This window comes from Flavobacterium collinsii (assembly GCF_902804485.1).
Lineage (GTDB): Bacteria > Bacteroidota > Bacteroidia > Flavobacteriales > Flavobacteriaceae > Flavobacterium > Flavobacterium collinsii.
The window spans coordinates 115,343-173,013 of record NZ_CADCST010000098.1 but is presented as its reverse complement, the minus strand read 5'-3'; the positions used below and the strand labels follow the sequence as shown (position 1 = coordinate 173,013).

General features: G+C 35.3%; 51 protein-coding genes (2 of these 51 running past the window's edge). 21 read left to right on the top strand and 30 right to left on the bottom strand.

All coding sequences use genetic code 11. From position 1 onward, the window contains the following. Nucleotides 1-178, top strand: partial view of a TonB-dependent receptor gene (locus tag FLA105534_RS15665; RefSeq protein WP_173967055.1) — the final stretch only. Its footprint begins 1,955 nt before the window's first position; the window shows 178 of its 2,133 coding nt (coding positions 1,956-2,133); its start codon lies beyond the left edge, outside the window; the stop codon is at nucleotides 176-178. A 360-nt stretch (nucleotides 179-538) separates the two neighbouring features. On the opposite strand, the gene FLA105534_RS15660 is transcribed toward FLA105534_RS15665, so the two are convergent. Both FLA105534_RS15660 and gltB read right to left on the bottom strand, forming a co-directional pair. After that, on the bottom strand, nucleotides 539-1,993 hold the full coding sequence (locus FLA105534_RS15660; protein WP_173967054.1) for a glutamate synthase subunit beta: 1,455 nt from the start codon (nucleotides 1,991-1,993) through the stop codon (nucleotides 539-541). A gap of 97 nt (nucleotides 1,994-2,090) precedes the next feature. Continuing rightward, nucleotides 2,091-6,605 (bottom strand): glutamate synthase large subunit, encoded by a 4,515-nt coding sequence (gene gltB, locus FLA105534_RS15655; protein ID WP_173967053.1) that lies wholly within the window; start codon nucleotides 6,603-6,605, stop codon nucleotides 2,091-2,093. A 415-nt stretch (nucleotides 6,606-7,020) separates the two neighbouring features. On the opposite strand from gltB, the gene sucC reads away from it, so the two are divergent. Further along, nucleotides 7,021-8,214, top strand: coding sequence for an ADP-forming succinate--CoA ligase subunit beta (sucC, locus tag FLA105534_RS15650; protein WP_173967052.1), 1,194 nt, complete (start codon nucleotides 7,021-7,023; stop codon nucleotides 8,212-8,214). Between the two features lie 519 nt (nucleotides 8,215-8,733). Here sucC and FLA105534_RS15645 read toward each other — a convergent pair. Continuing rightward, a complete protein-coding gene (locus tag FLA105534_RS15645) occupies nucleotides 8,734-9,537 on the bottom strand; it encodes a DUF5694 domain-containing protein (protein ID WP_173967051.1) in 804 nt (267 codons plus the stop codon). 221 nt (nucleotides 9,538-9,758) lie between these two features. On the opposite strand from FLA105534_RS15645, the gene FLA105534_RS15640 reads away from it, so the two are divergent. Together FLA105534_RS15640 and FLA105534_RS15635 are read left to right on the top strand one after the other, a co-directional pair. Beyond that, entirely contained in the window at nucleotides 9,759-10,799 is a 1,041-nt protein-coding gene (locus FLA105534_RS15640; protein WP_173967050.1) for a sensor histidine kinase, read from the top strand. A 1-nt stretch (nucleotide 10,800) separates the two neighbouring features. After that, nucleotides 10,801-11,508 carry a LytR/AlgR family response regulator transcription factor gene (locus tag FLA105534_RS15635; protein WP_173967049.1) on the top strand — a complete coding sequence of 236 codons (708 nt, stop codon included), beginning with the start codon at nucleotides 10,801-10,803 and terminating at the stop codon, nucleotides 11,506-11,508. A gap of 253 nt (nucleotides 11,509-11,761) precedes the next feature. Here FLA105534_RS15635 and FLA105534_RS15630 read toward each other — a convergent pair whose 3' ends face one another. Beyond that, nucleotides 11,762-12,223 (bottom strand): DUF1456 family protein, encoded by a 462-nt coding sequence (locus tag FLA105534_RS15630; RefSeq protein ID WP_173967048.1) that lies wholly within the window; start codon nucleotides 12,221-12,223, stop codon nucleotides 11,762-11,764. Nucleotides 12,224-12,531: 308 nt separating this feature from the next. On the opposite strand from FLA105534_RS15630, the gene FLA105534_RS15625 reads away from it, so the two are divergent. Together FLA105534_RS15625 and FLA105534_RS15620 are read left to right on the top strand one after the other, a co-directional pair. Continuing rightward, the gene (locus FLA105534_RS15625; RefSeq protein WP_173967047.1) at nucleotides 12,532-15,663 is read left to right on the top strand and encodes a SusC/RagA family TonB-linked outer membrane protein; all 3,132 of its coding nucleotides are present in this window, start codon (nucleotides 12,532-12,534) and stop codon (nucleotides 15,661-15,663) included. A 10-nt stretch (nucleotides 15,664-15,673) separates the two neighbouring features. Continuing rightward, nucleotides 15,674-17,206, top strand: a complete 1,533-nt coding sequence (locus tag FLA105534_RS15620; protein ID WP_173967046.1) for a SusD/RagB family nutrient-binding outer membrane lipoprotein — start codon at nucleotides 15,674-15,676, stop codon at nucleotides 17,204-17,206. Nucleotides 17,207-17,429: 223 nt separating this feature from the next. Here FLA105534_RS15620 and FLA105534_RS15615 read toward each other — a convergent pair whose 3' ends face one another. The 3 genes from FLA105534_RS15615 to FLA105534_RS15605 are packed head-to-tail and all read right to left on the bottom strand — an operon-like array spanning nucleotide 17,430 to nucleotide 20,303. Next, on the bottom strand, nucleotides 17,430-18,467 hold the full coding sequence (locus FLA105534_RS15615; RefSeq protein WP_173967045.1) for an aminotransferase class I/II-fold pyridoxal phosphate-dependent enzyme: 1,038 nt from the start codon (nucleotides 18,465-18,467) through the stop codon (nucleotides 17,430-17,432). Nucleotides 18,468-18,472: 5 nt separating this feature from the next. Then, complete coding sequence (locus FLA105534_RS15610; RefSeq protein ID WP_173967044.1) at nucleotides 18,473-19,483, bottom strand: dipeptide epimerase; 1,011 nt, start codon at nucleotides 19,481-19,483, stop codon at nucleotides 18,473-18,475. Nucleotides 19,484-19,499: 16 nt separating this feature from the next. Next, nucleotides 19,500-20,303: an alpha/beta hydrolase gene (locus FLA105534_RS15605; protein ID WP_173967043.1), complete on the bottom strand. Its 804-nt coding sequence runs from the start codon at nucleotides 20,301-20,303 to the stop codon at nucleotides 19,500-19,502. 56 nt (nucleotides 20,304-20,359) lie between these two features. Between FLA105534_RS15605 and FLA105534_RS15600 the strand changes: the two genes are divergently transcribed. Beyond that, the gene (locus tag FLA105534_RS15600; protein WP_173967042.1) at nucleotides 20,360-20,761 is read left to right on the top strand and encodes an excinuclease ABC subunit B; all 402 of its coding nucleotides are present in this window, start codon (nucleotides 20,360-20,362) and stop codon (nucleotides 20,759-20,761) included. A gap of 56 nt (nucleotides 20,762-20,817) precedes the next feature. Here the strand turns inward: FLA105534_RS15600 and FLA105534_RS15595 are convergent, their stop codons facing one another. From FLA105534_RS15595 to rplS, 11 genes are all read right to left on the bottom strand, one after another. Further along, a complete protein-coding gene (locus tag FLA105534_RS15595; RefSeq protein WP_173967041.1) occupies nucleotides 20,818-22,047 on the bottom strand; it encodes a hypothetical protein in 1,230 nt (409 codons plus the stop codon). 122 nt (nucleotides 22,048-22,169) lie between these two features. Then, entirely contained in the window at nucleotides 22,170-24,161 is a 1,992-nt protein-coding gene (uvrB, locus tag FLA105534_RS15590; RefSeq protein WP_173967040.1) for an excinuclease ABC subunit UvrB, read from the bottom strand. A 126-nt stretch (nucleotides 24,162-24,287) separates the two neighbouring features. Next, complete coding sequence (locus FLA105534_RS15585; RefSeq protein ID WP_173967039.1) at nucleotides 24,288-25,226, bottom strand: alpha/beta fold hydrolase; 939 nt, start codon at nucleotides 25,224-25,226, stop codon at nucleotides 24,288-24,290. Nucleotides 25,227-25,315: 89 nt separating this feature from the next. Beyond that, complete coding sequence (gene rlmF / locus FLA105534_RS15580; protein ID WP_173967038.1) at nucleotides 25,316-26,275, bottom strand: 23S rRNA (adenine(1618)-N(6))-methyltransferase RlmF; 960 nt, start codon at nucleotides 26,273-26,275, stop codon at nucleotides 25,316-25,318. 57 nt (nucleotides 26,276-26,332) lie between these two features. After that, nucleotides 26,333-26,995 (bottom strand): thiamine diphosphokinase, encoded by a 663-nt coding sequence (locus tag FLA105534_RS15575; protein ID WP_173967037.1) that lies wholly within the window; start codon nucleotides 26,993-26,995, stop codon nucleotides 26,333-26,335. Nucleotides 26,996-27,221: 226 nt separating this feature from the next. Continuing rightward, nucleotides 27,222-27,665, bottom strand: coding sequence for a DUF1572 family protein (locus tag FLA105534_RS15570; protein ID WP_173967036.1), 444 nt, complete (start codon nucleotides 27,663-27,665; stop codon nucleotides 27,222-27,224). A gap of 4 nt (nucleotides 27,666-27,669) precedes the next feature. Next, on the bottom strand, nucleotides 27,670-28,152 hold the full coding sequence (locus tag FLA105534_RS15565) for a GyrI-like domain-containing protein (protein WP_173967035.1): 483 nt from the start codon (nucleotides 28,150-28,152) through the stop codon (nucleotides 27,670-27,672). 10 nt (nucleotides 28,153-28,162) lie between these two features. After that, the gene (locus FLA105534_RS15560; RefSeq protein ID WP_173967034.1) at nucleotides 28,163-28,984 is read right to left on the bottom strand and encodes a DUF4249 domain-containing protein; all 822 of its coding nucleotides are present in this window, start codon (nucleotides 28,982-28,984) and stop codon (nucleotides 28,163-28,165) included. Between the two features lie 36 nt (nucleotides 28,985-29,020). Further along, nucleotides 29,021-31,402, bottom strand: coding sequence for a TonB-dependent receptor (locus FLA105534_RS15555; protein WP_173967033.1), 2,382 nt, complete (start codon nucleotides 31,400-31,402; stop codon nucleotides 29,021-29,023). A 193-nt stretch (nucleotides 31,403-31,595) separates the two neighbouring features. Beyond that, nucleotides 31,596-33,818: an NADP-dependent isocitrate dehydrogenase gene (locus FLA105534_RS15550; RefSeq protein ID WP_173967032.1), complete on the bottom strand. Its 2,223-nt coding sequence runs from the start codon at nucleotides 33,816-33,818 to the stop codon at nucleotides 31,596-31,598. 729 nt (nucleotides 33,819-34,547) lie between these two features. Continuing rightward, complete coding sequence (rplS, locus tag FLA105534_RS15545) at nucleotides 34,548-34,898, bottom strand: 50S ribosomal protein L19 (RefSeq protein ID WP_017495434.1); 351 nt, start codon at nucleotides 34,896-34,898, stop codon at nucleotides 34,548-34,550. A 285-nt stretch (nucleotides 34,899-35,183) separates the two neighbouring features. On the opposite strand from rplS, the gene FLA105534_RS15540 reads away from it, so the two are divergent. Both FLA105534_RS15540 and FLA105534_RS15535 read left to right on the top strand, forming a co-directional pair. After that, nucleotides 35,184-35,723 (top strand): SMI1/KNR4 family protein, encoded by a 540-nt coding sequence (locus tag FLA105534_RS15540; protein WP_173967031.1) that lies wholly within the window; start codon nucleotides 35,184-35,186, stop codon nucleotides 35,721-35,723. A gap of 50 nt (nucleotides 35,724-35,773) precedes the next feature. Beyond that, nucleotides 35,774-36,511 carry a hypothetical protein gene (locus FLA105534_RS15535; protein WP_173967030.1) on the top strand — a complete coding sequence of 246 codons (738 nt, stop codon included), beginning with the start codon at nucleotides 35,774-35,776 and terminating at the stop codon, nucleotides 36,509-36,511. Between the two features lie 98 nt (nucleotides 36,512-36,609). On the opposite strand, the gene FLA105534_RS15530 is transcribed toward FLA105534_RS15535, so the two are convergent. From FLA105534_RS15530 to trmD, 3 genes are all read right to left on the bottom strand, one after another. Then, nucleotides 36,610-37,740: an agmatine deiminase family protein gene (locus FLA105534_RS15530; RefSeq protein ID WP_173967029.1), complete on the bottom strand. Its 1,131-nt coding sequence runs from the start codon at nucleotides 37,738-37,740 to the stop codon at nucleotides 36,610-36,612. Between the two features lie 113 nt (nucleotides 37,741-37,853). Beyond that, entirely contained in the window at nucleotides 37,854-38,678 is an 825-nt protein-coding gene (locus tag FLA105534_RS15525; RefSeq protein WP_173967028.1) for an AraC family transcriptional regulator, read from the bottom strand. A gap of 102 nt (nucleotides 38,679-38,780) precedes the next feature. Next, a complete protein-coding gene (trmD, locus tag FLA105534_RS15520) occupies nucleotides 38,781-39,461 on the bottom strand; it encodes a tRNA (guanosine(37)-N1)-methyltransferase TrmD (protein WP_173967027.1) in 681 nt (226 codons plus the stop codon). A gap of 281 nt (nucleotides 39,462-39,742) precedes the next feature. On the opposite strand from trmD, the gene FLA105534_RS15515 reads away from it, so the two are divergent. The 7 genes from FLA105534_RS15515 to FLA105534_RS15485 all read left to right on the top strand — a co-directional run bounded on the left by FLA105534_RS15515 (nucleotide 39,743) and on the right by FLA105534_RS15485 (nucleotide 44,793). Beyond that, the gene (locus FLA105534_RS15515) at nucleotides 39,743-40,072 is read left to right on the top strand and encodes a hypothetical protein (protein WP_173967026.1); all 330 of its coding nucleotides are present in this window, start codon (nucleotides 39,743-39,745) and stop codon (nucleotides 40,070-40,072) included. Nucleotides 40,073-40,187: 115 nt separating this feature from the next. Then, complete coding sequence (locus FLA105534_RS15510; protein ID WP_173967025.1) at nucleotides 40,188-40,643, top strand: nuclear transport factor 2 family protein; 456 nt, start codon at nucleotides 40,188-40,190, stop codon at nucleotides 40,641-40,643. 544 nt (nucleotides 40,644-41,187) lie between these two features. Next, nucleotides 41,188-41,649, top strand: coding sequence for an IS200/IS605 family transposase (gene tnpA / locus FLA105534_RS15505; RefSeq protein WP_173967024.1), 462 nt, complete (start codon nucleotides 41,188-41,190; stop codon nucleotides 41,647-41,649). A gap of 116 nt (nucleotides 41,650-41,765) precedes the next feature. Next, complete coding sequence (locus FLA105534_RS15500; protein ID WP_173967023.1) at nucleotides 41,766-42,116, top strand: cupin domain-containing protein; 351 nt, start codon at nucleotides 41,766-41,768, stop codon at nucleotides 42,114-42,116. 142 nt (nucleotides 42,117-42,258) lie between these two features. After that, a complete protein-coding gene (locus FLA105534_RS15495) occupies nucleotides 42,259-43,404 on the top strand; it encodes an MFS transporter (RefSeq protein ID WP_246253255.1) in 1,146 nt (381 codons plus the stop codon). 52 nt (nucleotides 43,405-43,456) lie between these two features. Then, nucleotides 43,457-44,389, top strand: coding sequence for a peptidylprolyl isomerase (locus tag FLA105534_RS15490; RefSeq protein WP_173967021.1), 933 nt, complete (start codon nucleotides 43,457-43,459; stop codon nucleotides 44,387-44,389). A gap of 92 nt (nucleotides 44,390-44,481) precedes the next feature. Continuing rightward, nucleotides 44,482-44,793 carry a c-type cytochrome gene (locus FLA105534_RS15485; RefSeq protein ID WP_173967020.1) on the top strand — a complete coding sequence of 104 codons (312 nt, stop codon included), beginning with the start codon at nucleotides 44,482-44,484 and terminating at the stop codon, nucleotides 44,791-44,793. A gap of 110 nt (nucleotides 44,794-44,903) precedes the next feature. Here FLA105534_RS15485 and FLA105534_RS15480 read toward each other — a convergent pair whose 3' ends face one another. From FLA105534_RS15480 to FLA105534_RS15470, 3 genes are all read right to left on the bottom strand, one after another. Next, entirely contained in the window at nucleotides 44,904-45,299 is a 396-nt protein-coding gene (locus FLA105534_RS15480; RefSeq protein WP_173967019.1) for a GreA/GreB family elongation factor, read from the bottom strand. Nucleotides 45,300-45,627: 328 nt separating this feature from the next. Beyond that, complete coding sequence (locus FLA105534_RS15475) at nucleotides 45,628-46,191, bottom strand: thioredoxin family protein (protein ID WP_173967018.1); 564 nt, start codon at nucleotides 46,189-46,191, stop codon at nucleotides 45,628-45,630. Between the two features lie 163 nt (nucleotides 46,192-46,354). Continuing rightward, a complete protein-coding gene (locus tag FLA105534_RS15470; protein ID WP_173967017.1) occupies nucleotides 46,355-47,248 on the bottom strand; it encodes an alpha/beta fold hydrolase in 894 nt (297 codons plus the stop codon). Nucleotides 47,249-47,382: 134 nt separating this feature from the next. On the opposite strand from FLA105534_RS15470, the gene FLA105534_RS15465 reads away from it, so the two are divergent. After that, a complete protein-coding gene (locus FLA105534_RS15465; RefSeq protein ID WP_173967016.1) occupies nucleotides 47,383-47,718 on the top strand; it encodes a tRNA-binding protein in 336 nt (111 codons plus the stop codon). A gap of 82 nt (nucleotides 47,719-47,800) precedes the next feature. Here FLA105534_RS15465 and FLA105534_RS15460 read toward each other — a convergent pair whose 3' ends face one another. The 3 genes from FLA105534_RS15460 to FLA105534_RS15450 all read right to left on the bottom strand — a co-directional run bounded on the left by FLA105534_RS15460 (nucleotide 47,801) and on the right by FLA105534_RS15450 (nucleotide 50,707). Continuing rightward, nucleotides 47,801-48,346 (bottom strand): RBBP9/YdeN family alpha/beta hydrolase, encoded by a 546-nt coding sequence (locus FLA105534_RS15460; RefSeq protein WP_173967015.1) that lies wholly within the window; start codon nucleotides 48,344-48,346, stop codon nucleotides 47,801-47,803. A gap of 145 nt (nucleotides 48,347-48,491) precedes the next feature. Further along, nucleotides 48,492-48,860 carry a PUR family DNA/RNA-binding protein gene (locus FLA105534_RS15455; RefSeq protein ID WP_017495419.1) on the bottom strand — a complete coding sequence of 123 codons (369 nt, stop codon included), beginning with the start codon at nucleotides 48,858-48,860 and terminating at the stop codon, nucleotides 48,492-48,494. 68 nt (nucleotides 48,861-48,928) lie between these two features. After that, entirely contained in the window at nucleotides 48,929-50,707 is a 1,779-nt protein-coding gene (locus tag FLA105534_RS15450) for an ABC transporter ATP-binding protein (RefSeq protein WP_173967014.1), read from the bottom strand. A 204-nt stretch (nucleotides 50,708-50,911) separates the two neighbouring features. Here FLA105534_RS15450 and FLA105534_RS15445 point away from each other — a divergent pair, with 204 nt between their 5' ends. The 3 genes from FLA105534_RS15445 (at nucleotide 50,912) to yajC (ending at nucleotide 53,561) form a co-directional block, all read left to right on the top strand. Beyond that, entirely contained in the window at nucleotides 50,912-52,018 is a 1,107-nt protein-coding gene (locus tag FLA105534_RS15445) for a Glu/Leu/Phe/Val family dehydrogenase (protein WP_281922148.1), read from the top strand. Nucleotides 52,019-52,262: 244 nt separating this feature from the next. Then, complete coding sequence (nusB, locus tag FLA105534_RS15440; RefSeq protein WP_173967013.1) at nucleotides 52,263-53,174, top strand: transcription antitermination factor NusB; 912 nt, start codon at nucleotides 52,263-52,265, stop codon at nucleotides 53,172-53,174. Nucleotides 53,175-53,288: 114 nt separating this feature from the next. After that, nucleotides 53,289-53,561, top strand: a complete 273-nt coding sequence (yajC, locus tag FLA105534_RS15435) for a preprotein translocase subunit YajC (RefSeq protein WP_173967012.1) — start codon at nucleotides 53,289-53,291, stop codon at nucleotides 53,559-53,561. 330 nt (nucleotides 53,562-53,891) lie between these two features. On the opposite strand, the gene FLA105534_RS15430 is transcribed toward yajC, so the two are convergent. The 3 genes from FLA105534_RS15430 to FLA105534_RS15420 all read right to left on the bottom strand — a co-directional run bounded on the left by FLA105534_RS15430 (nucleotide 53,892) and on the right by FLA105534_RS15420 (nucleotide 57,118). Next, nucleotides 53,892-54,470 (bottom strand): YdeI/OmpD-associated family protein, encoded by a 579-nt coding sequence (locus FLA105534_RS15430; RefSeq protein ID WP_173967011.1) that lies wholly within the window; start codon nucleotides 54,468-54,470, stop codon nucleotides 53,892-53,894. A 13-nt stretch (nucleotides 54,471-54,483) separates the two neighbouring features. After that, the gene (gene pepT, locus FLA105534_RS15425) at nucleotides 54,484-55,761 is read right to left on the bottom strand and encodes a peptidase T (protein WP_173967010.1); all 1,278 of its coding nucleotides are present in this window, start codon (nucleotides 55,759-55,761) and stop codon (nucleotides 54,484-54,486) included. Nucleotides 55,762-55,984: 223 nt separating this feature from the next. Beyond that, nucleotides 55,985-57,118, bottom strand: a complete 1,134-nt coding sequence (locus FLA105534_RS15420) for a formylglycine-generating enzyme family protein (protein ID WP_246253254.1) — start codon at nucleotides 57,116-57,118, stop codon at nucleotides 55,985-55,987. 252 nt (nucleotides 57,119-57,370) lie between these two features. On the opposite strand from FLA105534_RS15420, the gene FLA105534_RS15415 reads away from it, so the two are divergent. Further along, nucleotides 57,371-57,671, top strand: partial view of a quinone-dependent dihydroorotate dehydrogenase gene (locus tag FLA105534_RS15415; RefSeq protein WP_173967009.1) — the 5' end (the start) only. The gene runs 734 nt beyond the window's last position; only the first 301 of its 1,035 coding nucleotides appear in the window; its start codon is at nucleotides 57,371-57,373; the stop codon falls past the right edge of the window.

The window sequence follows — 57,671 nt, the reverse complement described above, 5'->3', positions numbered from 1 at the left end:
CGTTTTTAACTTGAGCAGTTCTTATCTTATCAATAAATCGTTTCGATTAGGATTAGGAGTTGAGAATTTGTTTAATAAAGATTATTCTCCAAATATTGCATGGTGGCAGGCCAGAGATAAAGATTTTGTAAGTGCTCCGGGAAGACGCACCACTTTACAGCTTCAGTATAATTTTTAAATTTAGAAGAATCCTTCTAAATTGAAGTATAATTCCATAATTTCAGAACAAAGGGGCTATCCGAAAAGTATGAACTTCCTCTTATTATGTTATTGGTTTAAATCTCTACTTTAGTTCGACGCGGATAAAACATATTTTTTTCCTCATTTAAAAGTTTTTTTAATTTTTAGAATCCGTTTTTATCAGTGTCTTCGCGATAGCGAATCTGTCAAATCAGCGTTGAATTAAGACGTATAATTTTTGCCGACCAAATAAATTGCTTTTGGATTATAGTTCAATCTAAATTATTTATAAAAACAAGGCTGTCCTTACTTTTCGGACAGCCTCTTTTATTTTATAAAGGTGAAATGAGTCTGCGATTTACAAACTTGGCAAATCTCCGTTTCCTTTGGTTGGTAAATTGGTAGAGCCCATTAAGAACAAATCGACCTCTCTCGCTGCTTCACGACCTTCTGAAATAGCCCATACAATTAACGATTGTCCTCTTCGCATATCACCGGCAGTGAAAATGTGTGGTACATTCGTCTGATAATTTTTGGCTTTATAGTTGTTTCTCATATCGATTTCCAGACCTAATTGCTCGCTTAAAGTTTTCTCAGGACCTGTAAATCCTAAAGCCAATAAAGCTAAATCACATGGCCATATTTTCTCTGAGCCTTCTTTTTCGATTAGTTCAGGACGCTGACCCGGAGTCATTTTCCATTGTACTTCAACGGTTTTTAATCCTACCAGTTCTCCTTTGTCGTTCGATAAGAATTCTTTGGTATTGATCAACCAGTTTCTGTCGCAGCCTTCTTCGTGAGAAGATGAGGTTTTTAACTGTAGCGGCCAAAATGGCCAAGGAGTTGTTTCGCTTCTTCCAACTGGAGGTTTTGGTAAAATCTCAAAGTTGGTTACCGATTTTGCACCATGCCTGTTAGAAGTTCCAATACAATCAGAACCGGTGTCTCCACCGCCAATTACAATTACATCTTTACCGGTAGCCATAACCTGATCTTGAATTGATTCTCCAAACAAAACTTTAGTCTGCTGAGTTAAGAAATCCATTGCCTGAACAACACCTTTGCTTTCGATTCCTTTAGTTGGTAAACTTCTTCTTTCGGTTGCTCCACCGCACAATACGATAGAATCGAAAGAGTTTAATTCGTCTATACTAAAGTTTACACCAACATTTACATTAGTTTTAAAAGAGATTCCTTCCGCTTCAAGGATTGCTACACGTCTGTCGATGATGCCTTTTTCTAATTTGAAATTTGGAATTCCGTAACGTAATAAACCTCCAATAGCATTGTCTCTTTCAAAAACAGTAACGGTATGACCAGCTCTGTTTAATTGTTGTGCCGCTGCTAAACCTGCAGGACCTGAACCAATAACAGCAACTGTTTTTCCGGTTCTGGTTTTTGGTGCCTGTGGTTTGATCCAGCCTTCGGCAAAACCTCTTTCGATGATGTTTTTCTCGATGTTTTCGATGGCAACAGGTTCTTTGATGATTCCCAATACACATGATTTTTCACATGGAGCAGGGCATAAACGGCCTGTAAATTCTGGAAAGTTATTTGTTGATTGTAAAATCTCTAAAGCACTTTGCCATTCTTCCTGATGCACCATATCGTTGAAATCAGGAATTAGATTTCCTAATGGACAAGAACTGTGGCAAAAAGGAATTCCACAATCCATACATCTCGAACCTTGTTCTTTTATTTGATCTTTTGCTAACGGAATCGTAAATTCGTTGTAGTTCGTAACACGTTCTGCAACTGCTATATTACTTTCGTCGGCTCTGTTATATTCTTTAAATCCGCCTATTTTACCCATGACATTTTTAATAAAATTTAGTTGTGAGTTGTAAAATGTGAGAGGTGAGTTAAAAAAACTTAGCACCTCTGCACCTTTGTATCTCAGAACCTTTTAATTAAGCTATTAATTCTTCTATTTTTTTCTCTTCTGCAATTCGTTGTAGTGCTTTTTTATAATCAGTTGGCATTACTTTTACGAAATTCTGCTGTTCATTTTCCCAGTCTGCTAAAATTCTTTTTGCTAATGGACTGTTGGTGTACAAAGAGTGGTTTTTGATCAGTTTTCTTAGTTTTCTCACGTCTTCGTCTTCGATAGGATCAAAAGCAACCATTTCCATGTTGCATACCCTTGAATCGAATTGCTGCTTTGGATCGTAAACATAGGCGACACCACCGCTCATTCCGGCGGCGAAGTTTCGTCCTGTTTTTCCTAAAACAACCACCGTACCACCGGTCATGTACTCGCATCCGTGATCTCCAATTCCCTCTACAACGGCAGTTGCTCCGGAATTTCTAACACAGAAACGCTCTCCGGCAATTCCATTAATATAAGCCTCTCCGGTAATAGCTCCGTAAAGGGCAACGTTTCCGATAATGATGTTTTCTTCAGGTTTGAAAGTGGCAGTAGGAGGTACTTTTACAATTAGTTTTCCTCCGGAAAGCCCTTTTCCTAGATAATCATTACAGTTTCCGTGAATTTTAAACGACAAGCCATTGGTGGCAAAAGCACCAAAACTTTGTCCGGCAGAACCTTCAAAATCAACTAAAATAGTATCATCAGGTAATCCTTGTGCGCCATATATTTTTGAGATTTCATTACTCAAAATCGCACCTACAGAACGGTCTGTATTTTTAATCTTAAAAGTAACTCGTGTTTTTTCTTTTCTGTAGATAGACGGAATAGCTTCTTTAATGATGTCAAAATCCAATACATTTTCAAGTTGGTGATCTTGTGTAGTCGTATTGTGATTTGGAACTGTTTTGGCTTTTTCCGGTTTGTATAGAATCGATGATAAGTCTAAACCATTGGCTTTGTAATGCTGGATCGCTTTGTTCACATTTAATTTTTGCGACTGCCCCACCATTTCTTTTAACGTTCTGAAACCTAATTGTGCCATGATTTCTCTTAACTCTTCGGCAATAAAATACATGAAGTTAATCACGTGCTCCGGAGTTCCTTTGAAATTTTTTCTCAATTCAGGATCCTGAGTAGCAATACCAACCGGACAAGTATTTAAGTGACAAGCTCTCATCATGATACATCCTGAAGCTACCAGCGGAGCCGTTGCAAAACCAAATTCCTCAGCTCCCAATAAAGCGGCTATCGCTACATCACGACCTGTTTTTAACTGTCCGTCACATTCCAGAACCACACGACTTCTTAAATCGTTCAAGATCAAAGTTTGTTGCGCTTCGGCTAATCCAAGTTCCCACGGAATACCTGTATGCTGTAAAGAAGTTAAGGGTGCGGCACCGGTTCCTCCGTCATAACCAGAAATTAAGATCACGTCGGCTTTTGCTTTGGCGACACCGGCTGCGATGGTTCCAACGCCAACTTCTGAAACTAATTTTACGTTTACACGTGCTTCACGATTGGCATTTTTCAAATCGTAAATCAACTGAGACAAATCTTCAATAGAGTAAATGTCGTGGTGCGGAGGAGGTGAAATCAAACCTACATAAGGTGTAGAGTTTCTGGTTTCGGCAATCCAAGGCACTACTTTTTCTCCGGGTAACTGTCCACCTTCACCAGGTTTTGCTCCCTGAGCCATTTTAATCTGGATTTCTTTAGCGTTGGTCAAATAGTTGATCGAAACTCCAAAACGTCCTGATGCCACTTGTTTGATCGCACTGTTTCTCGAATCTCCGTTAATTTCTTTCTGGAAACGTTTCGGATCTTCTCCACCTTCTCCGGAATTACTTTTTCCGCCAATTCTGTTCATGGCAATCGCTAAATTCTCATGTGCTTCTCTACTGATAGATCCATAAGACATGGCTCCGGTTTTGAATTTCTTCACAATTTCAGTCCAAGGCTCTACCTCATCAATAGAAATTGGATCTAAATTATTGAATTCAAATAAACCTCTGATAGTCATTAGGTTTGAGCTTTGCTCATTGACCATGTTAGAGTATTCTTTATAACTTTCAGGACTGTTTAAACGAACAGCCTGTTGCAGTTTCGAAATAGTGGTTGGGTTAAACATGTGTTTTTCGCCACCGCGTCTCCATCTGTAAATACCTCCGATTTCAAGGGAAAGTAAATTGGCAATTTTTGAATTTGGAAATGCTTTCTGAAAACGTTTTTTAACTTCTTTTTCGACTTCCATCAAACCAATTCCTTCTATTCTTGAAGGTGTATATGGGAAGTATTTTGAAGTAAAGGTTTTGTTTAGACCTAAAATCTCGAAAATTTGTGCTGCTCTGTACGAATGTAAAGTAGAGATACCAATTTTGTTCATGATTTTAACGATTCCTTTTGCAATTGCTTTATTGTAATTTACAATGGCATAATCTGCTTTTACACCTTTGATAAAGCCCTGGTTCACCTGATCGTGAATGATTTCGTTTACCATGTAAGGATTGATTGCACTTGCGCCGTATCCGAATAATAAAGCAAAATGATGCGGTTCACGAGGCTCGGCAGATTCGATTATGATTCCGAATTTTGAACGAACCTGTAAAATATTCAACGAGTGGTGAATGTAAGAGCAAGCCAATAACATTGGTATTGGAGCCAGTTCTTCACTTACGCCTCGGTCTGATAAAATAATGATGTTGCATCCGTCAGAAACGGCTTTGAATGTTGCTTCAACACATTTTTCAAGGGCACGCTCTAAGCCATTTACTCCTTTTTCGATCTTATATAAGGTAGAAATAGTAGCCGATTTGAAATCAACGTGGTCAATGTTTCTAATTTTATCTAAATCCTCGTTGGAAACAACCGGATTTTGGATTTTTAATTTTTTACACTGCTTAGATTCAATTTCAAAAATATTGAAATCACCGCCAATGGCTAAACTGATATCAGTAATTATTTCCTCACGAATACCATCCAAAGGCGGATTGGTAACCTGAGCAAATAATTGTTTGAAATAGTTGTACAACAATTGAGGCTGGTCTGATAAAACAGCCAAAGGTGTATCATTACCCATAGAACTGATAGCTTCAGCTCCCTGACCTCCCATTGGGTTAATGATGGTTTTTAAATCTTCAATTGTATAACCAAATAATTTTTGTCTGGTTAAGAAATCCAGTTTTTCAACCGGAGTAGGGTTGTTGGTGTACGGAATATTAGATAATGGCAATAAATTTGCATCAAGCCATTCTTTGTACGGACGTTTTGTAACGATTGATTTTTTAACTTCTTCGTCTTCAATAATACGTCCTTCGTTCATATCTACAAGGAACATTTTCCCTGGTTCTAAACGACCGTGTTGAATCACATCTTCCGGTTCGATATCTAATACACCAATTTCTGACGACATGATTACGAAACCGCTTTTGGTTAAGGTATAACGAGAAGGACGCAATCCGTTTCTGTCTAGTAAAGCGCCAATTACGTTACCATCTGTAAACGGGATAGAGGCAGGGCCATCCCAAGGTTCCATTATACAAGCGTTAAACTCGTAGAAAGCCTTTTTCTCGGGAGACATCGTCTGGTGCTTTTCCCAGGCTTCAGGGACCACCATCATCATCGCTTCCGGTAGGGAACGCCCTGTCATTAATAAAAGTTCTACGACCATATCCATAGAAGCAGAATCTGATTTTCCTTCTAAGATAATTGGGAATAGTTTTTTGATATCATCGCCAAAAACTTTGCTTTGCATCAATTCTTCACGGGCACGCATACGACTTACGTTTCCACGAAGTGTATTGATTTCGCCATTATGACACATGTATCTAAACGGTTGCGCTAATTCCCATGAAGGAAAAGTATTGGTAGAGAAACGCTGGTGCACCAATGCCAGGCGAGTCACTAAATCGGGATCTTTTAAGTCAACATAATATCGGCTGATGTCTTCCGGCATCAATAGACCTTTATATATTATGGTAGTTGTCGATAAACTAGAGAAATAAAACATGTGGCTTTCGGAGGTTTTAGATCCTCTAACGGCATGTTCGGCAATTTTTCTAGCTGCAAAAAGTTTTGCATTAAATTCATTTTCAGTTAAATCCTGACCGTTTTTGCTAACAAAAACCTGTTTAACTGTTGGTTCTTTTTCTGCGGCAATCTGTCCTAAATTTTCCACTTCAACAGGTACATCTCTCCAGCCAAGGATCTTTAAGTTCTGATCCTTAATAGTTGATTCGAAAGCGTTGATACAAAAAGAAACCTGGTTTTTGCTTTTTGGTAAAAAAACCATTCCTACTGCATACTCACGTGTTTCAGGGATTTCAAAGTCACATACCTTTTTAAAAAAATCATGTGGGATGTCGAATAAAATTCCAGCTCCGTCTCCAGTTCTTCCATCAGAACTAACTGCACCACGATGTTCCAATTTTATTAAGATATCCAATGCTTTGTGAATAATATCATTTGATTTAATACCATTCAAATTACAAATAAATCCTGCACCACAATTGTCGTGTTCAAATTCAGGCAAATAAAGCCCTTGTTCTTTAACTTTCATTCTTGATATTTTTTTTACAAAAATAGAGATTTCGTTAAATATAATGTATTGAAATTGTGATTTGGCTTTCATTTTTGTTGTAATATTAGAAAAAGACTTCTTAATTGATAATATTGTTATTTTACCCATTGCGAATTATTAAAATGACAATTCAGATTAAAATATAGTATGAAAAATCGCTGTAAGCCTAATGAATACGGCGTTGTTTTTGTTAAATATCAAACGTTTTAGTGGTTTTGAGTTAATATTAACAAATTATTTAGTTAACCATTTCTTTGCATTCAAAAAGAATAAACGCTTAGTGCATATCACACGTATTATTTAATTGAAAAAGATTTTACTATTAAGTTGAATTTTGCTACTTTTGTCGCACTTTTATTCTGAAATAAATTCAGAACCAGACAAATTCTATATTATGAACATACACGAATATCAAGGAAAAGAAATTTTAGCAAGTTACGGAGTACGCATTCAACGCGGAATTGTGGCTAACAATGCGGTTGAAGCTGTGGCTGCTGCAAAACAATTAACTGCCGAAACTGGTACAGGATGGCATGTGATAAAAGCACAAATTCACGCAGGTGGACGTGGAAAAGGTGGTGGAGTGAAGTTGGCTAAAAACTTGCAACAAGTTGAAGAAATTGCTGAACAAATCATCGGAATGCAATTGATTACACCTCAAACTTCTGCTGAGGGTAAAAAAGTAAACAAAGTTTTAGTTGCTGAAGATGTTTACTATCCTGGTGAAAGCGAAACTTCTGAGTTTTATGTTTCTGTTTTATTGAATAGAGGTACAGGACGTAACATGATTATGTATTCTACTGAAGGTGGAATGGATATCGAAGAAGTTGCTGAACATACACCACACTTAATCTTTACAGAAGAAATTGATCCAACTGTTGGATTACAAGGTTTTCAAGCAAGAAGAATTGCTTTTAACTTAGGTCTTTCTGGAAATGCTTTTAAAGAAATGGTGAAATTCATCGATTCATTATACAACGCTTATGTTGGTTCTGATGCATCTATGTTCGAAATCAACCCGGTTTTGAAAACTTCAGATAACAAAATTATGGCTGTTGATGCTAAAGTAAATATCGATGATAATGCTTTATACAGACAAGCAAAATATGCTGAGATGAGAGATATCCGTGAGGAGAATCCAATCGAGGTTGAAGCTAAAGAAGTAGGATTGAACTATGTAGATCTTGACGGTACTGTAGGTTGTATGGTAAACGGAGCTGGTCTTGCAATGGCAACTATGGATTTAATTAAATACGCTGGTTTTGAGCCTGCTAACTTCTTAGACGTTGGTGGAACTGCTGATGCAAAACGTGTTGAAACAGCTTTCCGTATTATCTTAAAAGATCCTAACGTAAAAGCTATTTTGATCAATATCTTTGGAGGAATCGTTCGTTGTGACCGTGTTGCTCAAGGTGTTGTTGATGCTTACAAAAACATGGGTGATGCTATCAATGTGCCAATTATCGTTCGTTTGCAAGGAACAAATGCTGAAATTGCAAAAGAATTAATTGACAATTCAGGTATGCCAATTTTATCAGCTGTTCAATTTCAGGAAGCTGCTGACCAAGTTAAAGCTGCTCTTTCTTAATTCAATAAGAAATCAATTTATATAGAAAATCCATTCCGAAAGGAGTGGATTTTTTTTGTTTTTAACCGCAAAGAGCACAAAGAATTACGCAAAGTTCGCAAAGTTTTTTAGCCACGAATTCACGAATTACTTTTTATAATCCTTTTAATCCTGATAATCTGTGGCTAAGAAAATCGCGAGCCAGTTGTTCTTTTTTTATTGTATAAATTTAGCTTTAGAAGCTGTTTTAATTATTGCCCGTGGTTTCAATCACGGGGATTCTAATTTTGCGTACCAACGGTTGAAACCGTTGGCAATGTTTTCGAAAGTGCGTTCTTTGGCCTAAAATGTTATCATAAACGCAAAGTTCGCAAAGTTTTTTTAGCCACGAATTCACGAATTATTTTTTACAATCTTTGAGGATAAAAAATAATTCGTGAATTCGTGGCTTTTTTAAACAAATAGCTTTGCGAACTTTGCGTTTCTATTGGCAATCTTAAGTTAAATTCTTTGCGTGCTTTGCGGTTAAATGATCCCTGACTATTTTAAAACCGCCGCCAGTTCTACAATTTCAAAATCAGGATTGTGTTCAACAAATTCTCTGATCATTGCAGTATGTCCGGCACCTAATAAAACCATGATTTTGTCGTCTTTACTTTCGGTTAGTTTTTGAATTAAAGCATACATATAAAGGTTTCTTCTGTACCATTCCGAAACTAAGTAAGCCCCCACAAAATCGTCCATTTTGCCTCCTTTAGTAGCCGTTTCAACATACCAGCCAATATTGTCTTCATTCGATTTTTTGGTATTGATGTCTAACAGCAGTTCAGTCAGTGAATATTTGGCAATTTTTTCATTTTGACTCTTTTCATAATATTTCATAGTTTCTTCATTCTTTTTGATTAGATCAAACTGACCGGCAGCTGTCATTCCTTTTACGAGACTATCATATGGGAAGTCGGTGTTGTTGTAATCAATGGCATATAGCTTTTTATGACCTAGTTTTTTAGCTGATCTTAAAGCGACTTGTACAATTTCATCTGATTGTTTATGAAGTAAACTGTCCGTATTTCTATTGTAGAATTTGTCCAGTTTGTCTTGTTTTTGGTAATTCCATTCTACAAAAATTTTATTAGGACCAAACTTTTTTATTTTATTGGTGATGTTCTCCAGTTCTTTTTGGCTTCTGTCTGACATCACATTAAAGCTGTTGATTTTAGCAACGTCAAGTCCCGGGTTTTCAAAATGGAAGGTTCCAAGTAAAAGTATTTGTTTTTTCTTTGATTGTCCGGAAACGGTATTAAATGCGATAACAGCAAGTAATAATAAGGTGATTTTTTTCATGATGATTGGTTTTTAAATTCAGGACAAATGTAGCATAGCTTTTCAGGTGAAATTTTAGTTTTTGATGAACGCTAAAATTCAAATTACAAACATCGAGAATCTACGGTTGAAAAATTTGGTGTATCGTTTTTGATGGTTCGTCACCCAAAATATAGGTTTTATATAAATGTAGTATTCATATGAAGTCATAGTTGTATTTTTGAAAGGATAATAACATTATTATGAAGCTAAAAATTCCATTGTCTTATCATATCTTTCTTTTTCTGGGCTTGTATATCACCTTTAACCTTTGGGAAATTGCGATTAACAATCGGGATCTGGATCTTGTATTCAACAGGATTTCCTTTATGTTTAACATTAGTTTTATAGTGGTAATCTTCATTGTCTATTTTTTAAATTTTTACACTTTTTGTAAATGGTTTTTAAACAAAAAGAAAATTCTTTTTTTTGTGATGAGTATTCCCGTCTCCCTGTTGATTTTTTCAGCAATACGTTATTTTGTCCAGGAAGTGATATTATATGAGCTTACCGGAATTCATAATTATGCAAAAGAAACCAGAGAGTTAAGCTATTATATTAAGGATAATTTTTTCTTTGGGCTTCCCGCTGTTATTTTGAGTAGTCTGGCTTATCTGTTTTTTCATTTTCAGGAAACGCAAAAACAAAATCAGGAATTAGTATTAGAAAATAAAAAGGCAGAACTTCAAATGTTGAAATCGCAGGTGAGTCCGCATTTTTTGTTTAATACTTTAAATTCCTTTTACAGTCAGTTGGTTTTGAAAGAAGATGAAATGGCTTCAGATATTTTAGTACTTTCGGATTTGCTGCGTTACGTAATTACAGAAACGGAAAAGGATGAGGTGTTGCTTTCTAAAGAAATTCAATTTGTACAAAACTATATTCATTTGCAGAAAAAAAGGTTTGAAGATCAGCTTTATTTAGATTTTGTAATTGAAGGGACTTATTCAACAGAAAAGATTCTTCCGTCGGTGCTGGTGCATTTTATTGAGAACGTTTTCAAACATGGAAAATTGAATAAAGAGGATGAGAAAGCGGTTATTGCTATCGTAATAAAAGAAAATTTTTTAGAGCTGTCAACCTTTAACTATAATGGTGCAGGTGAAAATTATTCTTCAACCGGAATTGGTTTTGATAATCTTAACAAACGTTTAGAGCATGCTTATAAAGGTGAGTTTACACTCGAGAAAATAGCAGAAAAGAATACCTTTAAAACTTATTTAAAAATACCATTAAAAAAGTAATATGAAATTGAAGTGTATCATTGTTGATGATGAACCGCCGGCAACGCGTATTCTGGAAAATTATATCGGGAAAGTATCTTTTTTGGAAAAAACAGCTGTTTTTAATGATGCGTTGAAAGCATTGGAATTTCTAAATACACATAGTGTTGATGTTATTTTTCTGGATATTCAGATGCCGCAACTAACGGGTTTGCAGCTTTCCAGAATCATTTCTAGAGAGATAAAAGTAATTTTTACAACGGCTTATCCCGATTTTGCTTTGGAGGGATTTGAATTAAATGCTGTTGATTATTTGTTGAAACCAATTGCTTTTGAACGGTTTTATCAGGCTGTTTCCAAACTAAATGGGGACTCAAAAACAGAAGTTATATCGAATAACAATTCGACTGATTTTATTTTTATTAAAACTGACGGAAAAAATAAATTTATAAAGTTGTTTTTAGATGAGATTTTATATGTAGAAAGTCTTCAGAATTATGTTTGTATTCATACGCTGAATCAGCAAATTATTACGCATTCGTCTTTAAAAAATGTAATCGAATCGCTGCCCGAAAGAAATTTTGTCCAGATACATAAATCGTACGTGGTGGCTTTAAAACAAATTGAATCGACAGATAGTTTCTCGGTTTTTGTCAATGGTAAAGAACTGCCAATTGGAGCTACTTTTAAAGATGCTTTTTTCGAACGAATTGATCAGAATAAGATATAGTTTTACTTTGATGGTGGTTTTTAACCGCAAAGGGCGCAAAAGTTTTTTTCTTAGGTTGCGCTTAGTAACCGCAAAGTTCGCAAAGTTTTTTTCTAGATTGTACTTAATAACCGCAAAGTTAGCAAAGTTTTTTCTTAGATTGTGCTTAATAACCGCAAAGTTCGCAAAGCTATATTTAGATAAAGCTTTGCGAACTTTGCGGTTGTATAGATTCTTATAATTAAAAATCCTTGCGCTCCTTGCGGTAAAAAAACTACTTTTTATTCTTACCGTTTTTGTACACTACTTTTTCTACCACTACTGGTTTTCCGTTGCCTTTTGGGAACTCTTTCTTTTTAGGTTTTCTGGCTGCCGAACTTGATTTTGATGAACTTTGATCGCCTCTCGCTCTTTCAGGATCTTTTGGAGCCGCTTTAAATTCTGGTCGGTTTGAACTGTCTTTCTTTGGGATTTCAGCTTTATGCTTGGCTAAAACATCATTTGGGTTTTTAGGGTTCTCTTTTGTTCCTCTTAAATGAATTACCAGTCCGTTTAAGAAATTACGCAAAACCTGATCGCCACATTCCATATAATTCTCATGATCTTCGGCTCTAAAAAAAGCGCCCAATTCTGATTTTGAAATTCTAAAATCTACTAATTCTAAAATTTCTACTATTTGGTCGTCACGGAGCATCAAAGCCACGCGAAGTTTTTTTAGGATATCGTTGTTCGTCATCGTTTAATTTTTTACAAAGGTACGTTTTAAATGTAATTTGATTGCAATTTATTGAGTGAGACGAAGTTTTTTTGCTACGAATTTCATGAATTTTCGCAAATTGTATTGCGTTCAAATTTAATTAGTGAAAATTCATGGAATTAGTTAATTAATTTGCTAGTGATGTGGTTTTAGCTGTTTTTTGCTTAAAAGGGTATTTATAAGAAATACCTTTAAGTTTTTGGTGTAAAAAAGGATATTTAGTGAAATAAAGTGTTAAATTACGGGTCTAACAAACCAAATTATTAACCATTTTTAACTAAATTTTTATGAAACAAAAGAATTTCACCTTTTCCTTCGTTTTGTTCTTACTTGCTTCAGGCATACTGTTTGCACAAAAAATAACGGTAAAAGGAAGCGTAACAGATGAGAGGGGAGTTTCAATGCCAGGTGTAAATATCCTGGAAAAAGGAACATCCAATACTGCTACTTCAGGTTTAGACGGGGATTTTGCCATTAGCGTAAATAAAGGATCAATCCTGCTATTTTCGTTCGTTGGGTACAAAATGAATGAAGCTACCGTAACAGGAAGTATTTTGAATGTAAAGATGAATCCGGATTCCAAAGAGTTGGATGCAGTGACGGTAACTGCTTTTGGTATAAAAAATAAAACAAAATCTTTGGGTTATGCCAGCCAGACTTTGAAAGCTTCGGATATCGAAAGACCGGGCCAATTAAATGCTCTTGAGAGTTTGCAAGGAGGAGTAGCGGGAGTAACCATAAGTAAAACTTCCGGAGGAGTTGGCGCAGGTGTAGATATTGTTATTCGTGGTGTTTCTTCTTTAGATCCATCTAATAATAATCAACCTTTGATAATTATTGATGGTAACCCTGTAAATAATTCTACGGCTATAGGAAATGTAGCTCCCTCAAAAGGCTCTAATTCAGTGAGTAGCGGAGAACAGTTTTCATTTTCTAACAGAGCAATAGATATTAATCCAGAGGATATCGAAAGCTATACTGTGCTTAAAGGAGCCGGTGCTACAGCATTGTATGGTATTTTGGCTGGTAATGGTGTGATTATTATCACTACTAAAAAAGGAAAAGAAGGAAAACCAAAAATTAATATCAATTCCAGCATTTCTTTTAGTGAGGTAAATCATTATCCGGAGCTGCAATCCAAATATAGAGAAGGTCTAAACGGAGCTTCTTATGTAAAAAGTACCGTATCGGATAACCCCAGTGGTTTTGAATGGGTAAATCCTGCAAGCCCGGGAGGATTCTGGAGTTTTGGACCGGAATATTCCAGTTCAGATGGTGCAGGAATTAAATACAGAAATTTTTATAAAGATTTCTTTAAAACGGGTGTGACTCAAAATTTAGGTGTGAGTGTAAGCGGAGGAACAGAGAAAATCAATTATTTTGTATCTGCTTCTACCAGTAAAGATGATGGTATTGTACCAAACACTTCTTACCAAAGAAAAACTTTCAAAGCAAATGGAGGGTATCAGATTTCTGATAAATTTAAAATAGGGTCTTCTTTTGCTTACACAAAATCCGGAGGTATAAGATCTAATAATGGAGACAAATCGGTTATGAGTTCTCTGGCCTATTGGTCACCCTCTATTGATGTAAATGATTATCTTACCGCTGCCGGTAAAGAAAAAGATTATACAAATGGTATTATCGATCAGCCAAGATATTTTACTTCTGTAAGTAATTTAAAAGATGATGTAAATCGTATTATTGCTTCGGCCGATTTTAATTATCAGGCAACTTCATGGTTGAACTTTGTGTATAGAGCTAGTGTAGATAATTATTCTGAAACGAGAAACAGATATGTTCCTGCTAATCTTGATGTGGGAACAGCCGTAAATGGTTTTATTCTGGATGAAAATATTGGTTTTACGGGACTCAATTCCAGTTTTGTGATTACGGCCAATAAAAAATTTGGAAATTTTAATACCACCCTTACCTTAGGAAATCAAATTTTGGATACCAAAAACACCTATTCAAATGTAAGAGGAGAAGGGATTTTTATTACAGATTTTAATAATATTTCTAATGCGACCAATTTGTTTGCTTATAATTCGGGTGAAGAGCGGGTAAGAAACGTGGGAAACTTTTTTGAAGCAAAAACAGATTATAAAGAAATTATTTATCTGGGTGTTACGGGGCGATACGATCAGGTATCTACTTTGCCGATAAAGAATAATAAATTTGATTATTATTCTGCGAATTTGTCTTTTCTTTTTGGAGATCTGATAGACCAGAACAAATCTATTTTGTCTTATGGAAAATTAAGAACATCTTGGGCACAAAGCGGAAAAACGCCTCCGTTTGCGATCTTTAGAAAAAATATAAAAGATGTAAACTTTCCATTCAACGGAGTTGGAGGAGTATCTGCTACATCTGTTGATGCCAATCCAAATTTGAAAGCCGAAATTATATCGACTTGGGAAATAGGGACAGATTTACGTTTTTTTAGAGATAGAATACGATTGGAATATACTTATTTTAACAGAGTTAGTGATGATCAGATTATTCAAAGAATCGTGCCACAATCCTCTTCAATTACTGCATTTTGGGACAATGGGGGATCTTTAAAAACAACAGGAAACGAATTGACTTTAGGTGCAGATTGGTTTAAAAATCCAAAGTTTAGTTGGACATCTACGCTAAATTTTACACAGTATAAAACTAAAGTTACAGAACTGCCTTTTGAAAATATTATTTTCGGATATGACTCTCAGGCTACCAATATAACTTCACAAGTACGTTTGGGCGATGCAGCGGGAACACTTTATGGCCAGTCCTGGCAACGAGTAGACGGTAAAGTAGTGATTGGTGCAAACGGATTGCCTGTTTTTAATAAAACAAGTACGGGAGCCATAGCAATAGGCAAGATTGGTGAGGCTTTTCCAGACTGGGTAGCTACTCTAAACAATACGATCAAAATTAAAAATTTTGATATCGGTTTTTTGCTGGAATATAAAAAAGGCGGAGATGCGTATGATACAGCCAGAAGAAATGGAATTAGAAATGGTGTTCTGGGAGTTACGGCTGACAGAAGCGAAACTGCCGTTTTAGACGGTGTAAAATCTGATGGAGCGGGAGGATATGTGCCTAATGATATCCCCATAAATAAATCGTTACGCAACAATTATTACAACAATACGATTTATAATACAGCTGCAGATGCTCTTATACAGGATGCCTCCTGGTTTAAGCTTAGAAATGTGTCGGTTACTTATAACATGACCAAAGAAGCATTAAAAACCATTGGTGTTTCTAATTTGTCTTTTACCGTATCGGGTAGTAATTTTTTGATTTGGACACCATTTGATGGTTTCGATCCGGAAGGTTCCAGCTACAGTGCCGGTACCAATGTTTACGGATTTACAGGTTTGACCACTCCGCTTACACAATCATATTCATTTAGTATTAATCTAGGATTTTAATTTATAAAAGATGAAAAATATAATCAAAACATTCTTGATAATAAGCATTGTCCTGACAACTTATAGCTGTAGCGATGATTATTTTGATATAAATACACCAGGAAATGTAATACCTGATGCGAATAAGAATCTAAAAGATTTATTGGGGCCTGCAATTTACTATACATTTGATGCTCAGTATGCTGCTGCGACCAGAGTTTCTTTGCTAACGCAATATACTTCCTCAGCACTTAATTCGTCAGTAGGGGTAGACAATCATTACGAAGAATCCTTAGATAGTTATTGGTCTTCTGCGTATGTAAAGGCTTTAGGAAATCTGAAAGAAGTAGCCGATAAAGCTGATGAAACAAAATCATCACATTACAAGGGCATTGTTCAAATTTTACAAGCAGTAAATTTTGGATTGTTGACGGATCTGTACGGAGATATACCTTTTTCGCAGGCGTCTTTGGCAGCACAGAATTTTAAGCCGGAATATGACGGCCAGGAAGAGGTCTACAAAGGTATAAACAACCTGTTAGATCAGGGAATTGCCAATTTATCGGCTCCTAACACATCCTCTTTTGCTCCGGGAAAAGAAGACCTTGTTTATGGCGGAAATGTTGAAAAATGGATAAAAGCCGCCTATAGCTTTAAAGCGAGATATGCACTGCACTTATCAAAAATTAATGCAACAACTGCTGCCAGTACAGTAGTTTCTTATTTGGCAAAAGGAATAACCTCCAATGCAGATGACTTTCAATTGATTTACAATAAAGTACAGACAAATCCGTGGTATAATAACCAATTAGGACTTAATACCGGAAATGCATCTTATTTGATAACTAAACAATTTATTGGTTTTATGAACGGAAGTACATTTACTTTTAAAACGGTAACGATGGATCCCAGAATGCCATTACTGATTGATCTTAGAAGTTATCCTGTAACAGATGGGGTTGTGAATCCTAAAGATCCAAATCCTAATGTTCCGGGGAATTATATTGGTGGAGAACCTGGCCAGGGATCAAAAGGAACACCGGCACCTAATGCTAAAATAGGGCTGTATTCTTATTATTCAAAAATAGATTCACCAGTTGTTATTTTGTCCTTTTCTGAAGTTAAACTAATGCAGGCTGAAGCACAATTTATTTTAAATGGAGGTAATGCGACAAGTACCGGAACAAATGCAACAGGGTATAGCGCCTATATGGATGCTATTGGGGCAAATATGGATAAATTGGGAGTTTCCGGTCCTGATAAAAATGCTTATTTAGGAGATGCTTCTATTAATAAAGGTGCCGCTAGTTTACAATTGAAAGATATTATGAGGCAAAAAAATATAGTACTCTATTTGAACTGCGAAACATTTAATGATTACAGAAGATATGATTTTTCTACAAACGTTTTTCCGGGATTAGCCCTGCCAAAAGCTGCTGATCCTGCTAATGGAGGAAAATGGATAAGACGATTTATTTATTCTACTAACGAAAGAAACGCGAATAAAGCAAATTATGAATTAAACTTTAAATCAATGGTCACACCGGTTTGGTGGGATAAATAAAAACGAAAGCGGCTCTGATCAAAAAATCAGAGCCGTTTTTTTATAAGCTGCTGCTTTGATTCAAAACTTCAATTACTTGGTCTAAACATCTTTAGTGTGATTGTTTTACCAAATTGGATTGCGATTTTTTGAGCTGGGCGAAGTTTTTTTGCCACGAATTTTCGCAAATTGGATTGCGTTTAAATTTAATTAGTGAAAATTAGTGAAATTCGTGGCAACCTTTTTATTTCCTGTTCTGGCTATTTTCGTTTAAGATATTTATTAATTTATCCAGATCTTCGGGAAGATGATTGGCTGTGATCACAATTCGATTTAGAGGAGCCGTGTCTTTTTGGTATTTGAAATTGGCAATAATAATTTTATTTGCTTCCAGTATTTCGATTAGATTTTCATCTTCTAAATAAATCAAAGGATACGTTTTATCAAATTTTATATGCTCACTTTTGATAAGTTTTGTATCCAGATAATGTAGATTCTCCATTAATTTTTGATGCTGAACACGATAAATTTCCGATGCATCGGCCAGTGTCTGAACAAAAGCGGGATTCATTCCGGCAGCTGAAATAAAAGTATCCGAATTTTTGATCTGATTAATGAAAGAAACATCACTGGCAATGACGCCGCCGCTTAACCCCATTGCTTTTCCTAAAGACGAAACCATAATTTTACGTTCAATTGGAAGGTCAGTATAGGAATAAATTCCACAACCATTTTTTCCCAAAACTCCAAGCGAATGGGATTCATCAATAAGTAAAGTGATTTCTTTATGATTGGGGATTTCTTTTAAGAGGGATAAATCAACGGCTTTGGTTTGATGTGAGGGAACTCCGTCAGTAAGAATGCTGATTTTTTCTGCTTTAGCATCCAGTAAACGCGGATTTATTTGGTTATTTAAAAATACGGGTAAACTATTAGGTGTTTTAATTGCAGTATGCAAGTCTGAAAAATGAAAGAAACAATCAGTGGTTTTATATAATTGTTCGATGACCAATTTTCCGGCCAGCATTCCCGATGATACCGTAACAGCACTTTCGGCCTGTATGTGACGGGCGAGAAAAGCCTCACCATTTTCATAAGCCGTTAGTTTTATATTGGCATTGCGGGAGCTGCCGTAAGTAGTTCCCCATCTCAGTATATTTTTAATGACCAAATCCTGAAAAGCTTTGTTTGTAGGTAATCCCAAATAAGCCGTTCCTCCAAAATACAAATAGTGTTCCTGATTGATTTCGATGATTCTGTCTGGAAATTGATCGACGTTCATAATAATTAGATTAAAGTAACTCCAGTTCCGTTAAGCTTAGAATAATGAATTACACCATTTTTTATCGTTACACCGGTCGCAATATCCTCGGCTAGAAGTAGGGCTCCATCCATATCCACATAATCCAGCTGAGGCAGCAAATGAGCAATAGCCGAGATTCCCACAGTCGATTCGGTCATGCAGCCCACCATCGTTTTGAGTCCTAATTTTTTGGCTTCTTCGATCATGCGTTTTCCGGGAGTCAGACCTCCGCATTTTACAAGTTTTACATTTACGCCATGAAAATGGTTGAAACATTTGGCGACATCTTCTTCAATAATGCAGCTTTCGTCGGCTATTACAGGTAAGACCGAATGTTTAAAAACTTCCTTATGGGCTTCCCAGTCATTGGCTTTCATGGGCTGTTCGAGGAATTCTACACCTAGTTTTTTGAGCTCAATGGCGTTGTTTATGGTTTCCTCAACATCCCAACCGCAATTGGCATCGATTCTGAAAATGGCATCGGTATGTTTTCGAAGCTCTTTTACAATAGCAATGTCTTCTTTGGTACCCAGTTTAATTTTGTAAATAGGCCAGGGAAGCTCCTGCATTTTCGAAACCATTTTTTCTATAGAAGCAATACCAATTGTGTAATCTGTCATGGGATTTCGATTAATAGTGTAATTCCATAAATCGTATAGTTTTTTGCCTTTTTTGCGTGCATACAGGTCGTTATAAGCCATGTCTAACGCACATAAAGCAAACATGTCATTCTTTAAATACGGATAGATTTTGGTCCAGAAAATTTCAGGAGTTTCATCTGCTGTGTTTTCGATAATGTTTCTGATTTTTTCTAAATCCTGAATCATTACCGGAACAGTTGTTTTGTAATAGGGATTTGAAGTGGCTTCTCCAAAACCTGAAAAGCCATCGCTTTTAAGCTCCACAATCAGTGAAGGCTGAAAATCAATCGATTCTCTGGAAATGGTAAAAGTATGTTTGAGTTTTAGATTGTATTCTCTTAAAATTAATTCCATAAGTCTGTTTTTTTAGTTAATACCCCAGCCAGATTATAGCTTTTGTAAAACCATCACGCCAAAGTTTTTCATTATGTTCACCCCCTTTTACAATTTTAGATTTAGTCAGATGGAGACAATAACAGCGTTTCGTATCTAATAAACGCTCCATTTTTGTCATATCTTTCACCATATCATCGCTTTCTTTGTCTCCGCATAAAAAATAAATTTTGGTTTTGATTTTAGGAGTTTGTGCTGTTAATGTATAAATGTCATTTGAAAACCAGAAGGATGGTGAGAATATGCCTGCTTTTCCAAAGGTTTCCGGGTATTTTAACAAGGCGTAATACGAAACTAATCCGCCAAGCGAACTTCCCATAATAAGGGTGTTTTTTGCCTTGGTTTTTGTTTTGTAATTCTGGTCGATATACGGTTTTAAGGTTTTTACAATAAAATCGAGATAGTTATCGGCATTTCCTCCACCATATTTTTCATTTTTATAGGGCGTCAATTCGTTTAAACGGTTGTCATTTCCGTGTTCAATACCCACTACAATTACGGGTGCTTTAAGACTATCCAGTTTTTCGTCTACATTCCATTCGCCTGCATACGAGGTTTTGGCGTCAAACAAATTTTGAGCATCGTGCATATACATCACGGAGTATCTCTTTTTGGCTGTAGCCGAATAACCATCAGGAAGATAAAGCAATATTTTTTTGGTTGTTTTTAATTGAGGGGCTTCAATCGTAAAAGTCGATACGTTTTTGGATGCAGTATTGATCTGTGCGCTGGCGATAACCATTACCCATAAGAAACTAAAAAAGAAAAATCTCCTAATCATGAGTACTGTTGCGTTTTAGATTTAAAAACAATATTTTAGCTAAAAATAATAAATTGATGAATACCGAAACAGAAAAGAGAAGTTTACTTTTAGAAATGATTGCTTTTTCTACCGTTGACGGGCAGTTGCATAAGAGAGAGTATGATTTTTTGTGGCTGGTAGCCCAGGAGCTCAATATTGGTCCGGATGTTTTCCGTGATTTATTTCATCAGGAAAGCGCTGGTACTGTTATAAAATCGGAGTTTCAGCGCATTCAGCAATTTTACAGACTGGCATTGATTATGTATTGTGACGGTATTTTGCATGAAAAAGAAGCAAAAGCCATACAGCAAATTTCCATTGAAATGGGATTGAATCCAAACGCTACCAGACGTGTTTTAGATTTAATGAAAAATGCGCCAAACGCTATAATTGACCCCAAAGTTTTATTGAAAGTTTTTCAGGAACAGCACAATTAGTTTTACAACAGTTTTGATCGTTTGAACGAAGCCGATGCCATTTAAAACAAAGAAGGTTAGCCTTTTTTAATAGACATTTTTAAACCTATACCGGTTTGAAAATCGGGCGCATTGTCTAAATTTAAATCTTCTCTGAAGTATATAAAATAAGAAAATCTTTTTGTAGAGTAGGTACAGATAAAATTCCATCCTTCTAAGTTTTCGTATAAATGAGAGATCGTTTTTTGCCAATGGGTATTTATTCTTTCTCCCGTCAGAACGATATAATCCCGCTCATTTTTTTTGTTATAAGAAGTCTGAAAATTATAATTAATGCCATACGAAATACGGTTGTTGTTTTTGAGTTTTACCTTATAATCAATAAGACCTTCAAAACTATAAAAGAAATTCTGACTGCTGATGTTTACACGGTCGCCATATTCTAAAAAATGCTGTCGTAAAACTCCTGCGCTGGCACCAAAACTTAGAATGTTTTTGTTTTTAATGATTTTCTTTTTCAGAATAGAAGCAGAAACTCCAAAATCAGCTACAGGATTATATTTGGAAGTGTTAATGCCAAGTTGCGTTCCGAAATTCAGATAGATATGATGCTTTTCATTCATTTCTAATTTGGGATAATAGTTGTAATTGATATCAATTCCGGGAATGGTAAAATTGCCATTATTCATTGTCAGAACCTTATCGTTTTCGTCCTTATATGAGATTCCGGCTTTATTGAGACCATAATGTCGACGTGAAAACGGATCTTCGCCACCAGCAATATTACTGTGAAACCATTCGATTGTTTCATCCGAAGTAAAAATTGAGTAGGGATATTTTCCACCATCGAGAGAATTCATTCGCAAACCGAAATTAAGTTCGTGGTGAACCGTGATGGGTAAAGTAAAAGTGAATCGATACGATCGAATAACTCCATCTGCAAAAAACTCTTTAGTATTGGCAGGAACTTTATTTAAATCGAAAGAAAACTCCCGTGTATGCCAAGGCAAATTTTTGGCTATTTTTTGGTCGTTAGGATCTGTTAATTCGTATGATTTAACATAAGGAAGAACAACATTACCGCTCGAAACTTCAAATGAAAAAGAGTATTTGTCAGGAGAACGAACATTAAAACTGTGATTTAACCTCGAAATATAAATTCCTAAGGGATGATTAGAAAGAATATTTGGTTTTATAATGTCCGAAGAATTTTCTATTTCTTTATTCCAAAAATCGTTATTTTCAGATTGTGCGACAGCATGAGTGTTGAAACCAAAAAAAGTAAAAAGGAATAAAAGATATTTCATTTCAGAGTTTAAAATTTTTGTTAAAACTAGTGAATTTGAAATTCCTTATAAAATATTTCTTAAATAATTTTAAGAATAAATTCTTCTTTTATTTTTTTGTACGTTATTTTAAAATGATGTGTTTAAGGCAGTTGTTCCTGAAGTTTTTTAATATCGTCACGTAGTTTCGCAGCTTGTAAAAAGTCCAGTTCTTTTGCTGCTTTCTCCATTGATTTTCGTTTTTCACGAATCATTTTTTCCAGTTCCGGTTTAGATAAATAAACGGTTTCAGGTTCTGCTGCTGTCGGTAAAGTATGTCCTAATTCATATTCCACCAGTGGATTTTTAGTAAAAGCACTGTCGATTTTTTTGTTTAAGGCCTGAGGGGTAATATTATTTTCAGTATTAAAATTGATCTGTTTGGCTCTGCGATAATTGGTTTCGTCAATCGTTTTTTGCATACTCGCCGTAATCTTATCGGCATACATAATTGCTTTTCCGTTCAGGTTCCTTGCGGCACGACCAATAGTTTGTGTAAGTGATCTGTGACTTCTTAAAAAGCCTTCTTTATCAGCATCTAAAATAGCAACAAGTGAAACTTCAGGTAAATCCAATCCTTCACGAAGTAAGTTTACTCCAATTAGAACATCAAAAATACCTTTACGCAAATCCTGCATGATTTCGATACGCTCTAAAGTATCTACATCGGAGTGTATATAGCGACAACGAATGTTTACTTTAGTCAAATATTTGGCAAGTTCCTCGGCCATTCTTTTTGTCAGAGTAGTTACCAGAACTCTTTCGTCTAATTCGCAGCGAACCTGAATTTCTTCGATCAAATCATCAATCTGATTCAAACTGGGTCTAATTTCAATAATTGGATCTAATAATCCGGTTGGACGAATGACTTGTTCTACATAAATTCCGTCTGTTTTCTGTAGTTCATAATCGGCAGGTGTCGCAGATACGTAGATTACCTGATTCTGCATGGCTTCAAATTCTTCAAATTTCAAAGGTCGGTTGTCCATTGCGGCTGGCAAACGGAAACCGTATTCCACCAGATTTTCTTTTCGGCTACGGTCACCTCCGTACATAGCGTGAACCTGTGAAATTGTCACGTGACTTTCGTCGACTACCATCAGATAATCACTTGGGAAGTAGTCTAGCAAACAGAAAGGACGGGTTCCGGCTTCTCTTCCGTCAAGGTATCTTGAGTAGTTCTCAATTCCGGAGCAATATCCTAATTCGCGAATCATTTCTAAATCAAAATTGGTACGTTCTTCCAGACGTTTTGCTTCCAGATGTTTTCCTATTTCTTTAAAATAATCGACTTGTTTGACCAAATCCTGCTGGATTTCCCAAATAGCATTTTGTAAAACATCAGGAGAGGTCACAAACATATTGGCAGGGTAAATCGTCAGTCGTTGGAATTTTTCAATGACTTGAGAAGTCTTGGCATCAAAGGACTCTATTTCCTCGATTTCATCACCAAAGAAATGAATTCTAAAGGCATCATCAGCATAACTTGGATATACTTCTACTGTATCTCCCTTGATTCTGAATGTTCCGGGAGTAAAATCTGCCTCTGTTCTGGAGTATAAACTCTGAACGAGGCTATGTAATAATTTAGTTCGGGAGATGACCTGATCTCTCGATATTTCAATGACGTTTTTTTGAAATTCAACAGGATTTCCAATACCATACAAGCAGGAAACCGAAGCTACGACTAAAATATCACGACGTCCTGAAAGCAGGGAAGACGTAGTACTCAAACGCATTTTTTCCAGCTCCTCATTGATGGACAGATCTTTCTCAATGAACACTCCGCTAACTGGCATAAAAGCTTCCGGCTGATAATAATCGTAGTAAGAAACAAAGTATTCTACAGCATTATTGGGAAAGAATTGCTTGAATTCGGAATACAACTGGGCAGCTAACGTTTTGTTGTGGGCCAAAACCAAAGTTGGTCTCTGAACTTCCTGAATGACATTAGCTACTGTAAAGGTTTTTCCGGATCCCGTAACCCCTAACAGAGTTTGATATTTCTCACCATCAATAATGCCTTGTGAAAGTTTTTCAATTGCTTGCGGCTGATCACCTTTTGGACTGTATTCAGAGGATACTTGGAAATTCATTTTTGGACGATGAAAGATTAGTTTTGTAAAGATACAAAGTTTGGATTCTATATAAAAACTAAAAAAAAAGCACGAATCAAACGGGTTAGATTTACAGTGATTTTTTTGCAAGGACTATGTCTTTATCTATTCTAGGAAGTCAATCATAGCGTCATTCACTATTTTGGATTGATCGATTGATAGAAAATGCCCTGCATCTGATATTATTTTTGTCTGACTATAGATTAAAAACTTTTTCGCTCTTTCTAAACTTTCTTCTGAATTGATGACATCGCGATCTCCAATTAAAATCAAAACCGGGTTAGTGATTGATTTCAGTTCATCATCTGAAAAAGGGTGCATTCTGAACATGCTTGAATTTGATTTTCCATATTTATTGGCCAGATAGAATTGCTTTTTGTAAACAGGACTGATCTTTTCGGGATGAGTAGAAAAAGTTTTCAGGGTTTTTTCGAATTTCTTTTCATTTGGGAAAAGCTTCAACATTAGGGCGGAAGTTGTTTTTCCGACTTTATCTATAAATTTAAAAGTTTGTGCGGGGCTTAATAATACTATTTTATCGATAGAATTTCCTTTTTGGGCAGCTAATAATGTTGCAATCCAGCCACCACGTGATGCTCCTATGAGATCAAATTTCTTTAATTTGTAGTGATCGAAAATTTCGTTGTATAAGATAATAATTTCTTCTGAGGAAAGAGACTTAGAGGTCAAAGTCGACTTTCCGGGTTCCATTATAAAATCAATTGCATAAATGCGATGTTTTTTGGAGAGCGCTTTTATGTTGGGATACCACATGGTAGAACTTGCGTCCATTCCATGGAGTAATACGAGATCCTTGCCGTTTTTTGGCCCTGCAACAATCACATGAGCAGTTCCGTAAGTTGTTTTTATGTTTTCTTCAGTATAGGGGATATCCCAAAGTTTCAAAGCCTGATTGTAAGAATCTATGTAAGCTTGATTTTCGCTTTTTGTTTTAAAAACATAATCGTCAAATTTCGCTTTTTTGGAAGAAGCGCAACTTGCAAGCAAAAACAATATTGTTAAGCTGAAGAAAAATTTTGGCATAGGAATAAAATTCAAATTACTTTAAAGGTACAAAAAATGTAAACCCTAAGATTATCAGGATTTAATTTTAAAGTATTAGAATTTCAATGTTAGGCGTTTTCAGACTTCCAGCCCTTTTGCTGTGCTTCACTTAAAAAAGTCCAGGCTACAATTCGGCTTGTTTTTTGTCCCTGTGCCATATCGATTGTTTTGATAGAAGCTGCATTTACTTTGTTTAATGTTTTATAAATACTGGAAAGATTGTCTCTTTTTGAAACCAGTGTGGTAAACCATAAACACTGCATGGCATATCTGGCGCTTTCATAAATCATTTGAGTTACAAAACCTATTTCGCCTCCATCGCACCATAATTCAGCATTTTGGCCTCCAAAGTTTAGAACAGGATTTACTGTTTTCTTTTCCTTTGGATTTAAATTCGAAACCTTACGAACAGTACTTTGATTAGCATCTTCGGCCGAAGAATGAAAAGGTGGGTTACACATCGTAAAAGTAAAACGATCTTCGGGGGTGATGATATTTTTAAAAATAAAGCGGGATTCTGTTTGTTGCTGAAGGCTTATGGCCTCAATCAGTTTTGGGTTGGCTTCAATAATTTTACTGCAATTTTCGATCGCTTTTTCATCAATATCTGTTCCTACGAAACTCCAGTCGTAAATTGCATTTCCTAAAATAGGATAGATACAATTTGCACCTGTACCGACATCTAAACCTAAAACTGATGCTCCTTGCGGAATATTTCCGTTGTTGGTTTCGGCTAGTAAATCGGCCAGATAATGAATGTAATCCGTTCTTCCGGGAATGGGCGGACAAAGATAGTTTTTAGGAATATCCCAGTTTTGTATGTCGTAATAGGTTTGTAGTAAAGCTTTGTTCAGTAGTTTTACTGAAAGAGGGTTACTGAAATCAATAGTTTCAATTCCATGAATGTTTACGGCAACCTGTGCTTTTAACTCAGGACAATTCGCGATAAGAAGTTCGAAATCATAACGCGAACGATGAAGATTTCGAGGATGTAAATTGTTTTTTTCGGAATTGTCTGTTGCTTTCATTTTTGTAAATTTCCGTGCAAAGATAGGTATTCCTTTCTTAGGAAACGTCTTGTAAAATTAATCCATGCATTCCATCAACAGCAAATCACCATTGGTGTGGGTAATTGTTACTAAACCATCCTGAAGAACAGAATTACTGCTTCCGGTTCTGTAGCCAATTGTTAAGGTATCGTTTATAAGAGGATAGAGCAAATTGGTAGAGTAAATTCCGTCAACAATCCCAATCGGAATCAATGAAATGGGAGTTTTTGCGGTATACCATTTCTCGAATTTACGGGGCAGTAAAAATACTTTTGAATGATCGTCAAGAATAACAATTTTAAGCAAATCGCGGTAACGGGCAATGTTGGTAATATTGGTAATGGTATGGTCTGCACGTTTTCCGGTGGCCCAGACAACATTTACAGCAGGGATCTTCCGATCGATTAAATAATCAAAAGCTTTCTCCAAATCGGTTTTGTCCTGATCTGGTGTATGAACAATTTCGATAGGGTATTGTGTCGTTTTGTAAATTTCAGGATCAAAACCACGGTCGAAATCGCCCAGAAGAACATCGACTTTTATACCCAGTTCAATTACTCTCTCTATGGCCGAATCTAGTACAATAACGAGTGGTGACCATTCTAGTAATTGTCCTAATAACTCTGGGTTGCATGCTGCTCCGTTGGCAATAATTAAAGCGGGTTCCTGGTCGTCGCGTACGATATGGTGTGAAGACATTTATTTTTTTGATTTGAAATGTGTCGCAAATGTACAAAAGTTAGTGTTTAGTCTCGGTTTATAGTCACAGTATTCAGTATTCAGTATTCAGTATTCAGTCTCAGTTTATAGTCTCAGTTTACAGTATTCAGAAAACCGGTACTGCGACCACGACTGAACACTGCGACTGAACACTGCGACTGAACACTGCAACTGAACACTGCAACTGAACACTGCGACTGAAAACTTAAAAAACTAATCTGCGGTGGTAATTGATTTGCCCTAAATGATAGGCTAAATGGGTAGATAGATGTACTAAAAAGAAGCCCGTTGTCATTTGTTTTTCGAAAACAATTTGTGGATAGGTTTGTTCTAAATCAGCTTCGATTAAACGGTCGAGAGCATTGTTAACAACCAAAATAGTGTCTTCGATTTTACGGATTAATTCTGATTGGGGAATATCTTTCAATGAAAATTCTAAAGGGCGATCGCGTACATAACCTGTTTTTCCTAATTCGGCTCCAATATAGGTGTTTAGGTTTCCTATTAGATGCAAACAAAGATTTCCGGCTGAATTGGAAATGCCCGGTGCAATTGCCCAAATCTGATTTTCGTTTTGATACGATTCGATTTCAATTTTTAATTTGTTCAGGTCTCTGTTAAAAAGCAATTTTAAGGTTTCGATCAACATGATTTTAGGCTTTATGGGTTATCGGAATCCAGATTTCTTCTTCAGAATCGGGATCTTCTTTTTTGTATTTTTCATCCATTACAGCAAAATGAGGCCTTTCATCTACCATATATACAGAATTTGGAAGCCAATCTACAAAAATTTCACGATAGGTTTTGTGGCCTTCGCTTTGAGGTCCTTTATGTACAAAAACGGCATACAATCCCTCAGGAATTACCAAAGATTTCATTTCCCGTGGTACCTTATCAAATTCAGAGACTTCAACTGCGGCCCATTTTTCGAAAGTATTGCCCGGATCAAAATTATCAAAATGTGCGTTTGGAAAAACTTCCAGAGAATACAAATTGGCGTTGATTGTATTCTTAATTTCTTTTCGTTTTGGCATAAAAGAACTCCATAATTGATGGGTTTTGTTTTCCAAAAATGACATTGTAACGTACTTCCCAATTAGTTTCTTCTCGTGTAAAATCTGAATTCTGGCTTCCATTTTTTGCGGGTTATTTAATTTTGTATTTTTTGTAATCGGTTTCACTAAGCGAAAAATAACCTAACGGATAGTTTGCTTTATCGACAGTATTGATAATATTTCCTCTTACGGTTGCGGGTGGAGACTGAAAAGGTCCGCCAGAATTATTCCCCGCAATACTTACCAGAATGCTCATATAATTGTAGTATTGTTTTGAGATACCGTAATGTGTCATTTCGATTTCGTCTCCAATCTTTAAGTCGTCATCATCGGATGTGCTAAAATATTCATTTCCCTGAAAAAACTTGTCTTCTGTAACGTAGTACTTTGATGTAATTTTGTTTGAATATACATATTTAAAGAGATAAAAATTATCTGCATCGGCGGGATCATTAAAGTAAGCCCTGGTCTCAATGTCTTTTCCTGTAAAACCACCTTGGTTATTTTGTTCGATTCGGGTAATGGGTGCAACCGATTTCATGGTTTCCGTAGCCGTATAGGTAATACCGCCCGAAATCACAGTTAGCGTGTACGTCTCGTCAATTACCGGAATAAAATTCGAGCACACATATCGCCCGGTTTTAGGAACTTCGCTAAAGTTAAATTGTATGTTCTTACTGTTTTTTATAAATATGGTTGCTCCCGAAACAGTTGGAATAACATTTTGAAAGTAACCTGTTGTAGTGGTCAGCTTTATAGTTTGTTGTTTTCCTGTGGTTTGTTTCTGCCAGTTTATAGCGGCTTCGATTACTAATTTTGGTGGAGCAGTATCTAAATTAACATCGACCACTTCCTCACAACCCGTGAAGAAAATCGATATCAAAACTAGAATTAAGAGGTTCATTTTTTTCATGATATATCTTTTGTTTCTTTTTACAGAAAGTTGGTCTTAAAATTTAAAATTATAACTAACAGCCGGAACTATTCCGAAAATCGAGGTTTTTACGGCTTCATTTGTACCGGTATCTACATTTTGACGGAAGTTGATCGAGGCTGCATTTTGGCGGTTGTATAAGTTATAAATACTAAAAACCCATTCGCCTTTCCAGTTTCGGTCTTTATTTTTTCTAGGTGTCAAAGTTGCCGAAATGTCTAAATGGTGATAGGCTGGTAAACGGTTTTCGTTTCTTAATCCATAATTTGGGACCGTAATTCCCAGATATTCATATCGTCCATTAGGGTACGTAACCGGTTGTCCCGATTGCAGCGCAAAGTTAGCGCCAAAAGACCATTTTTCGTTTAGATTATAAGCAGATGTAATGGCTAAATTATGAGTTTTATCGTAAGCAGAGCTGTACCATTGTCCGTTATTGATTCCGAGTTCCTCCGGAGTTCTTCCCGGGGTTTGTTGCTGTGATTTTGATAAAGTGTAGGAGATCCATCCGTTGAATTTGCCTTCATTTTTCTTTAGCATAAATTCGACACCATAGGCCCGCATTCTTCCATTCAGAATTATTTGTTCGATCGCATTATTCGCAATCAAATCGGCACCATCGATATAGTCAAGTCGGTTTTGGATTTTTTTATAATACGTTTCCACTTCGACAGAATAAGCACCATTGTTAATATTTCTAAAGTAACCCAAAGCCACCTGATCTGCGATCTGAGGTTTGATGTAATTATCACTTGGCATCCAGACATCCAATGGAGTAGGAGATGAAGTATTCGAAATTAGTTGAAGATACTGCGCCATTCGGTTGTAGCTTGCTTTAACCGATTGGTCATCATTTAACTGATAAGAAACAGAAAGGCGTGGTTCTAAATTATTGTAATTTTGAATGACTTTGTTTTTACCAAAATAAAGGGTTGAGGTTGGAGTTCCCTTTTCGTAGATCTGCATGTTGCTATTAAAGATCACGGGTTCGTTATTGTCATAATAATTGATGGTAGAAGCGCCTAAACGGTAGAACAAACTGTAGCGCAATCCGTAAGCAACCGTGATTTTTTTCGATAGCTGATTTTCGGCTTCGATATAAACAGAAGGTTCAAACGCATATTTTTTATCCAACTGATCCGGATTAATTCCCGATGTTTCATTGCTTGGTTTGATCGTTCCGGGATTAAATTCGTAGTAAATTCCATTTAAACCATAGTTCAGTTTGAATTTATCTGAAATATAGTTTTTGAAATCGTATTTGATGTTGTAGTTCTTAATTCCTGAATCCCATTTGAAACCTACAAAGTCTAAGTCAAGTCCATAATAATAATCGCTGTAAATCAAGGATAAATTAGCAAATAGTTTGTCAGAGTACAAGTGATTCCAACGCAGGTTTAGCGTTGAGTTTCCGTAGATATTAGTAAAACTTTTGTTGAGGCTAAAAACATCACGCCCAAAATAACCGGATAAATACAAGCTGTTGTTGTCGTTTAGTTTATAACTCAGTTTGGTATTTAAATCATAAAAATAGGCAGAGTTGTCTTTTTGATCTTCGGATAATTTTAAAAATAAATGAGCATAAGAAGCTCTTCCTCCAATAAGGAAAGAACCTTTGTCTTTTACTAGCGGGCCTTCGGCAAGAAGTCGGCTTGAAATTAACCCAATTCCCCCATTAACATGAAATTCTTTGCTGTTTCCGTCTTTTTGGTAAATGTCTAAAACAGAAGAGGCTCTTCCGCCATAACGTGCCGGAATTCCGCCTTTGTATAATTTGAGATCTTTAATAGCATCGGGGTTAAAAACGGAGAAAAAACCAAATACGTGTGAGGAATTAAAGATAGTAGCTTCGTCTAGTAAAATTAAATTCTGATCGGCACCTCCACCACGTACATTGAATCCCGAAGCGCCTTCACCTGCATTTGTAACTCCTGGAAGCAATAAGATCGATTTTAAAACATCGACTTCACCTAAAACAACCGGCATCCTTTTGATTGTAGAAATGGAGAGTTTGTTGGCACTCATTTCGGGTGATTTGATATTGATTTTGCCTTTATTGTCGGTAATTATAACTTCCCGAAGTTCTTCACCGCTTTCGTTGATTGCAAAATTGTTTTTTGTGTTTTGACTTAAAGTAATTGTTTTTTGAAGGGTTTGATAACCAACATAACTAATTTCGATCTGATGTTCGCCTTGTGGAACGGTAAGTGAATAAAAACCATATTCGTTGGTGGTGGTACCAATTTTTAAGGCCGGAATATAGAGATTCACACCGATTAAGGTTTCGTTGTTTTTGAAGTCGGTGATGGTACCGCTTAAAGTGAATTTTTCCTGAGAAAATGATGTTAAAATGGTAAAGAGCAGAATAAAAAAAGTTGTATTTTTTTTTGTGATCATTGTCTTGGTTTTGAAACACATAGTTAATAATTCTTACTAAATATTTTCGCAGAACGTTTGTTAAACATTAGTTAAGAAAGATTTCTTTTTTTTTGAGATTCAAAGGTTTGGTTTAATTCAAAAAAAAAGACAACTATTTAAAGTTGTCTTTTCTGTAGAGATATATTGCTAAGTCTCTTTATGTTTAATTCGATTATTTTATTTGCGCAATAATTGAATTGAATGTTTCGCTAGGACGCATTGCTTTACTCACTAATTCAGGAGTTGGCTGGTAGTAACCACCAAGATTTTGTGGTTTTCCTTGTGCACCAATTAATTCGGCATCAATTTTAGCTTCGTTAGCTTCAAATTCAGCAGCAATTGGAGTGAAGATCGCTTTCAATTCATCATCTTTGTTTTGAGCAGCCAAAGCCTGAGCCCAATAGTAAGCAAGATAAAAATGAGAACCACGGTTGTCAATCTCACCTACTTTACGAGCCGGAGATTTATCATTAGCAAGGAATTTATCATTGGCTTCGTCTAAAGTTTCAGACAGAACAATTGCTTTAGAATTGTCTAAAGTTTGTCCTAAATGCTCTAAAGAAGCACCAAGCGCTAAAAATTCTCCTAATGAATCCCAACGTAAATATCCTTCTTCTGTAAATTGCTCAACGTGTTTTGGAGCAGAACCTCCTGCGCCAGTTTCAAACAATCCACCACCGTTCATTAACGGAACGATCGATAACATTTTAGCTGAAGTTCCTAATTCTAAAATTGGAAACAAATCGGTTAAATAATCACGTAAAACGTTTCCGGTTACTGAGATAGTGTCTAAACCTTTGATGATTCTGTCTAAAGTAAATTCAGTAGCAGCAACTGGGTTTAAGATGCGAATATCCAGATTTACGGTATTGTGATCTTTTAAATATTTTTGAACTTTTGCGATCAATTCTCTGTCATGTGCTCTGTTTTCGTCTAACCAGAAAACTGCAGGAGTATCAGATAAACGTGCTCTGTTTACAGCAAGTTTAACCCAGTCCTGAATTGGAGCGTCTTTTGCCTGACACATTCTGAAAATGTCATTTTCTTCAACGTTTTGCTCCATTAAAACAGTCCCTTTGTTGTCTGTTACACGAACAACTCCGTCAGCTTTCATTTGGAACGTTTTATCGTGAGATCCGTATTCTTCGGCTTTTTGAGCCATTAAACCTACGTTAGGAACACTTCCCATTGTTTTAGGATCAAAAGCACCGTGTTTTTTACAGAAATCGATTGTAGCTGTGTAAATTCCAGCGTAAGAGCGATCCGGAATAACTGCGATGGTATCCTGTTGTTTTCCTTCTTTATTGTACATCTGTCCTGATGTACGAATCATTGCCGGCATAGAAGCATCAACGATTACATCTGAAGGTACGTGTAAGTTTGTAATTCCTTTATCAGAGTTAACCATTGCCAAAGCAGGACCGTTTTCGATTGCTTTAGTAATGTCTGCTTCAACTTCAGCTTGTTCAGGTCTTCCTGCAATTTTTGCATAGATATCACCTAAACCATTTCTGGTGTCAATGTTTAATTCTGCAAATAAAGTTTCGTATTTTTTGAAAAGATCAGCAAAGTACACTTCAACGATAGCGCCGAAGATAATTGGATCTGATACTTTCATCATGGTAGCTTTTAAGTGTACCGAAAGTAAAACACCTTCTTTTTTTGCATCTGCAATAGCATCAGCAGCAAAAGCTTTTAATTTTTTTACACTTAAAACAGAACTGTCAATAATTTCACCTGCTTTAAGAGGAGTACTTGCTTTTAATACAGTAATTGTACCGTCTTTTGCAACGAATTCAATTTTTACATCATCAGCTTCTGCAACTGTAAGTGATTTTTCGCTTCCGTAGAAATCACCGTTTGGCATTGAAGCCACTTTTGTTTTAGAATCAGCTGACCATGCACCCATTGAGTGTGGATTTGCTTTTGCAAAGTTTTTTACCGCTCTTGGAGCTCTACGGTCAGAGTTTCCTTCACGTAAAACAGGGTTTACGGCAGAACCTAAAACTTTAGCATATTTTGCTTTAATTTCCTTTTCGGCATCATTTTGAGGATCTTCAGGGAAATTAGGAATGTTGTAACCGTGCGATTGCAATTCAGTAATAGCCGCTTTTAATTGTGGTACCGATGCTGAAACGTTTGGTAGTTTGATGATGTTAGCATCAGGTTGTGTAGCCAATTGACCTAATTCAGCCAAAGCATCTCCTGTTTTTTGATCAGCTGTTAAAAGCTCAGGGAAATTGGATAAAATTCGGGCAGCCAAAGAGATGTCTCTGGTTTCAATTGTAATACCTGCTGTAGACGTAAAAGCCTGAACAATAGGTAAAAAAGAATAAGTCGCTAACAATGGCGCCTCATCAGTTAAGGTGTAATAGATTTTTGAATTCTGTGTCATTTTTTTTTTTTTTATAATCGTATCGTCAGAGAATGACGATGTAAAAGGTATAGTCGGCTCAGAATGAGCGGAGCAAATATAATAAAAACAGTCCGAAAACGGTGTAGTTTTCAGGAGAAATGCCGAAATTATCAGATTGTTATTTCGAGGTCTTTAAATTGTCAAATCGACGATTTTGGTATTAAAAAATTACAGTTTTGATGAATCACTAAGAAAAGTGAGCGATTCCGAAACAGAGAAACCTTTTCAGTTGTATAAAATCATTTTAGCGCTGTGTTTTTGTATGAAAAATTGTGTTTTTAATTTCCTCACGCAAACGGTTTCATTAGACCGTTTATGGTTTCCAAGATTAAGCTGGTAAAATCTGTTTTTATCAGCGTTTTCGCTTTAGCGCATCAGTAAAATCAGTGTCTAATTTTGACGCGGATGAAACAGATTTACTTCGTAAAAACGCAGATAAAAACGGATTTTAATCCGTTGAAATGATGTATGTCGCGCAATCTGAGAAACCTGTTAGGTTTTTAAAACCGAACAGGTTTGGCGTAAACTAAAAGCTCTTATGAAAATGATTGTCCTAGCCCCGATAGCAGTGGAAATCCTTTTGCTATTTTCTTTAAAAAGCAAAAGATTGAAACGGATAGCGGGATTAGCTCCTGAAAATTTTAAAAAACAGGCAAAAAAAAACTCGTTTCATTTGAAACGAGTTTTTTATAACCAATAGATAAATGATTATCTTCTTTTATCTTTAATCTTAGCTTTTTTACCAGTAAGTTCTCTGAAGTAGAAAATTCTAGCTCTACGTACAGCTCCTTTTTTGTTGATTTCAATCTTTTGTAAAGCTGGTAAGTTTACTGGGAAGATACGCTCAACTCCAATAGCTCCAGACATTTTACGGATAGTAAAAGTTTCTGTGTTACCAGAACCTCTTCTTTGAATAACAACTCCTTTAAAAAACTGAGTTCTTGTTTTTTCACCCTCTTTAATTTCGTAGTAAACTGTGATAGTATCTCCAGCTCCGAAAACAGGGAAATCTTTTTTAGCAACGAATTCGTTTTGAACGAACTTTAATAAATCTGCCATGATAATTTTTTATTATTGTTTAGTATAGAGTAACATTCACGGATTTCGCCAGAGGTTAGTCTAATTCGGGTGCAAATGTAGAAAATAATTGTAAATTATGAATTATAAATTGTAAATTATTTTAAGTTGCTGATAAATTGGTGTTTAGAAGTGCTTTTTGGGTTTGATTTTCAGTTTGTCCAGCTTTAATATAATCCGCAAGTTTTGCTAATTTGTTTGATTTTAAAATAAGGTTTTTTTTACTAAATTTGAAAGATAGATATTTTGGTAATTCACTTTTTAATAATGGCAAGTAGTAATAATATTAAAAGAATAATTGATGCTCATCTGGGAAGATTTGTCGAAGATCAAGGTAACGTGCTTCCTGCGGAAATTGAATTGGAAATGGCAGATCCAATTCAAGACAAGAATGAAGAATGGCGAGTCTGGTTTCCTGTTGACAGTAAGGTAACCGATAATGAAATTAAAGAATTAGAAAAACAACTTGGTTGCGAATATCCGGAGGATTATAAAATATTTTTGAAACATAAACATTTTTATGAACTTCATATTTCCGAGGCTTCGTTTTTTGAACACTCTATTAATAATTGGAAAATCTCTTTAACAGAAATAATTTTTCATGAAAATATGAAAGATGATGTAATAGAAAAAGGATTGATTCCTTTTGCAATTTGGGAAGACTGGGGATATCTTTGTTTTGATACAAATAGAAATAGAGAAGATTGTAATTATCCAATCGTATTATGGAACAATGAATGGCCTGATAAAGTTGAGGATAAGTACGGTAATTTTTATGATTTTATAATGAAAAATGATATTGACTAAGATTAAATAATTAGAACAATTATTTAATGATCAAGTAAAATATTATGTAAATGGAAAGAAAATATTTAAAAGAATACATTGAGTTTTCAAATGAATTTAAGAAATCAAATAATTCAAAAGAAAGTACAGAAAGGATTTATGATTTACTTTATGAATTAGAAGATATTAATAGAGTAAAAGAAGATAATTTGGTGCTTTCAAACATATACCTACTTTTAGGTTTTTATAGGTCTGCCTATGAGGTTTTTACTGAAATCGCTGATCTGGATAATAAAAAAGATGTTTCTAAATTATATGTGATGGAACAAAAGGCAAAATCACATGAAAACAATTTTATTATTAAGGATGTTAGAAAATATAGAGAAAAGAAAGAAATGTCAAAACTCACTTTAATTGACTTCAGCACATCAGAAGGAGATCAAAATAAATTTGAGATTCCTCAAAAAGACATCATAATATTCAATAAAAAAGTAAAAGATAGAATCTTTATTTACCTTTCAAGTGCTGATATTCAAAAATATTCAGATGCCGTTATCGCACACATTTACTGGCTTTCAAATTGTAAAAATGAATTAATTGAGTTTTACAATCAGAACGATGATTTTACAGAAGAAAAAGCCAATAATGACTGGTATGATACTTTAGAGGTTTATAGTATTAAAATAACAATTACCGATTCTGGAGATATTCATACTATAGCTTCTACCGGAGATGATTTTTTTCAAGATCATATTTTAGATGTTGAAATTACAAATAGAACGATTGCTTCAATGAACTATGATGGATAAGCAGTTTAGTCTCAGTTTGTAGTTAAAGTTTCCTGATTGAATTCAAGAGACATATAACTGTAAACTGAGACTGTATACTTCAAAAAAATCTATTTGACTTACTTAGGCTGCTGTTGTGTCACACAGTGGATCATTCCTCCATTAGCGTACAAATTACGAACGTCGATACCAATTACCTTTCTGTTAGGATACAAGCTTTGAATCAATTGATTGGCAACGGCATCATTAGGATCATTGTAATTAGGAACCAATACAACCGTGTTTCCAATATAGTAATTAACATAAGAGCCTTTGTAGCCTAGTCTTTTTCCATATGTCGTTACCACTTTGTTTTGAGTCAAAGGCAGTTTTAGGAAATTGTATTTTTTACCTTTTAAATCTTTTGAATTGTACAAAGTAGGAATGTCTCCTTCTGGTACTTCCCAGTACAGTAAATCATCTTCACTCATCGTCACGATGGTATTGTCATTACCAAATCGTGCAAACCCATCAATGTGCATGTCAGTAATTTCTTTTCCTGCTTTTCCGTTAAGCCAGATGAAGTTAGACACTCCTAAATATTTTTTAAAAATTGCTTCAGCTTGTGCCTGGCTCATTCCAGGATTACGATTTGAGTTCAGAATAGAGCTTTTCGTAGCTAATAAGGTTCCTTTTCCATCTATTTCTACAGCTCCGCCTTCGTTGATCATGATCGCATTTAAATCTACAACAGTTGTATTTTGATCTGCGGCAATTTGTGCAGGTATGGTGTTGCAATTTCTAAAATCAGCTTTTTCTCCCCAGCCATTAAAGCCCCAGTCCTGAATTACTAATTGGTTGTTTTTGTCTTTTACATAAATAGGACCATTATCTCGTACCCAAACATCATCCGTTTTATAGATTTTAAAATCGATAGCAGTAAGAGAAACTCCTGCATTTTGTAATAAAGTTGTAATTCTGTTCTTTTCGTTGGTATTATAAGCAACGATATGCACCTTTTCACTTGTCGACAGTGATTTCGTCATGGCAACCCATGTAGCATCCAAATCATCTCTATAGTTAATACCGTATTGATATTGATGTGGCCATTGCAGCCAAGTTCCTTCATGCGGAGCAGATTCTTCAGGCATGGTATACATAATCTCGCTTTTAATGGATTCAGTTGGTTCGTTTGGTGTTGCAGACATTCCGTCTTCCTGGCAGGAAGTGAACAAAGGAAGTAGTACTATTGGTAAAAATAATTTTTTCATCTTAATATAAGTTTGTTGTGGATTAACTTGTTTAGTGTCATTTTGTTACTAGTATTTTGACGGTACAAATGTATTTCTAAAACGCAATCCGGCAGTTGTCCAAAATGGACAAATCAAATAAGCGGAATAAAAATCGCTGTGAGATAGTCGGATTCGTTATCACAATTGTCGCTTGTTTTCAGGTATTGTTCAATAACAGGCAAATGTGAAAGTTCAAAATCATGGGTTAGAAACCAGCCACCAAAGATTTGATTATACGTTTCTTCAAGGGTGTGGTAGCTTCCATGGTGAAAAAAGCGAGCATATTTGCCCCCGAAAATTTGCTTCTTTGGAAGGTTTTTAAGAACAGCAGTTGTCGCAATGCAGGCTTCGTAAGTACAATTTATTTTTTCGGTAATTAAAATGTCATCCGTTATAACTCCGAAGAAGTGAGCATCAGTTTCAGGAAATTCATTTTTTAAAAGAGTGTCCCAAAGATTTTCTATTTCGGGATTAATATAATGTGTTTTAGAGCTAAGATAATAAACAGCTGTTTCCGGAATTACAAGTATTTCAGGCTTTAAAAAGGAGGTGAAAGATTGAAGAATACCCGTGTCGTTAAGTAAAAGCTCTTTTTGATTTCGGGCTAGTGAAGGAGCACAGTCGAAATGTTTTTTGAAGGTTTTTGAAAAAGACTGTACATCGGCAAAACCTACTTCAAGTGCAATTTCTGAGATTTGTTTGTTGGAATAGATCAGTTTTTTATAGCCGTTTTCTACTTTCAATCGGGTTTGATAAGCGCCAATGGTTTCATTAAATAAAGAGTAAAAAATGCGTTGCAAATTCCTGTACGAATAACAGGAAATGTCCTCCAGAGAATTTATTGAGATGATTTGATTGTAATTCATCTCAATATAATTCCGTGTATTGTAAATATGTTTCAGATTAAAATCGCTCATTTTTTAGCTTTTAGAAAGAAGTAACAAAAAAGATAACGATAATTACAGCTTTCAAGTATGATGGAGAAGAATCACTAAAAATAAATGAGGAGGGAATATTTTTTATTTTTCTTCCAATAAATCCGGACGTCTGTTTTTAGTATGTTCGTATGCCATATCCTCACGCCATTTGTCAATTTTAGCAAAATGACCGCTTGTTAAAACTTCAGGAACTTTCCAGCCTTTATAATCTGCCGGTCTTGTATAGATAGGACCTGAAAGCAGATTGTCCTGAAAACTGTCAGTCAATGCTGAAGTTTCGTCGCTCAAAACACCGGGAATCAATCGGATCAAGGCATCAGATAAAACCAAAGCTCCTAATTCTCCACCGGATAATACATAATCGCCAATTGAAATTTCTTTCGTAATAAAATGATCACGAACACGTTGATCTACCCCTTTATAATGTCCACAGAGAATGATAATGTTTTCATACATCGACATCGTATTGGCCATTTTTTGATTTAGAGTTTCCCCGTCAGGCGACATATAGATAATTTCATCATACTCACGCTGGCTTTTTAAATGCGTGATACAGTCATCAATAGGCTGAACCGTCATTACCATTCCGGCACCTCCGCCAAACGGATAATCGTCAACACTTTTTTGCTTGTTTGTTGTGTAATCACGCAAATTATGAAAATGAACTTCCACTAAACCTTTGTCTATGGCACGTTTCATAATCGAAGCCTCAAACGGACTCTTTAATAATTCAGGTAAAATTGTAATAATGTCAATTCGCATTTTTTTTCTTCAATAGTTCTAAGGTGCAAAGATACAAAGTTAATTTTTGTGAATTTTCAAGATTTGAAAATGACAGAAAATAATTAAAAGTTTTTAGTGAAAGAGTTTATAGCGAGAAGGTTATAGTGTTTGTTGCTGTATAAGTGTTTGTTGTACGGTTAAATAGATGATGATTATATAACATAATATATCTTAAATGTAAAAAAAAGATGCCTAATTTTAACTAATATTACAATTTAATTGTATGATTTTGTAAAGAGATACTTAAAAATAAAACCTCCATGAAAAAGCTACTCGTATTAACTGCTCTATTGATTTTACAAGCATGTTCAACCACTAAAAATGCAAATGATCAATGGATTGGTCAATCAAAAAAAAATATTATTAAGATGTGGGGACCGCCTATACGTACTTTACACAATTCAGATCACGGGGAAATATTGATTTATGCGGAACAAGTGTATGTTAATGCAAATACTAATGAAGGCACCAGAATGGCTGGTTCAAATTACTGGAACTATACCTACATCTATACCCATAAGAATGGAGAGATCTATTTGTACAAAACAGATAAACAGCAACAACCACCTCAAACAATTGCTGTAAAATAAGCTGATTTCTTGTTTTTTAAACGGAAATATTGAGAATTTATCATTTTGGTCAAAATCATTTGATTATATTTATGTCCGCTTTGTGCTGATCTTTAGTAACTTAAAATGATAAATCATGAGAAAAACAGCGATGCTTATTGTGTCTTTTGTAATTATTTCCTGTCAGAATCAAAATCAATTAAAATCTATGGATACCACAAAAAACGAACAATTAATCAAACAGTATTTTGAGCATTTTAATAGCCACGATTGGAAAAAGATGTCTGAAATGTATACTGAGACTGCTGATTTTAAAGATCCTTCATTAGGGCCGGGGATTGTTAAACAAACCCGTAAGCAAATTGCGGATAAGTATGCAGAGCTTAATTCCGCTTTTCCGGATTTGCATGATAAAGTTGTTCAGGTTTATCCGTCTGGAGAGAAACATATTATTGTCGAGTTTGTTTCATCGGGTACAGCGCCTGACAATTCAAAATTTGAACTGCCGATCTGTACTATTTTTACAATTGAAAAAGGATTAATTACCAAAGATTTTACCTACTTTGATAATTTTGAAGAAGAGGAAAACTAAGGGCAGCTACTAACTGTAAAAGAGATGTTGTCCCAGCGGGACATTTTTGAGGATGGATTTACCGATATCTTGCTCCCGACGGAGCATTTTTTTTGCTTACTGTTTTACCGATATTTTGCTCCTAACGGAGCATTTTTTTTTGATGATAATTAAATAAGTAAAAATAAATTGTGAGGAAGTAATATTTATTAATGAAAATATTGTAGTTTTATTCTTTCATTTTGTGATGTAAATGTAAAATAAAAATTGTTTATGTATCGCAAATCATTCCGTCAGGAATTATATGTCACTGGGATCAAATTATATATGATCTTCACATCGGACATTATTCCGTCAGGAATTGCATATCGGTAGAATTGAAAGAATATATGTTTTACACATCACAAATTATTCCGTCAGGAATTGCATATATCGGTAGAATTGAACGAATATGTGTTTTACACATCACAAATTATTCCGTCAGGAATTGCATATCGGTAGAATTGAACGAATATGTGTTTTACACATCACAAATTATTCCGTCAGGAATTAAATATCGGTAATTATGGCAAACACATACACCCAAATACATATTCATTTTGTTTTCGCAGTAAAATTCAGACGTGCGTTAATAAACAAAGAATGGAAAGCAGAATTATATCAATATATAACCGGAATTATAAAAAATAATGATCATAAGCTTCTGGCGATAAATGGTGTTTCGGATCATATTCATATTTTAATCGGGATCAGACCTGCGCAATCAATTTCTGATTTGATGAAAAATATTAAACAGGATTCCTCAAAGTGGATCAATACTAATAAATTGTCCAAAGGATATTTTCAATGGCAGGAAGGCTATGGAGCCTTTTCATACAGTAAATCTCAATTGACTGCTGTCATTAAGTATATTGAAAACCAAGAAGCGCACCACAAAAAGAAAACCTTGAAAGAGGACTATATTCACTTTTTGGAAAAGTCCGAAGTCGATTACGACGAAAGGTTTATTTTTAAAGAATTAATTTAGAAGTAAGCAATAAGAAAACAGATTAGCTTAAATTTGATAGAAATAGTTAGTGTGAAAAAACGCTAGCTGATATATAAAATTTACAAAGGATAGAAAGTTAATTAAACATATTGAAAATGCAGCATTTAAAAACAAGCAAAGAATTTATAAAAGGTGATGAAATCGAGTGGGAGGTTGTTGGTGAAGGAATCAAGCGTAAAATTCTTGCCTTTGATGAAAGAGTGATGTTGGTAAATGTTCATTTTGAAAAAGGGGGAATTGGTGTTTTACACGAGCACTATCATTCGCAGGTAACGTATGTTTCAAGTGGTAAATTTGACGTTACTATTGGCGGTGTAACCCAAACGCTAAAAGAAGGAGATAGTTTTTACATTCCGCCTCATGCCATTCACGGAGTGGTTTGTTTAGAAAGCGGACTTTTGACGGATGTTTTTAGTCCGATTAGGGAAGATTTTATAGAATCGTAATGTTTTAAAATTCAGTATAATTTTTAAAACAATAGACAGGATTGCCTTTGAACTTAGAAAAATTATAATTTTTTTAAAGTTTTGGTAATAATTAGATTGGTATTTTTGCAAAATGAATTTATCCAAAACGAATGTCTTATTTATGGCAGCTTGCACTGGACTTATAGTTGCAAATCTTTATTACTGTCAGCCTTTAATTGTTTTAATTGCCAACGAATTTAAAATTCCCGAAGCCAGTGCGGGAACAATAACTTATCTAACACAGGCAGGTTATGCGATAGGATTGTTTTTTATGGTTCCGCTAGGCGATAAAATTGAACGAAAAAAACAAATTTTAATGACCACTTTTGCTTCTGTAATCGCTTTGATTATTGCGGCAACGGCAAAAAGTTTCTTTCTTTTGCAGGTGGCTTCTTTATTAATTGGAATTACTTCAATCGTACCACAGCTTATTTTGCCTTTGGCGGCTTCTTTAAGTGCACCGGAACAGCGTGGAAAAGTAGTAGGAACCATCATGAGCGGTTTGCTTGTTGGGATATTGCTTTCCAGAACATTAAGCGGATTTATCGGTCAGATATTAGGTTGGAGGTCTATGTTTTATATTGCTGCGGGAATCTGTTTATTGATCTTTTTTGTGATTCAGAATAAATTTCCGGTCAATAAACCTCAGTTTGAGGGAACTTACGGGCAGTTGATTCAGTCTCTTTTTACACTTATTAAAACACAGCCGGTTTTACGTGAAGCTACACTGATTAATGTGTTTAGTTTTGCACAATTTGGAGCTTTTTGGACCACTATGGTTTTACTGCTTTCCGGAGAACCATTCGGTTTTAACAGTGCTACAATTGGACTTTTTGGAATTGTAGGGGCTTCAGGAGCTTTGGCAGCACCTTTAGTAGGGAAAATGGGAGACAAAGGAAACTCAAGAATTGCGGTAGGTTACGGTTGTTTATTGATCTTAATTAGTTTTCTGGTTTTTTATTTTTCGATAGAAAGTGTGATCGGAATTGCGATCGGAATCGTATTTATTGATATCGGAATTCAGGGAGTTCATATTTCAAACCAAACCAGAGTATATTCATTGCTTCCGGAAGCCAGAAACCGATTGAATACCGTCTTTATGTCATTTAGTTTTTTAGGAACAGCAGCCGGATCGGCTTACGGATTATTGCTCTGGAAACTGGGTGGATGGCACGCTGTAACCATTGGATGTGTTGGATTATCGGCACTGGCATTTACAGTTTATGGCCTAACTTACAAATCAAAGTCTAAAAAACAGAAAGCATAAAATTGATATAAAATTAATTTGTAAATTTGCAATCAAATAAAAAATAACAACAATGGAAAACGGAATATACGCTAAATTCAACACTGGTAAAGGTTCGATTTTAGTAAAACTTGCACACGATTTAGCACCTGGGACCGTAGGGAATTTTGTAGCTCTTGCAGAAGGAAATATGGAGAATAAAGTAAAACCTCAGGGGCAAAAATTCTATGACGGATTAACTTTTCATAGAGTAATTCCTGATTTTATGATTCAGGGAGGATGTCCAAAAGGAACTGGAACTGGTGATCCTGGATATAAATTTGATGACGAGTTTCACCCAAGTTTAAAACACGATCGTCCAGGAGTTTTAGCAATGGCTAATTCTGGTCCGGCGAGTAACGGTTCTCAATTTTACATTACACACGTTCCAACTTCTTGGTTAGACGGAAAACATACTGTTTTTGGTCATGTAATCGAAGGTCAGGATGTTGTTGATGCAGTGGCTCAAGGAGATAATCTTGAAGCAGTAGAAATCATCAGAGTAGGTGAAGAAGCTCAAAAATGGAATGCTATTGAAGCTTTTATAGCTTTAAAAGGAGCTCGTTTGAAGCGTGATGCTGCTTTAAAAGCGGAATCAGAAGCGAAAATGGAACAATTGGCTGCAGGTTTTGATAAAACAGACAGTGGTTTACGTTATAAAATGATTCAAAAAGGAGAAGGTAAGAAAGCTGAAGCTGGTAAAACAGTTGCAGTACATTACGAAGGTTCTTTAGAAAATGGAAAAGTTTTTGATTCATCTTACCCACGTAAAAAACCAATCGAATTCAGATTAGGTCAAGGACAGGTGATTGAAGGATGGGACGAAGGTATCGCTTTATTACAAGTAGGCGATAAAGCTCGTTTTGTAATTCCATCTGATTTGGCTTATGGAGCTGCAGGTGCAGGAGGAGTTATTCCACCAAACGCAACTTTGATTTTTGACGTTGAATTAATGGACGTAAAATAAGACTTTACAGCAATTTAGTATTGTTTTAAATAGTAATCCCATTCGCTAGCCGAATGGGATTTTTTTTATATTTACTTAAAAAAACAAGAACAATGAAATTAAGGATCTTAACTTTAACTGCTGTGACGTTGCTTTTGGTTTCGTGCGGTACTAAAAAAGCGGCTGAGGTTGCACCGGCTGCACCGGCTGTGACAGAGACAGTAAAAACTACAGAATTAACTCCTGCATTGGCGGAAGGTAAAAACTTGTACGAAAACAGTTGTGCAAGATGTCACAAACTATATGATCCGAAGAAATTTAGTCAGGAAGACTGGAAACCAATTCTGGTAAGAATGCAGAAAAAAGCGAAGGTAGATGATACTCAAATTGCCTTAATATCAAATTATATCACTTCTCAATTGTAAGAGGTCAGTGTTTTAGATTTATAAAAACTATTCAATATTAGATTGGATAGTTTTTTTTTGCTTAAAACCAAGCATAAAAAAACACCTTCACGCAGGAGGTGTTTAAAAAACTAAGAAATGCTTTCAGGTGAATTGCTAACGGCTGTTATTTTTAATGTTTTTATTCCGGCCGGTAATTCCCAATCGACAACATCATTTTCTTTAAAGCCAATAATAGCAACACTAAGCGGTGCTAAAATAGATATTTTTCCCTCTTTTACATCGGCAAAGGATGGGAGGACAATCTGAATCTTCATGCTTTTATTTGCTTTTACATCTTCAATAGTGACCTGCGAATTGATTCGTATAACGGTTTCGTCCAATTCACTTTCTTTACGGATAATGGCGCGGTCTAATTCTTGCGAAAGCTGTCCAATTTCTTTGGCATTTGTTGTGTTTTTACTTTTTAGTATCAATTCTCTTAAAAACTGATAATCTGTCTTACAGAATGTAGGGGTTGGTTTCATATCGATTCTAATTTATTGTGATTTGAATGTTCGGAATTTTCAGATCCAGTTTATAATGAAAGTCATTAGCGGCGGCCTTTAAAAGGAGACTGCGACAGAAGACTACAAGTTGTAGCTGAAAACTAATAAATAAATCCTCCGTCTGAGAGAAGAAATTGAAATAGACGGAGGCCTAATTGATAAAGGCCTTACTATGTGAAGTAAATACAGCAGTAAGCGTTCTTCTCATAAGAGAAAACGATAGCGAGGAAGCTGCAAATAGATTGATAGTAATCACTAGGAAAATAATTAATTGGATTGGTAAAGATAAGCAAACTTTTTGAAAACACTAAAGAGTTGTTTTCCATTTGATGTTACAGCCAATACTTGGTTTTTGAGGATTTTTTAAACTTCTGTTGTAAATAAGGGCATCAATAGCGCTACGAAGATCACTTCCGCTAAGCGGAATCCCATTCCCAGGTCTCGAATCGTCTAATTGACCTCTGTAAAACAGGCGATCCTGATTGTCAAATAAATAAAAATCAGGAGTACAGGCGGCTTCATAAGCTTTGGCAACGTCCTGACTTTCGTCATACAAATACGGAAAATCGATCTTATTCTGAAAAGCAAATTCAGTCATTAATTCAGGAGCATCTTGCGGATACTTTTCGATATCATTACTGGAAATCGCAATAACACCTATTCCTTGTACACGATAATCATTGGCAATCATTACAACCTCCTTAATAACATGAAGTACAAACGGACAGTGGTTGCAAATAAAAATAACCAAAGTGCCTTTTGATCCTCTCAAATCTTCAAATGAATAAACATTATTAGAATTGGTATCTCGTAATTTGAATCCAGGAGCAATTGTTCCAAGGGGAATCATATTTGAAGGAGTTCGTGCCATTTTGTAGAAATAAGTTCCTCAAAAATAGCTTTAAAGTTCTGTAAAAGAAAGCGTATAGCCCTGTTTTTGATTTTTCACCACAGATTATACAATTTAAACAGCATTGCTAGCGAGCAGCTGGAAAATCATCAGAATTGTATTAATCTGTGGTAGTTGGAATAAATTAGGCGTTTAAAAAGTCTAATAAATCTTTGTTTAATTTATCTTTATGAGTGTAAAATAAACCATGTGGCGCGCCTTCATAAATAATAAAGTTATTTTCAGAAATGGCTTTGGCTGCTTTTTTTGAGGTAAGATCAATAGGCACAATTTTGTCATCATCACCATGGATAATTAAAGTAGGCACTTTTACAGTATCCAGTTCGTCCCTAAAATCAGTGAAAGAAAAAGATTCGGCACATTTTAACGTAGCACGCGGTGAAGCAAAAGAACACAACATTCTGTAGTATTCTAATAGGGGCGTGCTTAAAGGTCTGTTGATGATGTTGATACCAAAAAAGGTCTTGCCAAAATTATCAATAAAACCAATTCGGTCTTCTTTGATGGTATTTGCTGTAATTTCACTTTTCTCTTTCGGATGTCCATCAGGATTATCATGGGTTTGTAATAAGAACGGAATGATAGAAGAAATTAATGCGGCTTTTGTAACGGCTTTACCACCATAACGACTAAAGTAGCGAACCACTTCACCACCGCCCATTGAGAATCCTACGAGAGTAACGTTTTCTAATTGAAGTTGCTCTATTATTTCTTTTAAATCATCAGTTAGCGTATCATAATCATAGCCGTCGTAAGGTTGTGATGACTTGCCAAATCCACGACGGTCATAAGCGATGACGCGATAATTATTCTGAACCAGAAAATCAATTTGATATTCCCACATTTCATTCGAAAGCGGCCAGCCATGAATTAGAATTACCGGTTTACCTTTTCCGTAATCTTTTACGTATAGCTTTATGTTTTTGGCAGTTTCTATATATTTATCGGTATTTAAAAGTTGAATATCAAAGTCAGAATCTCTAAGGGAGGTACTGTTATTTAGGGTGTTATTTTCCATTTTTATATTTTTTTTGCGTTAGCGTACCAATTTGATGCGTAAAGTTAGAAGCTACTCAAAAAAAGCAGTTATAGAATTAGGGATAATAATTACAAAATTAATAGGTTTGTAAATCATCAAATACTGAAGCAAAAATGGACTTAACCTGGAATGAATTTGAAAAAACAGATATGCGTGTCGGAACTATTATTGAAGTAAATGATTTCCCCGAAGCAAGAAAACCGGCCTATCAGCTTACGATTGATTTTGGTTCTGAAATTGGAATCCGTAAATCATCCGCCCAGATAACGACACATTATAAAAAAGAAGATTTGTTAAACCGACAAATTATCTCAGTAGTAAATTTTCCCAGAAAACAAATTGGAAAATTTATGAGCGAATGTCTGGTTCTTGGCGCCATAGGCAAGGAAGGAGATGTTATTTTACTCGCTCCCGATTTTAAAATAGAAAACGGATTAAGAATCGGGTGATTTTTTTTAGTCGCAGTTTACAGTTTCAGTTTACAGTCTCAGTTTTCAGTATGCGACTGCAAACTGAGACTGTGACTGAGAACTATCCAATTTTCTCGATCAATTGTTCCAAAATCAATTGTCCTTCTTCCCAGTATTTTAAGTCTGAATCGGAGTTGATGTGTCCTTTTTGTCCTACGTTAACCAAATCACTTCCCCACATTTCGGCAAAATATTTTTTTCTTTCAAAAGTCGCGTAAGGATCATTTTCGCTTGCTACTACAATTGATGGAAAAGGCAATTTTGAAATGGGCATTGGCGAAAAGTTCCGAATAGAATCGGGGGTATGTTGAGGTGAATCTACATCGGCAGGAGCTACGAGCAAGGCTCCAACAATATTTGGATTTTGGTTTGTCTGTGCCCAGTGCAGGACAAGTGAAACAGCTAAACTATGCGCTACAAGTACAGTAGGGCTGTTCAGTTTTGAAATTTCTTCGTTTAAGCGTTTAAGCCATTCCTCACGGATAGGCTCGTCCCACTCATCGTGAACAATTCGAGTTGCATTTTTGAACTTTTTATGCCAAAACGTTTGCCAGTGTTTGTCCCCAGAATTTCCAAGTCCAGGTAGAATTAATAGTTGCGTTTCCATTTCTGGTGTTTTTATAAAAATATTTGAATATCGTCTCTATCGGACAATAGATAAATATCGACTAAAATGGTCGAGTTTAAAGATTTAAAAAAAGTCCAAAATGTCAAACAGAATGGACTTAAACTTTTAAAAAGTAATTTTTTGACTAAATATCGTCAAAATCAATATCGGTAAAACTGGTTCTTTGCCCTTCGGGTTTGTCAGAACCGTATTCTTTTTTGAAATCTTTTTGGTGTCTTTCAGAAATTACTTCTTCGCCTTTGTGGTTCAAGACGTACGAAGTCATTTCTTCTAGTATTTCGGCAAAAGCACTAAAGTCTTCTTTGTACAAGTAGATTTTGTGTTTTTTAAAATGAAAAGAACCATCCTCCTCAGTAAATTTTTTACTTTCGGTAATTGTGATATAATAATCGTCAGCTTTAGTAGCTCTCACATCAAAGAAATAAGTTCTTCTTCCTGCTCGTAATACTTTAGAAAAAATCTCTTCTTTTTCTAACATGTCATTTTCTCTCATAATACGTTCTATCATTTTTGGAATTAATAGTACTCAAAAATCATAAAAAATTATCGATTACGCAACAATTAAAGTAATTCTTTTTCCGAAAGTTGTTTTAAATATAACGATGCATAATAGCCTTCCTGATTTATTAATTGATTATGAGAGCCTTGTTGAATGATCCTACCGTCTTCCAGGATGATTATTTTATCGGCGTTCTTTGCAGATGATACCCGGTGACTTACTATAATTGTAGTTTTATCTTTACAAATTTCAAATAAATTGCTTAAAATCGTTTCTTCTGTTTCTGTATCTACTGCCGACAAACAATCGTCAAAAAGTAAAATTGCCGGATTTTTAATAATGGCGCGCGCAATAGACACACGTTGCTTTTGTCCGCCAGAGAGAGTGATCCCTCTTTCTCCCAAAATCGTGTCGTATTGTTTGTTAAAAGCAATAATATTATCGTGAACTACCGCATTCTTGGCGGCCTCGATTACTTCTTCATCTGTAGCGTCCTGATTACCAAATTTTATATTGTTTTTAATAGTGTCCGAAAATAAAAAAGCGTCTTGAGGTACAATGCCAACATTATTTCGCAAATCATACAGGTTTAAACTGCTGATTTCGTTCTGGTCGATCGTGATTTTACCCTCGGTTACATCATACAAACGTGAGATGAGCGATAATATTGTAGATTTTCCGGAGCCTGTTTTTCCTAAAATGGCCAATGTTTCTCCTTTTTTGACTGTAAAAGTAACATTTTTCAGTGCCTCGATATTGGTGTCTTCATAGGTATAACTTACATTTTCAAAGGCAATCGTGCCCTGAATGTCAGAATGATTTTCGTTTTTGTTTTTTATTTCAGGCTCAATCTTTAAAAATTCGTTTAAACGCTTCTGTGACGCTTCTGCCTCCTGAACCATAGACGAAACCCATCCTAATGAAGCCACAGGCCAGGTTAGCATGTTCACATATAGAATAAATTCGGCAATAGTACCGATATTCGGAATCGTTCCGTTAATGTACATTACACCGCCAAAATAGATTACCACCAGATTACTGATTCCGATTAAGGCAATCATCAAAGGGCCAAATAGGGATTGAACTTTGGCTAAATCTAAACTCTTTTTTTTGCTTTCATCCGCCAAAGCGATCATATTGTTCTGGTGCTGATTCTCCAGTGAGTTGGCTTTTATAACTCGGATACCCGAAAAAATTTCCTGCGTAAAACTGGATACTTTAGATAAATACTGTTGAAAGGTGGTGCTTCTTTTATTGATTTCTGAACTTAGTTTGAAAATGCAATAGGAAAGAATTGGTAAAGGTAAAATAGTATAAAGTGTCAGTAATGGTGAAACATTATACATATATATAATGACAATGGCGAAACGAATAAAAGTATTGATAGTATACATTACCGCAGGGCCCACATACATACGAACTTTTGAAACATCTTCGCTAATACGGTTCATTAAATCTCCGGTGCGATTTTGTTTGTAAAAGTTCTGCGAGAGTTTTTCATATTGTTTGAAAACCTCATTTTTTAAATCAAACTCGATATGACGTGACATTACAATTAAAGTCTGACGCATTAAGAACGTTAGAAAACCGGCAACAATGGTAGTAGCTATGATTAGCAGTACGTTATGAATTAATCCTTCGCGGTAAGTATTGATAACTATTTGAGAAGTCTGATCGGCTTCGGGTAATTTATCAAACTTTTCAATGGCATTTAGCGACTTGCTAATTAACTTTGGAGTGAATAAAGAGAATATTTGTGCGATTATAGTGATTAAAATTCCTAAAGAGAAACTATATTTATATTTGATAAAATATTTGTTTAAATAACTTAATTCTTTCATTTTTTTAAGAGATTCAATGTTAAAATGTTTTGATTTTGTAAAATATTATGAATAAAAATTAATGTAATGTATAAATTTATCAAAACAAAACGATTGTTAGATTGTTATTTTAAAGATAATAAATTAGCACATGTATATTTTTTGTATAAATTTGAGAAGTCTTTTTGACAAATTCATAATTTTAACAAATAATATAGTAGCGCTATGGATGCAACTTTCGCAACTGGAAAAGAACTTCAAAAAATGGATCCTGTTTTTGGTCAATTGTCTTTTGACGATCACGAACAAATTGTATTTTGCAACGACAAAGATACAGGTTTAAAAGCAATTATTGGTATTCATAATTCGGTTATGGGACCAGCTTTGGGAGGTACTAGAATGTGGAATTACAATACTGAATGGGAAGCATTAAACGATGTTTTGCGTCTTTCAAGAGGTATGACATATAAATCTGCTATTACCGGATTAAATATCGGTGGAGGTAAAGCAGTAATTATTGGTGATGCTAAAACGCAAAAAACACCTGAATTAATGCGTAAGTTTGGTGAGTTTGTTCACTCCTTAGGTGGTAGATATATTACTGCTGAGGATGTTGGAATGGAAACAAAAGATATGGACACTGTTAGAGATGTAACGCCTTATGTTACGGGTATTTCTGAAGAAAGAGGTGGTTCAGGAAATCCTTCTCCAATAACAGCTTACGGTGTTTATTTAGGAATGAAAGCTGCTGCTAAAAGTCAGTTTGGTACTGATGTTTTAGAAGGTAAAAAAGTTTTAGTTCAGGGAATTGGTCACGTAGGTGAAGCTTTAGTAGAGTATTTAACTAAAGAAGGAGCAATCGTTACAATTACTGATATCAATGAAGAGAAATTATATCAGGTAGCTTCAAAATACAATGCTTCAATCTATTCTGGTGAAGATTTGTATACAGCTGATGTTGATATTTATGCACCATGTGCTATGGGAGCAATCATTAATGATGCAACAGTAGATAAAATTAAAGCTAAAGTTATTGCAGGAGCAGCTAACAATCAGTTGGCTGACGAAAATATTCACGGAGCAAGATTACAAGAAAGAGGTATTTTATATGCTCCTGATTTCTTAATCAACGCTGGTGGAATTATCAACGTATATGCTGAATTAGAGCATTACGGTAAAGCTGAAATCATGACAAAAACCGAAAATATCTATAATACAACTTTAGAGATTATCGATTACGCTGTGAAAAACGGAATGACAACACACAAAGCAGCGCTTACAATTGCTCAAAATCGTATCGATTTGAGAAGAATTGAAAACGCTAAAAAATAATTTTTTAAGTTAACAGTCTCAGTTTTTAGTCTCAGTTTCGCAAAAAGTGAAAACTGAGACTGAAAACTGAGACTTTTTTTATGCGGTTTCTAAATCACTGAAGACTGAGACTGAAAACTAAGACTTAACGAAATACTTTTTTACAAATTAATTTTAATATCAACTGCGAAATTCATACTTTTGCAGACTAATTTTTAAATGTTCTTACAAGGTGGTAAATAGAAGACACATACGCGTTAAAGTAATGCAATCCATTTATGCAATGCATCAAAGCGGTTCTGATAATATGGAAAAAGAAGAGAAGTTTCTTTTTTACAGTATTGATAATATTCAGGATCTATATCTTATAATGCTTTCTTCATTGATTGAAATTTGCAAAAAAGAATCTGTTTTTTTACATCTTTCAAGTAAAAAACATCTTGCAACTGCTGCAGAACGTAATCCAAATGAAAAATTCGTAAAAAACAAAATTTTTCAACTTCTTGCCGAAAGTAATTCGCTTAGTATTGCTTTAGAAAATCGTAAAATCAACAACTGGAATCTGAACGACGATTATATCATTTTGCTTTTAAATGATATCAAATCAAGCGAATTGTATGCTAAATACATGAGCACTACAACAAATACTTTTGAAGAAGACAGACAATTTGTAATTGATTTGTTTGCAGATGTAATTGTTCCAAATGAAAAATTATATGAGTATTTAGAGGATGATAAATTAACCTGGGTGGATGATATTCCTGTTGTAAATACGCATATCATCAAACAATTGAAGGCTATAAAAACTGAAGATCCGGATGATTTTAGAGTGCCTAAGTTGTACAAAGATGTTGAGGATAAGGATTTTGCTAAAGACTTGTTTAGAAGAACAGTTTTAAATGAATCGGTTCTGGCAAAAGAATATGATGATAAAACACCAAACTGGGACAGTGAAAGGATTGCTGAAATTGATACTATTATCTTGAAAATGGCAATTTGTGAGTTTCTGAAATTCCCTTCAATTCCAGTAAAAGTAACTCTTAACGAATATTTAGAAATTGCGAAAGAGTATTCTACGCCAAAAAGTAGTATTTTTATCAACGGAATTTTAGATAACCTTGTTAAAGAGCTTACAGCGAATAAAAAAATGGTTAAAGTAGGACGTGGGTTGATGTAATTGATACCGGATTTTTATAAATAAATTCTAAACTCTCGTTGATGACGTCGCTTCAAGTGAAGTTATGGGAGCTTAAAACGTAAATATTAATAACAAAAATAAAAACTGAATACTATGCAAGATTTGATGAAATTTGCGCCTTATTTACTAATGTTTGTAGTGTTGTATTTCTTTATGATCAGACCACAACAGAAAAGAGTAAAAAACGAAAAAGAATTTGAAAGCAGCCTGAAAGTAGGTGATAAAATAATTACTAAAAGTGGTTTTCACGGAAAAATCGTTGAACTTGCTGATACAAGTGCAGTAATTGAAACAATGTCCGGAAAATTAAAAATTGAGCGTTCGGCAATTTCTATGGAAATGAGTGCTGCTTTGAAAAAAGCTTAATTTTTTAAATTACAATATTAAAAATCCCAAATTCCAATACAGGAGTTTGGGATTTTTTTTAATTGTCATTTCTACTGAAAGGAGAAATCACATAATCCAATTCAGCAAAAGTAACCGCAATATTGTCATCCCGAGGAAGGAGGGATCTCCGTAAGAAACTCCACATAGTGATTCCTTAATCTTTGTCGAGCTGCTTTCGAAGATTCCTCGTTCCTAAATGACTCGTCTTTGCGTAAAAAAAAACCTTTATCAAAGTTTAAAACTTTGATAAAGGTTTTTTTTAGCTTGGAATTTGGAGTTTGGAATTTTTCAAAAATTGAAATTTACCTCCTATCTGTATTTATCATTCAGTCCGATGTTTTGTAATATCATCGGAATTACTTTTTCAATTCTTGAAAGTTTGGTTTTGTCCTGCTTAGCCGTTTCAATGTATTCGAGAAATTCATATTGCTTGTAAGCACTGAATTTCTGAAATGCTTCTGCTAAAGCGGGATTCTGAGCTGTTTCTTTTTGAAAAAGTTCAGAAACAATAGCTTCTTTTTTTGTGGATTTGATGATTTTGCCTTGTTTTTCGTTCTCAATAGCTTCTAAAATATAGTCGAGAACGTCTGCTTCGTTTACTTCGTTTTTTGAAGTAAAACGCCATTGACGCAAAGATTTTGTTTTGTCTTCCTGAGCATTGATGAGCTTTTTTTCCTCATCTTTCAAAAAAACGCCATTAAAGAACCAAATCGTAAAGTACTCTTTAAAACCTCCTATGCCGATAACATTTTTTTTGTTGTAAACATAAACTGGGCCGCCCCATTTTACAGTTTCAATCAGTTCGGTCTTATCAATAATCGATTTTAGGAAAAGGAGTTCTTTTTCCCAGCTATTGACTTTGTCCCAAACGTGTTTTTTATCAGACATATTCCTTGTTAGTTTATTTTTTTCTTTTTGGCTTTTCAGGTGCGTCAAAAATGCCTGGAATTGCGGTTAATTCAGCAATTTTCACAATGACAGCTGTCGCTTTTTGCATGCTTTCGGCAGGAACATATTCGTATTTTCCGTGAAAGTTATGACCGCCGGCAAATATATTTGGGCAAGGAAGTCCCATAAATGACAATTGAGACCCGTCAGTTCCGCCACGAATAGGCTTGATGATCGGTTTAATGTTTAATTCACGCATTGCTTTTTCGGCAATATCAACAATGTGTTTTACGGGAAGTACTTTTTCTTTCATATTGTAGTACTGGTCTTTTACTTCAGCAGTTACAATATCTTCTCCAAATTGTTTCGCAAATTTCTTATTGATTTTTTTAGTAATTTTAGCAATTAGGTCTTTACGTTTTTCGAATTTTTTCTTGTTGTGATCGCGAATGATCAATTCTAAAACAGTTTCTTCAATACTTCCGGTAAGGTGGTGGACATGGAAAAAACCTTCATAGCCTTTGGTTTCTTGAGGAGTTTCTCCTTTAGGAAGTTCGTTGATGAAATCGTTGGCAATCAACATCGAATTGATCATTTTTCCCTTGGCATAACCCGGGTGAACGCTTTTCCCTTTAAAGGTGATTTTAGCTCCGGCTGCATTAAAATTTTCATATTCTAACTCGCCAATCTGGCTTCCATCCATAGTATAGGCCCATGCAGCACCAAATTTTTTCACATCAAAATGATGCGCACCGCGACCAATTTCTTCGTCAGGAGTAAAACCAATTCTGATTTTTCCGTGTTTGATTTCAGGATGCTGAATTAAGTATTCCATCGCTGAGACAATTTCGGTAATTCCTGCCTTGTCGTCGGCTCCCAGCAAAGTAGTTCCATCCGTAGTAATAATGGTTTGTCCTTTGTATTGTAATAAATCCTTAAAGTAGTTTGGTGATAAAACAATGTTTTTTTCAGCATTTAAAAGGATGTCTTTTCCATCGTAATTTTCAACGATTTGAGGTTTTATATTGGCTCCGCTAAAATCCGGAGAAGTGTCAAAATGAGATACAAAACCAATTGTAGGAACTTCGTGATCAACATTAGAAGGTAATGTAGCCATGATATAGGCTTTGTCGTCTATGGTGACATCTGATAAGCCAATTGTTTTTAGTTCTTCAACTAGTTTATTGGCAAGATTCCATTGTTTTTCTGTGCTTGGCGTTGTCTTTGAATTTGGATCTGATTCAGTATCAATAGTTACATAACTAATAAAACGATCTATGATATGTTGCATTTTTTTTATTTTTAGGCAAATATAAGTAAATAGTTAAGCGTTGTAAAGCTCCAAATTATGAAAACTGTAAATTAGACTGAAAAAAGTTTACTAAAAATTTCACTGATCTGCGTTGGATATTTAAAGTTAAAATTCAATTTCACTAGTTTAAATTTGTGAAATTGGATTTGTAAGAGATATGAGATGTGTTTTAATTTGTGCTAATTTGCTAGCTAAAAAAAACTTATTTGACACATCTAAAGCCAATGTGGTTTGCGGGTGATTTGTAATCCCCTTTTCCTCTAGTGCCTACCATGTAGCGTGTGCAATACTGATCGGTACATAAAAAGGATCCGCCACGCTGTACTTTTTTAGGTAAGTTTGGTTCTCCGGGATCATAAGAAGATTCAGGACCCTGTGGGTTTTTGGCAACCTGGCCGTTTTCGCTTATTACTTTGTAATAGTCTGCAGTATACCAGTCGTTTGTCCATTCCCAGACGTTTCCTCCTATATCATAAAGACCGTAAGAATTGGGTGCAAATTTTGCAGTTGGCGCAATACCGATATAGCCATCTTCGCCGGTGTCTCCCTTTTCTGTCGGAAAATGTCCCTGGTATATGTTGGCCTGAAATTTTCCTTTAGGTTTTAGGGTGTTTCCCCAAGCATACAATTCGCCTGATTTCCCACCACGGGCTGCGAATTCCCATTCGGCTTCTGTTGGTAATCTTTTTCCGGCCCACTTTGCGTAAGCAGCAGCATCATCATAAGAAATTTGTACAACTGGGTAGCTGCCTTTTCCTTTTATAGAACTTCCGGCTCCTTCCGGATGTCTCCAGTCTGCACCGCGTACGTAAGACCACCATTGCATGTAGTTGTTTAAATCTACTTTGGCAGGTGTAGGGGTAAATACAGCCGATCCGGCAACAAGGTTTTCTAATGGCACATCCGGATATTCTTCAGGTGTAGGTTTTATTTCGGCAAAAGTGATATAACCGGTTGCTTTTACAAAAGCTTCAAACTGATCATTTGTAACTTCGGTTTTATCCATATAAAATCCATCTACATAAACGCGATGTATTGGGGCGGCATCTTTCGTGACTCCTTTTATGCTGCACAAGCTTTCGTCTTCAACATTGCTGCCCATAGAGAATTCTCCACCGGGAATCCAAACCATTCCTGCTGGAGCTTTACCGGAAGGTTTGTTTTTGTTTTCGATTGTTGGTTTGAATAATGAAACTTCTGCTGGATTCGGAGTTTCTACACAATTCATTGCAGCTAATGTCTGTTTCGGCACAATAAGCTTTGTGTAGCCATAAGCAATTGTAATAACGAAGAGGATTAGGATTGCGAATATCCAGGCAGTTTTATTTTTCATCATAAGTGTTTTTATGGAGTATAGTAGTTGGGGTAAAATTAAGAATAAAGTTTAAAAGAGGATTTAATATAACTATATTTATTTTATAGAATTACTATTATTTTTTTTTTTTTGCTCTGTTGCGTTTCAATTGCTACGTGTTTGTTTTCAGTGTCATATATGGGAAAAGAATGTTAGAAACAGTTTTCTATAAATCATAGTCACTTTCAAGTATTATATTTAAATTTGCATCCAAAAAAACAACAACACACTACTATGTATAAATTGATAATTCGCCCAATACTTTTTTGGTTTGATCCGGAAGAAGTACATTGCTTTACTTTTTCATTTGTTAAATTCATTTCAAAAATCCCTGGTGTTTCATCAATTATCAGATCGATTTACGAAGTAAAAGATAGCCGTTTGGAGCGCGAAGTTTTTGGAATTAAATTTAAAAACCCGGTAGGATTGGCTGCGGGATTCGATAAAGATGCCAAGTTGTATAAAGAATTATCGGATTTTGGATTTGGTTTTATTGAGATTGGTACCGTGACTCCTGTTGGACAGGAAGGAAATC

What these genes read in the sequence shown, in the direction of transcription:
- FLA105534_RS15660 (WP_173967054.1), bottom strand. Translation starts at nt 1,993, where the DNA reads ATGGGTAAAATAGGCGGATTTAAAGAATATAACAGAGCCGACGAAAGT.
- gltB (WP_173967053.1), bottom strand. Translation starts at nt 6,605, where the DNA reads ATGAAAGTTAAAGAACAAGGGCTTTATTTGCCTGAATTTGAACACGAC.
- sucC (WP_173967052.1), top strand. Translation starts at nt 7,021, where the DNA reads ATGAACATACACGAATATCAAGGAAAAGAAATTTTAGCAAGTTACGGA.
- FLA105534_RS15645 (WP_173967051.1), bottom strand. Translation starts at nt 9,537, where the DNA reads ATGAAAAAAATCACCTTATTATTACTTGCTGTTATCGCATTTAATACC.
- FLA105534_RS15640 (WP_173967050.1), top strand. Translation starts at nt 9,759, where the DNA reads ATGAAGCTAAAAATTCCATTGTCTTATCATATCTTTCTTTTTCTGGGC.
- FLA105534_RS15635 (WP_173967049.1), top strand. Translation starts at nt 10,801, where the DNA reads ATGAAATTGAAGTGTATCATTGTTGATGATGAACCGCCGGCAACGCGT.
- FLA105534_RS15630 (WP_173967048.1), bottom strand. Translation starts at nt 12,223, where the DNA reads ATGACGAACAACGATATCCTAAAAAAACTTCGCGTGGCTTTGATGCTC.
- FLA105534_RS15625 (WP_173967047.1), top strand. Translation starts at nt 12,532, where the DNA reads ATGAAACAAAAGAATTTCACCTTTTCCTTCGTTTTGTTCTTACTTGCT.
- FLA105534_RS15620 (WP_173967046.1), top strand. Translation starts at nt 15,674, where the DNA reads ATGAAAAATATAATCAAAACATTCTTGATAATAAGCATTGTCCTGACA.
- FLA105534_RS15615 (WP_173967045.1), bottom strand. Translation starts at nt 18,467, where the DNA reads ATGAACGTCGATCAATTTCCAGACAGAATCATCGAAATCAATCAGGAA.
- FLA105534_RS15610 (WP_173967044.1), bottom strand. Translation starts at nt 19,483, where the DNA reads ATGGAATTAATTTTAAGAGAATACAATCTAAAACTCAAACATACTTTT.
- FLA105534_RS15605 (WP_173967043.1), bottom strand. Translation starts at nt 20,303, where the DNA reads ATGATTAGGAGATTTTTCTTTTTTAGTTTCTTATGGGTAATGGTTATC.
- FLA105534_RS15600 (WP_173967042.1), top strand. Translation starts at nt 20,360, where the DNA reads ATGAATACCGAAACAGAAAAGAGAAGTTTACTTTTAGAAATGATTGCT.
- FLA105534_RS15595 (WP_173967041.1), bottom strand. Translation starts at nt 22,047, where the DNA reads ATGAAATATCTTTTATTCCTTTTTACTTTTTTTGGTTTCAACACTCAT.
- uvrB (WP_173967040.1), bottom strand. Translation starts at nt 24,161, where the DNA reads ATGAATTTCCAAGTATCCTCTGAATACAGTCCAAAAGGTGATCAGCCG.
- FLA105534_RS15585 (WP_173967039.1), bottom strand. Translation starts at nt 25,226, where the DNA reads ATGCCAAAATTTTTCTTCAGCTTAACAATATTGTTTTTGCTTGCAAGT.
- rlmF (WP_173967038.1), bottom strand. Translation starts at nt 26,275, where the DNA reads ATGAAAGCAACAGACAATTCCGAAAAAAACAATTTACATCCTCGAAAT.
- FLA105534_RS15575 (WP_173967037.1), bottom strand. Translation starts at nt 26,995, where the DNA reads ATGTCTTCACACCATATCGTACGCGACGACCAGGAACCCGCTTTAATT.
- FLA105534_RS15570 (WP_173967036.1), bottom strand. Translation starts at nt 27,665, where the DNA reads ATGTTGATCGAAACCTTAAAATTGCTTTTTAACAGAGACCTGAACAAA.
- FLA105534_RS15565 (WP_173967035.1), bottom strand. Translation starts at nt 28,152, where the DNA reads ATGGAAGCCAGAATTCAGATTTTACACGAGAAGAAACTAATTGGGAAG.
- FLA105534_RS15560 (WP_173967034.1), bottom strand. Translation starts at nt 28,984, where the DNA reads ATGAAAAAAATGAACCTCTTAATTCTAGTTTTGATATCGATTTTCTTC.
- FLA105534_RS15555 (WP_173967033.1), bottom strand. Translation starts at nt 31,402, where the DNA reads ATGATCACAAAAAAAAATACAACTTTTTTTATTCTGCTCTTTACCATT.
- FLA105534_RS15550 (WP_173967032.1), bottom strand. Translation starts at nt 33,818, where the DNA reads ATGACACAGAATTCAAAAATCTATTACACCTTAACTGATGAGGCGCCA.
- rplS (WP_017495434.1), bottom strand. Translation starts at nt 34,898, where the DNA reads ATGGCAGATTTATTAAAGTTCGTTCAAAACGAATTCGTTGCTAAAAAA.
- FLA105534_RS15540 (WP_173967031.1), top strand. Translation starts at nt 35,184, where the DNA reads ATGGCAAGTAGTAATAATATTAAAAGAATAATTGATGCTCATCTGGGA.
- FLA105534_RS15535 (WP_173967030.1), top strand. Translation starts at nt 35,774, where the DNA reads ATGGAAAGAAAATATTTAAAAGAATACATTGAGTTTTCAAATGAATTT.
- FLA105534_RS15530 (WP_173967029.1), bottom strand. Translation starts at nt 37,740, where the DNA reads ATGAAAAAATTATTTTTACCAATAGTACTACTTCCTTTGTTCACTTCC.
- FLA105534_RS15525 (WP_173967028.1), bottom strand. Translation starts at nt 38,678, where the DNA reads ATGAGCGATTTTAATCTGAAACATATTTACAATACACGGAATTATATT.
- trmD (WP_173967027.1), bottom strand. Translation starts at nt 39,461, where the DNA reads ATGCGAATTGACATTATTACAATTTTACCTGAATTATTAAAGAGTCCG.
- FLA105534_RS15515 (WP_173967026.1), top strand. Translation starts at nt 39,743, where the DNA reads ATGAAAAAGCTACTCGTATTAACTGCTCTATTGATTTTACAAGCATGT.
- FLA105534_RS15510 (WP_173967025.1), top strand. Translation starts at nt 40,188, where the DNA reads ATGAGAAAAACAGCGATGCTTATTGTGTCTTTTGTAATTATTTCCTGT.
- tnpA (WP_173967024.1), top strand. Translation starts at nt 41,188, where the DNA reads ATGGCAAACACATACACCCAAATACATATTCATTTTGTTTTCGCAGTA.
- FLA105534_RS15500 (WP_173967023.1), top strand. Translation starts at nt 41,766, where the DNA reads ATGCAGCATTTAAAAACAAGCAAAGAATTTATAAAAGGTGATGAAATC.
- FLA105534_RS15495 (WP_246253255.1), top strand. Translation starts at nt 42,259, where the DNA reads ATGGCAGCTTGCACTGGACTTATAGTTGCAAATCTTTATTACTGTCAG.
- FLA105534_RS15490 (WP_173967021.1), top strand. Translation starts at nt 43,457, where the DNA reads ATGGAAAACGGAATATACGCTAAATTCAACACTGGTAAAGGTTCGATT.
- FLA105534_RS15485 (WP_173967020.1), top strand. Translation starts at nt 44,482, where the DNA reads ATGAAATTAAGGATCTTAACTTTAACTGCTGTGACGTTGCTTTTGGTT.
- FLA105534_RS15480 (WP_173967019.1), bottom strand. Translation starts at nt 45,299, where the DNA reads ATGAAACCAACCCCTACATTCTGTAAGACAGATTATCAGTTTTTAAGA.
- FLA105534_RS15475 (WP_173967018.1), bottom strand. Translation starts at nt 46,191, where the DNA reads ATGGCACGAACTCCTTCAAATATGATTCCCCTTGGAACAATTGCTCCT.
- FLA105534_RS15470 (WP_173967017.1), bottom strand. Translation starts at nt 47,248, where the DNA reads ATGGAAAATAACACCCTAAATAACAGTACCTCCCTTAGAGATTCTGAC.
- FLA105534_RS15465 (WP_173967016.1), top strand. Translation starts at nt 47,383, where the DNA reads ATGGACTTAACCTGGAATGAATTTGAAAAAACAGATATGCGTGTCGGA.
- FLA105534_RS15460 (WP_173967015.1), bottom strand. Translation starts at nt 48,346, where the DNA reads ATGGAAACGCAACTATTAATTCTACCTGGACTTGGAAATTCTGGGGAC.
- FLA105534_RS15455 (WP_017495419.1), bottom strand. Translation starts at nt 48,860, where the DNA reads ATGAGAGAAAATGACATGTTAGAAAAAGAAGAGATTTTTTCTAAAGTA.
- FLA105534_RS15450 (WP_173967014.1), bottom strand. Translation starts at nt 50,707, where the DNA reads ATGAAAGAATTAAGTTATTTAAACAAATATTTTATCAAATATAAATAT.
- FLA105534_RS15445 (WP_281922148.1), top strand. Translation starts at nt 50,912, where the DNA reads ATGGATGCAACTTTCGCAACTGGAAAAGAACTTCAAAAAATGGATCCT.
- nusB (WP_173967013.1), top strand. Translation starts at nt 52,263, where the DNA reads ATGCAATCCATTTATGCAATGCATCAAAGCGGTTCTGATAATATGGAA.
- yajC (WP_173967012.1), top strand. Translation starts at nt 53,289, where the DNA reads ATGCAAGATTTGATGAAATTTGCGCCTTATTTACTAATGTTTGTAGTG.
- FLA105534_RS15430 (WP_173967011.1), bottom strand. Translation starts at nt 54,470, where the DNA reads ATGTCTGATAAAAAACACGTTTGGGACAAAGTCAATAGCTGGGAAAAA.
- pepT (WP_173967010.1), bottom strand. Translation starts at nt 55,761, where the DNA reads ATGCAACATATCATAGATCGTTTTATTAGTTATGTAACTATTGATACT.
- FLA105534_RS15420 (WP_246253254.1), bottom strand. Translation starts at nt 57,118, where the DNA reads ATGATGAAAAATAAAACTGCCTGGATATTCGCAATCCTAATCCTCTTC.